The 57,671-nt window shown below is 60.2% G+C and carries 48 protein-coding genes, 2 tRNA genes and 1 pseudogene (1 of these 51 running past the window's edge); 21 read left to right on the top strand and 30 right to left on the bottom strand.

The features are described 5' to 3' along the window. On the top strand, positions 1-523 hold the 3' portion of the coding sequence (gene cydB / locus M0D64_RS38045) for a cytochrome d ubiquinol oxidase subunit II (RefSeq protein WP_266261453.1). The gene continues 482 nt to the left of window position 1, outside the view; 523 of the gene's 1,005 nt are visible here — the last part of the coding sequence; its start codon lies beyond the left edge, outside the window; its stop codon occupies positions 521-523. An 81-nt stretch (positions 524-604) separates the two neighbouring features. Here cydB and M0D64_RS38040 read toward each other — a convergent pair. Further along, positions 605-1,941 (bottom strand): annotated as a pseudogene (locus tag M0D64_RS38040) (cbb3-type cytochrome c oxidase subunit I). Positions 1,942-2,176: 235 nt separating this feature from the next. Here M0D64_RS38040 and M0D64_RS38035 point away from each other — a divergent pair. The 3 genes from M0D64_RS38035 (at position 2,177) to M0D64_RS38025 (ending at position 6,020) form a co-directional block, all read left to right on the top strand. Next, positions 2,177-3,604, top strand: coding sequence for a PLP-dependent aminotransferase family protein (locus M0D64_RS38035; RefSeq protein ID WP_266261452.1), 1,428 nt, complete (start codon positions 2,177-2,179; stop codon positions 3,602-3,604). Positions 3,605-3,816: 212 nt separating this feature from the next. After that, positions 3,817-5,607 (top strand): nitrite/sulfite reductase, encoded by a 1,791-nt coding sequence (locus M0D64_RS38030; RefSeq protein ID WP_266261451.1) that lies wholly within the window; start codon positions 3,817-3,819, stop codon positions 5,605-5,607. Then, a complete protein-coding gene (locus M0D64_RS38025) occupies positions 5,604-6,020 on the top strand; it encodes a DUF934 domain-containing protein (protein WP_266242798.1) in 417 nt (138 codons plus the stop codon). The genes M0D64_RS38030 and M0D64_RS38025 overlap by 4 nt, the downstream gene beginning before the upstream one ends. Positions 6,021-6,436: 416 nt before the next feature. Here the strand turns inward: M0D64_RS38025 and M0D64_RS38020 are convergent, their stop codons facing one another. The 3 genes from M0D64_RS38020 to M0D64_RS38010 form a co-directional block, all read right to left on the bottom strand. Further along, on the bottom strand, positions 6,437-7,663 hold the full coding sequence (locus M0D64_RS38020) for a Xaa-Pro peptidase family protein (RefSeq protein WP_266261450.1): 1,227 nt from the start codon (positions 7,661-7,663) through the stop codon (positions 6,437-6,439). 452 nt (positions 7,664-8,115) lie between these two features. After that, on the bottom strand, positions 8,116-9,174 hold the full coding sequence (locus M0D64_RS38015; protein ID WP_266242793.1) for a 3-keto-5-aminohexanoate cleavage protein: 1,059 nt from the start codon (positions 9,172-9,174) through the stop codon (positions 8,116-8,118). Positions 9,175-9,329: 155 nt separating this feature from the next. After that, a complete protein-coding gene (locus tag M0D64_RS38010) occupies positions 9,330-10,676 on the bottom strand; it encodes an MFS transporter (RefSeq protein WP_266261449.1) in 1,347 nt (448 codons plus the stop codon). Positions 10,677-10,854: 178 nt separating this feature from the next. Here M0D64_RS38010 and M0D64_RS38005 point away from each other — a divergent pair, with 178 nt between their 5' ends. After that, entirely contained in the window at positions 10,855-11,889 is a 1,035-nt protein-coding gene (locus M0D64_RS38005) for an AraC family transcriptional regulator (RefSeq protein WP_266242839.1), read from the top strand. On the opposite strand, the gene M0D64_RS38000 is transcribed toward M0D64_RS38005, so the two are convergent. Continuing rightward, positions 11,886-12,815, bottom strand: a complete 930-nt coding sequence (locus M0D64_RS38000) for a LysR substrate-binding domain-containing protein (RefSeq protein ID WP_266261448.1) — start codon at positions 12,813-12,815, stop codon at positions 11,886-11,888. The two genes, M0D64_RS38005 and M0D64_RS38000, sit on opposite strands and share 4 nt — an antisense overlap. A gap of 99 nt (positions 12,816-12,914) precedes the next feature. Between M0D64_RS38000 and glaH the strand changes: the two genes are divergently transcribed. The 3 genes from glaH to phaC all read left to right on the top strand — a co-directional run bounded on the left by glaH (position 12,915) and on the right by phaC (position 17,092). Then, positions 12,915-13,850: a glutarate dioxygenase GlaH gene (glaH, locus tag M0D64_RS37995; RefSeq protein ID WP_266261447.1), complete on the top strand. Its 936-nt coding sequence runs from the start codon at positions 12,915-12,917 to the stop codon at positions 13,848-13,850. Next, a complete protein-coding gene (gene lhgO / locus M0D64_RS37990) occupies positions 13,847-15,127 on the top strand; it encodes an L-2-hydroxyglutarate oxidase (protein WP_266242777.1) in 1,281 nt (426 codons plus the stop codon). Before glaH ends, lhgO begins: the two co-directional genes overlap by 4 nt. Positions 15,128-15,370: 243 nt before the next feature. Beyond that, a complete protein-coding gene (phaC, locus tag M0D64_RS37985) occupies positions 15,371-17,092 on the top strand; it encodes a class I poly(R)-hydroxyalkanoic acid synthase (protein ID WP_266261446.1) in 1,722 nt (573 codons plus the stop codon). Between the two features lie 104 nt (positions 17,093-17,196). On the opposite strand, the gene M0D64_RS37980 is transcribed toward phaC, so the two are convergent. The 8 genes from M0D64_RS37980 to M0D64_RS37945 all read right to left on the bottom strand — a co-directional run bounded on the left by M0D64_RS37980 (position 17,197) and on the right by M0D64_RS37945 (position 25,272). After that, positions 17,197-18,405: a CaiB/BaiF CoA-transferase family protein gene (locus M0D64_RS37980; protein WP_266242544.1), complete on the bottom strand. Its 1,209-nt coding sequence runs from the start codon at positions 18,403-18,405 to the stop codon at positions 17,197-17,199. A 133-nt stretch (positions 18,406-18,538) separates the two neighbouring features. Continuing rightward, on the bottom strand, positions 18,539-19,909 hold the full coding sequence (locus M0D64_RS37975; RefSeq protein WP_266261445.1) for an MFS transporter: 1,371 nt from the start codon (positions 19,907-19,909) through the stop codon (positions 18,539-18,541). Between the two features lie 726 nt (positions 19,910-20,635). Then, the gene (locus M0D64_RS37970) at positions 20,636-21,496 is read right to left on the bottom strand and encodes a GntR family transcriptional regulator (RefSeq protein ID WP_266242541.1); all 861 of its coding nucleotides are present in this window, start codon (positions 21,494-21,496) and stop codon (positions 20,636-20,638) included. A 136-nt stretch (positions 21,497-21,632) separates the two neighbouring features. Next, a complete protein-coding gene (locus M0D64_RS37965; protein ID WP_266242546.1) occupies positions 21,633-22,475 on the bottom strand; it encodes a TauD/TfdA family dioxygenase in 843 nt (280 codons plus the stop codon). 352 nt (positions 22,476-22,827) lie between these two features. Beyond that, positions 22,828-23,115, bottom strand: coding sequence for a hypothetical protein (locus M0D64_RS37960; protein ID WP_266261444.1), 288 nt, complete (start codon positions 23,113-23,115; stop codon positions 22,828-22,830). 7 nt (positions 23,116-23,122) lie between these two features. Then, the gene (locus M0D64_RS37955) at positions 23,123-23,644 is read right to left on the bottom strand and encodes a hypothetical protein (RefSeq protein ID WP_266261443.1); all 522 of its coding nucleotides are present in this window, start codon (positions 23,642-23,644) and stop codon (positions 23,123-23,125) included. 94 nt (positions 23,645-23,738) lie between these two features. Next, positions 23,739-24,122 (bottom strand): BON domain-containing protein, encoded by a 384-nt coding sequence (locus tag M0D64_RS37950; protein WP_266261442.1) that lies wholly within the window; start codon positions 24,120-24,122, stop codon positions 23,739-23,741. Between the two features lie 28 nt (positions 24,123-24,150). Further along, positions 24,151-25,272, bottom strand: coding sequence for a porin (locus M0D64_RS37945; RefSeq protein ID WP_266242532.1), 1,122 nt, complete (start codon positions 25,270-25,272; stop codon positions 24,151-24,153). Positions 25,273-25,769: 497 nt separating this feature from the next. Between M0D64_RS37945 and M0D64_RS37940 the strand changes: the two genes are divergently transcribed. The 5 genes from M0D64_RS37940 to M0D64_RS37920 all read left to right on the top strand — a co-directional run bounded on the left by M0D64_RS37940 (position 25,770) and on the right by M0D64_RS37920 (position 30,030). Beyond that, the gene (locus tag M0D64_RS37940; protein WP_266242530.1) at positions 25,770-26,042 is read left to right on the top strand and encodes a hypothetical protein; all 273 of its coding nucleotides are present in this window, start codon (positions 25,770-25,772) and stop codon (positions 26,040-26,042) included. 358 nt (positions 26,043-26,400) lie between these two features. Beyond that, complete coding sequence (locus M0D64_RS37935; RefSeq protein ID WP_266242528.1) at positions 26,401-27,459, top strand: 3-keto-5-aminohexanoate cleavage protein; 1,059 nt, start codon at positions 26,401-26,403, stop codon at positions 27,457-27,459. A gap of 286 nt (positions 27,460-27,745) precedes the next feature. After that, the gene (locus tag M0D64_RS37930; RefSeq protein ID WP_266261441.1) at positions 27,746-28,726 is read left to right on the top strand and encodes a quinone oxidoreductase; all 981 of its coding nucleotides are present in this window, start codon (positions 27,746-27,748) and stop codon (positions 28,724-28,726) included. Between the two features lie 287 nt (positions 28,727-29,013). Beyond that, the gene (locus M0D64_RS37925; protein WP_266242524.1) at positions 29,014-29,574 is read left to right on the top strand and encodes an alpha/beta hydrolase; all 561 of its coding nucleotides are present in this window, start codon (positions 29,014-29,016) and stop codon (positions 29,572-29,574) included. Between the two features lie 66 nt (positions 29,575-29,640). Continuing rightward, positions 29,641-30,030 carry a DsbA family protein gene (locus tag M0D64_RS37920; RefSeq protein ID WP_266261440.1) on the top strand — a complete coding sequence of 130 codons (390 nt, stop codon included), beginning with the start codon at positions 29,641-29,643 and terminating at the stop codon, positions 30,028-30,030. 35 nt (positions 30,031-30,065) lie between these two features. On the opposite strand, the gene M0D64_RS37915 is transcribed toward M0D64_RS37920, so the two are convergent. The 7 genes from M0D64_RS37915 to fdnG all read right to left on the bottom strand — a co-directional run bounded on the left by M0D64_RS37915 (position 30,066) and on the right by fdnG (position 39,346). Then, positions 30,066-30,158: transfer RNA gene (locus tag M0D64_RS37915), tRNA-Sec, on the bottom strand. A gap of 57 nt (positions 30,159-30,215) precedes the next feature. Continuing rightward, a complete protein-coding gene (gene selB, locus M0D64_RS37910) occupies positions 30,216-32,132 on the bottom strand; it encodes a selenocysteine-specific translation elongation factor (RefSeq protein ID WP_266261439.1) in 1,917 nt (638 codons plus the stop codon). Next, positions 32,129-33,559 (bottom strand): L-seryl-tRNA(Sec) selenium transferase, encoded by a 1,431-nt coding sequence (selA, locus tag M0D64_RS37905; protein ID WP_266242517.1) that lies wholly within the window; start codon positions 33,557-33,559, stop codon positions 32,129-32,131. Before selA ends, selB begins: the two co-directional genes overlap by 4 nt. A 16-nt stretch (positions 33,560-33,575) precedes the next feature. Further along, positions 33,576-34,574 carry a formate dehydrogenase accessory protein FdhE gene (gene fdhE, locus M0D64_RS37900; RefSeq protein ID WP_266242515.1) on the bottom strand — a complete coding sequence of 333 codons (999 nt, stop codon included), beginning with the start codon at positions 34,572-34,574 and terminating at the stop codon, positions 33,576-33,578. A 109-nt stretch (positions 34,575-34,683) separates the two neighbouring features. Next, a complete protein-coding gene (locus tag M0D64_RS37895; RefSeq protein ID WP_266242513.1) occupies positions 34,684-35,349 on the bottom strand; it encodes a formate dehydrogenase subunit gamma in 666 nt (221 codons plus the stop codon). Next, entirely contained in the window at positions 35,336-36,268 is a 933-nt protein-coding gene (gene fdxH / locus M0D64_RS37890; RefSeq protein ID WP_097394619.1) for a formate dehydrogenase subunit beta, read from the bottom strand. The genes M0D64_RS37895 and fdxH overlap by 14 nt, the downstream gene beginning before the upstream one ends. A gap of 9 nt (positions 36,269-36,277) precedes the next feature. After that, positions 36,278-39,346 (bottom strand): formate dehydrogenase-N subunit alpha, encoded by a 3,069-nt coding sequence (gene fdnG / locus M0D64_RS37885; protein ID WP_266261438.1) that lies wholly within the window; start codon positions 39,344-39,346, stop codon positions 36,278-36,280. Between the two features lie 255 nt (positions 39,347-39,601). On the opposite strand from fdnG, the gene selD reads away from it, so the two are divergent. The 4 genes from selD (at position 39,602) to M0D64_RS37865 (ending at position 43,133) form a co-directional block, all read left to right on the top strand. Next, complete coding sequence (selD, locus tag M0D64_RS37880) at positions 39,602-40,666, top strand: selenide, water dikinase SelD (RefSeq protein ID WP_266242509.1); 1,065 nt, start codon at positions 39,602-39,604, stop codon at positions 40,664-40,666. 176 nt (positions 40,667-40,842) lie between these two features. Beyond that, positions 40,843-41,910: a tRNA 2-selenouridine(34) synthase MnmH gene (mnmH, locus tag M0D64_RS37875; RefSeq protein ID WP_266261437.1), complete on the top strand. Its 1,068-nt coding sequence runs from the start codon at positions 40,843-40,845 to the stop codon at positions 41,908-41,910. A 29-nt stretch (positions 41,911-41,939) separates the two neighbouring features. After that, a complete protein-coding gene (locus tag M0D64_RS37870) occupies positions 41,940-42,995 on the top strand; it encodes a permease (protein WP_266261436.1) in 1,056 nt (351 codons plus the stop codon). Between the two features lie 3 nt (positions 42,996-42,998). Then, the gene (locus M0D64_RS37865) at positions 42,999-43,133 is read left to right on the top strand and encodes a hypothetical protein (protein ID WP_266261435.1); all 135 of its coding nucleotides are present in this window, start codon (positions 42,999-43,001) and stop codon (positions 43,131-43,133) included. Between the two features lie 6 nt (positions 43,134-43,139). Here the strand turns inward: M0D64_RS37865 and M0D64_RS37860 are convergent, their stop codons facing one another. Together M0D64_RS37860 and M0D64_RS37855 are read right to left on the bottom strand one after the other, a co-directional pair. Beyond that, complete coding sequence (locus M0D64_RS37860; RefSeq protein WP_266261434.1) at positions 43,140-44,450, bottom strand: MFS transporter; 1,311 nt, start codon at positions 44,448-44,450, stop codon at positions 43,140-43,142. Between the two features lie 242 nt (positions 44,451-44,692). Next, positions 44,693-45,436 carry a GntR family transcriptional regulator gene (locus tag M0D64_RS37855; RefSeq protein WP_266242500.1) on the bottom strand — a complete coding sequence of 248 codons (744 nt, stop codon included), beginning with the start codon at positions 45,434-45,436 and terminating at the stop codon, positions 44,693-44,695. Positions 45,437-45,591: 155 nt separating this feature from the next. On the opposite strand from M0D64_RS37855, the gene M0D64_RS37850 reads away from it, so the two are divergent. Continuing rightward, on the top strand, positions 45,592-46,890 hold the full coding sequence (locus M0D64_RS37850; RefSeq protein WP_211702429.1) for an MFS transporter: 1,299 nt from the start codon (positions 45,592-45,594) through the stop codon (positions 46,888-46,890). Between the two features lie 2 nt (positions 46,891-46,892). Then, complete coding sequence (locus M0D64_RS37845) at positions 46,893-47,828, top strand: amidohydrolase (RefSeq protein ID WP_266261433.1); 936 nt, start codon at positions 46,893-46,895, stop codon at positions 47,826-47,828. A gap of 45 nt (positions 47,829-47,873) precedes the next feature. Here M0D64_RS37845 and M0D64_RS37840 read toward each other — a convergent pair. From M0D64_RS37840 to M0D64_RS37805, 8 genes are all read right to left on the bottom strand, one after another. Then, a tRNA-Val gene (locus M0D64_RS37840) sits at positions 47,874-47,950 on the bottom strand. Between the two features lie 123 nt (positions 47,951-48,073). Then, positions 48,074-49,564 (bottom strand): M81 family metallopeptidase, encoded by a 1,491-nt coding sequence (locus M0D64_RS37835; RefSeq protein WP_266261432.1) that lies wholly within the window; start codon positions 49,562-49,564, stop codon positions 48,074-48,076. Then, positions 49,561-50,841 carry a Zn-dependent hydrolase gene (locus M0D64_RS37830; RefSeq protein ID WP_266242494.1) on the bottom strand — a complete coding sequence of 427 codons (1,281 nt, stop codon included), beginning with the start codon at positions 50,839-50,841 and terminating at the stop codon, positions 49,561-49,563. Before M0D64_RS37830 ends, M0D64_RS37835 begins: the two co-directional genes overlap by 4 nt. 33 nt (positions 50,842-50,874) lie before the next feature. Beyond that, positions 50,875-51,576: an ABC transporter ATP-binding protein gene (locus M0D64_RS37825; protein ID WP_171925523.1), complete on the bottom strand. Its 702-nt coding sequence runs from the start codon at positions 51,574-51,576 to the stop codon at positions 50,875-50,877. Next, entirely contained in the window at positions 51,573-52,340 is a 768-nt protein-coding gene (locus M0D64_RS37820) for an ABC transporter ATP-binding protein (protein ID WP_266261431.1), read from the bottom strand. The genes M0D64_RS37825 and M0D64_RS37820 overlap by 4 nt, the downstream gene beginning before the upstream one ends. Next, complete coding sequence (locus tag M0D64_RS37815) at positions 52,337-53,416, bottom strand: branched-chain amino acid ABC transporter permease (protein ID WP_266261430.1); 1,080 nt, start codon at positions 53,414-53,416, stop codon at positions 52,337-52,339. The genes M0D64_RS37820 and M0D64_RS37815 overlap by 4 nt, the downstream gene beginning before the upstream one ends. Further along, positions 53,413-54,273, bottom strand: coding sequence for a branched-chain amino acid ABC transporter permease (locus M0D64_RS37810; protein WP_054036982.1), 861 nt, complete (start codon positions 54,271-54,273; stop codon positions 53,413-53,415). The genes M0D64_RS37815 and M0D64_RS37810 overlap by 4 nt, the downstream gene beginning before the upstream one ends. A gap of 72 nt (positions 54,274-54,345) precedes the next feature. Continuing rightward, positions 54,346-55,554 (bottom strand): ABC transporter substrate-binding protein, encoded by a 1,209-nt coding sequence (locus tag M0D64_RS37805; RefSeq protein ID WP_266261429.1) that lies wholly within the window; start codon positions 55,552-55,554, stop codon positions 54,346-54,348. A 273-nt stretch (positions 55,555-55,827) separates the two neighbouring features. Between M0D64_RS37805 and M0D64_RS37800 the strand changes: the two genes are divergently transcribed. Both M0D64_RS37800 and M0D64_RS37795 read left to right on the top strand, forming a co-directional pair. Beyond that, positions 55,828-56,673 carry a FadR/GntR family transcriptional regulator gene (locus M0D64_RS37800; RefSeq protein WP_093646658.1) on the top strand — a complete coding sequence of 282 codons (846 nt, stop codon included), beginning with the start codon at positions 55,828-55,830 and terminating at the stop codon, positions 56,671-56,673. Positions 56,674-57,071: 398 nt separating this feature from the next. After that, entirely contained in the window at positions 57,072-57,536 is a 465-nt protein-coding gene (locus tag M0D64_RS37795) for a hypothetical protein (RefSeq protein WP_266261428.1), read from the top strand. Positions 57,537-57,671: the final 135 nt, after the last annotated feature.

Here is a 57,671-nt window from a genome sequence, read left to right as displayed (position 1 = left end):
CCTCGCGTTGCTCGTTACCTACGCGTTGCTTGGTTGCTGCTGGCTCATCGCGAAAACCGATGGAGACCTTCAGCGCAAGTTGTACCGCGTTGTACTCCCCCTAACCGCCCTCCAGGTGCTCACGATTATCGTGGTCACGCTGTGGACACCGCTTCTCGCGCCGATGTTCGCGACCCGCTGGTTCGATTCGTCCGTTCTGCGTTGGCTGATCCCTGTCCCGGTTCTGGTCGCTGTTTGCACTTGGGGAATGCACAAGGCTGTCCACGCGCGCCACGGCATCACACCGTTTCTGCTTGCGCTTGGATTCGTCCTGCTGGGCTATATCGGGCTGCTTGCCACCATCTGGCCGTACGCGATCCTTCCTGGCATCACGATCTGGCAAGCAGCAGCACCTCATTCGAGCCAGGCCTTCACGCTGGTCGGTGCGGTAATCATCGTGCCAATCATCCTTGCCTATACAACGCTTGGGTATCGCGTCGTCTTCCGCGGCAAGACGGATCATGCGGAACTTCACTACCACTGACACCGATATCTCCCGTCGCTCGACCGCACGTGGATTCCCCGTGTGCCCAGACATCGGACTTGCCGAATCGACACAGGCTGTTCATTCGACCGTCGGGGGCGTTTCGAACGAATGGAACGGTGCCGGGCTGGGAATCGTCCACTCCAGTCCCTCAGCACCATCCCATGGCTTCGCCGACGCCTTCGCCAGACCCGTTCCGCGATAGGTAGGCAACGCAACCCAGAACAGAAAGTAAACCTGCATCAATCCAAAGCCAAACGCGCCAATTGTCGCTATCTGGTTGAAGTCGGTAAATTGAGCCGGGTAGTCCGCATACCGCCGGGGCATCCCGGCAAGTCCGAGAAAATGCATGGGGAAAAAGCAATGTTGAAGAAGATCATCGAACCCCGCCACATTGTCGCGGTCCAGTTGAAGACCTTCACGCCGGTCGGCACCGCGATCGTCATCGTCGCGTACATGAAGAAGAGCTGTCCGGTCACAGGCATTCCGGTCACGAACATGTGGTGCGCCCACACCATAAAGGAAAGGATCGCGATTGACGAGGTTGCATACACCATTGAAGAGTAGCCAAACAATGGTTTGCGCGAGAAGGCAGGTATAACCTGAGAAATCATGCCGAAACCCGGCAGGATCATGATGTAAACCTCGGGGTGACCAAAGAACCAGAAAATGTGCTGATACAGCACCGGGTCACCACCGCCAGCCGCGTTGAAGAAAGACGTACCGAAGTGGCGGTCGAACAGCAGCATCGTCACCGCACCTGCCAACACCGGCATGACGGCAATCAGCAGGAACGCCGTAATGAGCCAGGTCCACACGAACATCGGCGTCTTCATGAGCGTCATGCCAGGCGCACGCATGTTCAGCACCGTCACAATGATGTTGATCGCGCCCATGATCGAAGATGCACCCGCAATGTGAATCGCGAAGATTGACAGATCCATTCCCGGACCCATCTGCGTCGACAACGGCGCATACATCGTCCATCCCGCCGCAGCCGCGCCGCCCGGCGCCCAGAACGAACCGAGCAGCAGCACGCTGGACACCGGCAACAACCAGAAACTCAGGTTGTTCATGCGTGCAAACGCCATATCGGAAGCCCCGATCTGCAGCGGAATCATCCAGTTTCCGAAGCCCACGAACGCAGGCATGATCGCTCCGAAGATCATGATGAGGCCGTGTTCCGTGACGAGCTGGTTAAAGAACTCCGGCCGCATGATCTGCAGGCCAGGCTCAAACAACTCAGCCCGGATCATCAGGGCCATCACACCACCGATCATCAGGTTAGTCATCGCGAACAGCAAATAGAGCGTCCCGATATCCTTGTGATTCGTCGCAAATATCCATCGGCGCCACCCGATTGGAACAGCATGCGCGCCGTGGTGATCGACGACAGTATCGGCAGAGACTTCACTCATTTTTCTTATCCAGATCAGGAGAATGTTGGATGACAGCCGAAGGCGCTCTACCTACTTACTCAGGAGCAGATGGCGGGGACGGTTGTCGGTGCGGATGGACAATAAGTCGCGGAATCTGGAGGGGAATGGCCCTTTTCATCTTCTACGAAGCATAAGAAAATGACGTCGGTTGCCAAAGCAGCAGATCGGAATTCTTTTATCGCAGCAGTTCTCACGAACGGAGACGATAAAGCCAATGACACGGTACGAAACACTTGCAAGCGCAATGGCTACCGAAATCCGCTCGGGCAGCATTGCCGTCGGCTCGCGTATGCCCTCCTTACGTCAGGTGATCGCACAACACGGCGTCAGCCAATCAACGGCATCACGGGCGTACTACCTCCTGGAAGAATGGGGGCTCGTACGGGCTCAGGAACGTTCAGGCTATTACGTCGCACCCGGCGCGGGTATCAACAGCGGGTCACGGCATCGCGCCCCCTCGCCAGTTGAAACCAGCAAGGTGGACATCAGCGACCTGGTCTTCTCGGTACTTGATGCCGCAAAGCAGCCTGGAATCGTGCCACTTGGGTCTGCCTTCCCCTCACCGTACCTCTTCCCTTTGCCAAGACTTGCGAAGTCGCTCGCCCATGCCGCGCGCCTCATCAGCCCATGGAGTACGGTCGTCGATTTGCCGCCAGGCAACGAGCACCTGCGACGGCAGATTGCACTTCGCTACATGGGTATGGGCATCTCGCAGCCTATGGAGGAGATCGTCGTCACCAACGGGGCTCTTGAAGCGCTGAATCTTTGTCTCATGGCCGTGACGCGTCCAGGTGACGTCGTTGCCGTGGAGTCGCCCGGCTTTTACGCAGCCCTTCAGGCGATCGAGCGCCTCGATCTGCGCGCTGTCGAGATTCCGGTTGATCCGGTTACTGGCCTCGACCTCGATGCGCTTTCCGACGCGTTGGACAAACATCCAATCCGGGCCTGCTGGTTCATGACGAACTTCCAGAATCCCACAGGCGTCACACTTTCACTCGAGAAGAAGAAAACGCTGGTCGAATTGCTCGCGAAACACGAAGTCCCGCTGATCGAGGACGATGTCTACGGAGAGTTGCATTTCCAGGCAGAATATCCCCTACCCGCGTTGGCTTTTGACCACAAAGGCCTTGTCATGCATTGCGGATCGTTTTCCAAGACCCTTGCTCCCGGCTACCGGATCGGTTGGGCCTCTGCTGGCCGGTTTACCGACCGGGTACAAAAACTAAAACTGATGACCACGTTGTCGGCCAGCATTCCCGTTCAAGCCGGCATTGCTGATTACCTTCAACACGGTGGTTATGATCGACACCTGAGGAAAGTTCGCAGCGCGTTGCGTACCCAGTTGCAAGAACTCGACACCTCGATTCGTCGATGGTTGCCTCAAGGCGTGCGCAGGGCGCATCCTACCGGGGGATATTTCATCTGGCTTGAGTTCCCGGAACCCATCGATGCGATGGAGCTTCACCGCCTTGCGATTGAGCGCGGAATCAGCCTTGCTCCCGGGCCGATTTTCTCAGCCACCCATGCGTTCGAGAATTGCATCCGCCTGAACTACGGACATCCTTGGACCCCTCATATTGACGACGCGATACGTTCCTTGGGGAAGTTGCTTGTGCACCCGTCAGTGCGCCGCGCACCCTGAAACCTGGCGGGGCGACTCACAAATATCGCGATGCAAATTAGCAGACTGGCAAAACACACCTTCAGACGACAGTAGTTCGGCGGTCTTGAACTTTCTTAACTGCTACGCCGTTACAGACGGCAACTGCTTCTTGTAGCGAAGGCCGTCTCACATTATTGTCGTTAGCGCATTGAAGTGCTTTGTACTCGGGTAGTCTGCTTTCCATATCGACCATGTACGAATACAACGAATTTGATAAGGCGTTCCTGCTGAGCCGCGCCGCGCAGTTTCGCGACCAGATCGAACGCTGGCAAGACGGCAAGCTGAGCGAAGACGAGTTCCGCCCACTGCGCCTGCAAAACGGCTGGTATGTGCAGCGGCATGCCCCCATGCTGCGCGTCGCTGTTCCGTACGGAGAATTATCGAGCGCACAGCTTCGCGTGCTGGCGCGCGTAGCGCGAGACTACGACGAGCCTGCGGCAGACGTCTACCGCGCGGCGCTGGAAGCGCAGAGCAAACTGGGCACTGCGCACCTGCCAACACATCACGCCCATTTCACAACACGCACCAATGTCCAGTTCAACTGGATTCCACTGTCGAAAGCGGCCGATGTTATGGACCTGCTCGCTACAGTCAACATGCATGGCATCCAGACAAGCGGAAACTGTATCCGCAACATCTCCTGCGATGAACGCGCTGGTGTCGCACCAGACGAAATTGAGGATCCGCGCCCATTCGCCGAAATCATGCGCCAGTGGACTACCTTGCACCCTGAATTTGCGTTCCTGCCTCGCAAGTTCAAGATCGCGATTTCCGGCGCCAGTGAAGACCGTGCCGCCACAGAATGGCATGACGTAGGGCTTTGCCTACGGTACGGAGACAACGGCGAAATGGGTTTTCGCGTCACCGTCGGCGGTGGTATGGGTCGCACGCCTGTGATCGGTACGGTACTGCGGGAATTTCTGCCCTGGCGGCACATCATGAATTACATAGAGGCCGTGGTACGCGTATATAACCAATACGGTCGTCGAGACAACAAGTACAAAGCGCGGATCAAGATTCTCGTAAAGTCTGAGGGTCAACGCTACATCGACGAGGTCGAAGCAGAGTTTCGCCAGATTGTCGAACACGACGGTGGCCCCCACACCATTCCGCAGGCGGAACTCGATCGTGTCAGCGCGTATTTCATTCCGCCACCGCGGACCGCTTCCGGTCGTCCGGTGGATCCGCAGGTGGCGGCGACGCTGCGCACGACCGCCGCTCAGACACCCCAGCTCCAGCGCTGGCTGGAACGCAACGTCGCGCCTCACAAGGATCCGTCGATGCGGATCGTGACGCTGTCGTTCAAGCGCCTGCTTCAGGCACCTGGCGACGCGTCGGCCGATCAGCTCGACCTCGTGGCCGATCTGGTCGACCGCTTCTCCGCCGGAGAAGCGCGCGTCACGCATACACAGAACATCGTGCTGCCGTGGGTTCACGCGAACGATCTCCTGCCATTATGGGAAGCGGCGCGCGGCGCGGGACTTGCCAGCGCCAACGTGCACCTGCTCACAGACATGATCTCGTGCCCCGGAGGAGATTTTTGCGCGCTCGCCAATGCCCGGTCGCTTCCGATCGCGCAGGCTATCACCGAGCGTTACCAGGACCTGGATGAACTCAATGACATCGGGGAAATCGACCTGCACATCAGCGGCTGCATCAATTCGTGTGGTCATCACCACAGCGGCCACATTGGGATTCTCGGCGTCGACAAGGACGGCCAGGAATGGTACCAGGTGACGCTCGGCGGTTCCGATGGCTCCTTGGCAAGTGGTGCTACTCAGCCGGGAAAAGTAATCGGACCATCGTTCTCGGCGCACGAGGTCCCTGACGTAATCGAGGCGCTACTTTCGACCTATCTGGATATCCGGGCGGATTCGAGCTCACGGCGCGAGTCCTTCATTCAAACGGTTCGGCGCGTTGGGCTGGATCCATTCAAGGCCGCGGCGAACAGCGCTCGCTCGATAACAGAGAAAACAGCATGACTAGCCCGACACGCATCAGACTTTTAACATCCTTCGACCATGCGCTGGATTCCGGCGAACTCGTGGTTGTAATCGCAAATGACATTGATCCTGTCTCACGCAAGGATGAGATCGAGAACGCAGAGCGTGTCGAACTGCACTTTCCACAATTCACGGACGGTCGAGCGTACAGTCAGGCATACCTGATACGCCGGCGACTACTTTTCAAAGGCGACTTGCGAGCGACTGGCGATGTGCTGGCCGATCAGCTCATCCAGATGGAGCGAACAGGTTTTTCCAGTGCAGTTTTGAAAGACGGTATCGACCCCGTTGATGCGCAGCGGCAACTGGACCGTTTTCCGGCGTTCTACCAAGGTGACATTGTTCACGAGGCGCCGTTCCTGCGAGCCGACTCATCGAAAAGCGAGGTGTGACAACAAGCAGGCTTGGAGTCAGGGCCGACGCTCTGGCAAGCCGTTAAACCTACGCTCGCGCCAGCCACCGAGTCCACCATCTGCGGCGCCATCTGCAACCGGTCTCGGACGCCATCCTTCCGTTCCTGGGAGCCGTTTTTGCGGCGGTAATGACATAAGGGAGAGTTTTAGCTTTTGCGTCTCGATACACCGCCAGCATGCAATTTGGCATTCGTCGCGCAGCAGAACAGCAACACCACTGCTTACGGCGCCGATACCAGCAGCACGTCGCAATCAGGCAAGTAAGAATTCAGCCGGCCCGCCCGGCGTCCTGAAACAGGCCCGTATCTTGTATGAGAGCGGGCCTTTGCTATTGCAGTTGATATCTCCGTCTCCGGGTTCCGGTGACAACGCCCGGAAGTGTTCGTCCGTCGAACCTACGCGACGCGAAAAGGATCGTCGATGGAATATGCGGGTCGGGTAAACCACCTCGGTCCCTCCTCGGTCATGTAGAAGTGATCTTCGTGCCTCACTCCAAATTCGCCGGGAATGCAGATCATGGGTTCATTGCTAAAACACATCCCAACTTCCAGCAGCGTTTCGTCGTTCCCCACCAGATACGGCGCCTCATGCAAGTCGAGGCCAATGCCGTGGCCAGTCCGATGCGGCAAACCCGGTAGCTGATAGCCAGGACCGAATCCATAGGTTTCCAGGCAACGTCTCGCCGCGCGATCGACCTCTGCACATGAAACACCCAACTGTGCAGCATCAAAAGCAGCGGCTTGTGCTGCCTTTTCTGCGTTCCATACAAATCGCTGCCGATCGTTTGCATCACCGAAAACGTAGGTGCGCGTGATATCGGAAACATAGTTCTTGTACTTGCAGCCGGTGTCGATCAGGACCACGTCATTGCGTTTGAGAACTTGCGGCTCTTTGACCCCATGTGGATAGGATGTTGCCTCCCCAAACAGAACGATGCAGAAATGCGACCCTGCCGCGCCCACTTTCCGATGCGCCCGGTCTATGAAGTCACAAACATCCACCGTGCTAATTCCCTCGCGCAAGATGCTTGCCGCCGCCCGCTGAACCTGCAAAGTCATGTCTTTAGCGGCCTGCATGATTGCAATCTCCGTGCGCGATTTGTTCTTTCTCAAAGACCCAATCAAAGCGTCGGCGCAGACTAATTCATAATTCTCCGATAATTCCTTCAATCCAAAATAAACCGATGCCGAGGCGGTTCCGCAGATAGCAATTTTCGCGCGACTTCCGTGAACTGGCGCTATGCCGATTGCAAGCAAGGCTTTATAAAATGCCGCATACGCGCTTTCGTCTTCGTGCCAGCACATGACGTCGCTTTCAACCTTCACGCGATCGCGCAACGTCCTTTCCTCGAACCACGGTGCGATGTAGATCAAACTCCCCTTCGCAGGGATGATGGCACCAAGAAGCCTTTCACTGGGGTGCCATTCTATTCCAGTGAAATAAAGCAGATTAGTCCCCGCATTGACGTAGACCGCATCGACGCCAGCATCCGTCATATTTCTCTGCAATTTACTTATCCGCGTCAGATGTTCAACTGCACTGATTTCCTCAATCTCACTCGCACACGGCAAGAGTCGCGCCAATGCCGTTTGCTGATCACTACCACCTACGCCGTTTGTCATCTTCACTCTCGTTAATGAAACGGAACACGTTTCGTTGTTCTGGGCGACCGCCCCACTGGCGAAGATTCGATGCCCTCACAGGCGATTCTCTGCGCCATGCCGGGTGCATGTTGTCCCAATTGACCTGTTTCTATACTCGCGCATCCGCAACCGATACTGCGCATGGTCAAACTAGCACGATAGAGGTTCTATTTGCTTGTGAGATCGGATCGAAATGGATGCAGATTCCTGCATAGTCTCGCGCCCATGCAATCAACCCCCGGCAGCATGTCTCAAGGCGACCTGGCCTCAGTGCTTGCGGCGCGCGCCAGACCGTGAATAAGGCACCGCGCCTGCTCACGCAGCAGGGGTTGCTTTCGGCCGACTCGGTACTTGACGATTCTCGACGTGCCGTCACTCCGGCACATAGCCGAGGGCGCGCGCTAGCCTCACACCAAGGTGCATTCAAAAATTCAGATGGCCTTGCGCAGGAAGCCCTGGTTACCACCGTTGCGGTTGGGCGCGAAGCCGTTGGCCAGCAAGGTCTCTTCCGCCGTGTCGTAGAACACACCGATCTTGCTGATTTCGCGCGCCTGCTGGGCGGTCGCCACCTCGCGGCCGAACTCGCGCGAGATGCGTACCAGTTGCTCGATCTGCTCGACCGTGCTGATCTTCTTCGTGCGCGCCTGGTTCCAGAGACAGTCCTCGGTGCCGCAGCGCACGTGCAGGCCCAGCGCAATCCCCATCATGTTGACCGGCAGCACGTTGCGCACTGAGCTCTCGACTGTCAGCACCGCGCCGTCCGGCGTGGCGCGCACAAAGTTGGCCAGGTTGTAGATATTCGGTGCGTCCATACCGCCGCTGATCGCCACCCAGTTCATGACCAGCGGGCCCTTATAGATGCCACGCCGAATTAGCCGCTCCACCGACTCGAAGCTGTTGATGTTGTAGCACTGGAAGGCGCTCTGAATGCCGGCTTCGCTCAGACGGCGAATGTGCTCCTCGGCCCAGCCGGGCTGAGCCGGCACCGTCATCTCCTTGTAGGCGTTGTAGATCGCGGGATTTTCTCTCGACGTGCCCTTGAAATCCGCCAGCTCCGCATGTTCGGTGACGTTCATCTGCGAGGTGTTGACCGTCACCGTGACCTGGTCGGGCTTGGGATCGAGTTCGGCCAGCATGTGGCGCGTGTCGTCGCTCAGCCATTTGGCTGCAGCACCTTCGGTCTCAGGCGCGAAGCTGATCGAGCCGCCCACCTGGATGATCATCTCGGGTACTCGGGCGCGCACGCCGGCGATCAGCTCGTTGAACTTCGACAGGCGCTTGCTGCCCTTGCCGTCGAGTTCGCGCACGTGCAGGTGGAGCACAGTGGCGCCGGCGTTATAGCAATCCACGGCCTTCTGGATCTGCTGCTCCATCGTGACCGGGATGTCTTCGGGAAAATCGGAGGGCAGCCATCCTGGAGCATAAGGCGCGGCCGTGATGATCAGAGGTTGCTGGTTTTCAGGGTAAAGAGAACCGTCGAGAAAGTTCATGTCACGTCTCCAATGGCAGGTTTGGTGTAAGGAAAGAAATTGGGGGATGGGGTTGGCGATCCAAACACTCAGTAATGCTTGTCGTTGACAATTCTCTTTCGGAAAGCCAATGACTCCGTTTGTTCAAAGCGTCTCCTTGCCCCAATGCCCCCAAATCAGGTTGCAGTGCCGGTGTTCAGGGTGCCGGCGAGGGATGGCGCCACATCCAGCTTCACATCGGAGATCCGGGCCGAATCCGCGTCGTAACTGCGCATTGCGATGACAAAAAACACCGCGGCCAGTACGCTGCACAGAGGAATGAATGTCAGTGCGTTCTGCAAACCCCATTGGTCGGACAGGACACCCGCCAGGAACGGACCCACGGCCAGGCCAAACACGTTTTGAAACAGGGAAAGGACGGCCGCGCCGGTAGAGCGCACACCTGGGTGAATGACGTCCATCGCAACGCCGGCGACCACACCGACGGTGCAGTTCATGAAAAAAGCGCCAAGAAGGATCAGCTTGAACTGTGCATCGCCCGTGTATGTGCCGCCAAACGCCACCATGAAGATCACCGATGTGACCAGGCACAGCACGGACAGCGCGGGCAGCTTGTTGCGCGGTGTGCGAACTGCCAGGCGTCCCACCACAATGCCCCAGAACGTGCAGCTAAAGGCGCCGACCAATACCACCGCCGCTGCGGCCTTGCCCGCAGCCTCCGGGGCCATGCCGTGGAAACGATTCAGGTAGCTGGGCAGCCACGACCAGATGGCCGACACCGTAATCAGTTCTGCCGCCGCTCCGGCACAAAGCCACAGCAGCGTGCGCGTGCGCGCCAGCGTGCCAAAGATGTGCTTGAGCGTCCCACCCAGCGACTGGGTCACCTGGTTCGAGGTTGGCGTCAGTGCCACCGTCTTGTAGTCGCGCACGAGCAGATAAAGCAATGCCAGCACGAGCCCTGGTACACCGACCACACCAAAGGCGGCCTTCCAGCCCCACCTGGCCGCGATCATGCCCCCCAACACCACGCCCAGCACTGAACCCAGCGATGGAGCAGCGAAGAAGGCGCCGAGCACGGCGCTGCGCAAGCGCTTGGGAAACAGTGTCGAGATAAGGGCCGCTCCTACTGAGCCATAGCCGGTTTCACCCACCCCCACCATCGCGCGCGCCACAAATAATTGACTGTAATTGGCCGTGAACATGCACGAGATAGTGGCCAGGCTCCATGCAATAGCCATCACCACGATGCTTTTCACACGGCCCATGCGGTCGGCCACCAGCGCTACCGGCAATCCCCCCGCACCCACCACGATGGAAATGATGGAAACCAGTGAACCCAGCTGTTTGTCACTCAGATGCCATTCGCTCTTGATGTGAGGAAATAGCGAGACGATGACCTGTCGATCGATAAAATCGAACATCATGAGCGCGAAGGTCAGCGCAAATGCAAACCAGGCTTGCCGCCTGCTCGTCAGGTAGTCGTCGTTGTTGCGAGCCTCCGGGCCATCGGGTATCACGTTCATGCTTGTCTCCTGATATTTTTTGAATACCGGCCACGGTCCTGATGCCTCGCGTGTTCAGACGGTCCGGTTGTCGATCGGACCAATCAAGCTTGGTAGTGTGGGTGTGATGGGTTTCCCCCGCTTGACATTACATGACACGGACTTATCATTTTGTGCCAGTCTTCCATTCAGTTTTCCGATGTCGACACTTGTCCGCGCTGCGAGCTTAACCAACTACAGCGAGGTCGCTCGTGCAGCCGGACTGGACCCGGTGCGGATGCTTCTTGACGCGGGGTTAAGTCCGGGCGTACTGCGCGAGCCGGACCTCATGATTCCGGTCGAGCGCGTCGGACAACTGCTCCAGGCGTCCGCAACCCTGTCAGGCAACGAGAGTTTCGGACTGTGCATGGCCGAGTCGCGCCTCTTGTCGAACCTTGGGGCTGTAGGATTGCTGATCCGCGACCAGGCAACGCTGCGCGACTCGCTCAACATGCTGATGCGCTACCAGGCCTTGCTCAACGGTGCGCTGTCGCTGGCGGTCGAGGAATGCGGCGAACTGGTCATCATTCGCGAGGTGGTCATTGCTGGCAGTGCGCATCAGCCCACGCGCCAAAGGGTTGAACTGGCACTAGGTGTCATGGTGCAGTTGATACGCCAGCTCCTCAAGACCGACTGGCAACCGCGGCGCGTATGCTTCGAACATCCGGCGCCGCGCGACGCTAGTACACACCAACGGTTTTTTGGCAGTTGCGTCGAGTTCGACTATGACTTCAACTGCATCATCTGCGCGAAGGACGATCTCGACGCACGCAACCCGTCAGCCGATCCGGCGATGGCGCGCTATGCGCAGCAGTTGCTAGACGCGTCTGTCATGTCGCAGCAGCCAACCATGCTTGAGGACGTGCGGCGCACGATCCTGCTGCTGTTACCCAGTGGACGCTGCGGCATCGAACAGGTGGCCGAGCACCTCGGCGTGGTGTGCCGCACGGTCCAGCGCCGGCTCGCGGAACAGGGGCAGAGCTTCTCGTCGATCGTCAACGACATCCGCAAGGAACTGAGCACGCGTCATGTCATCGAGAGCGATCGTCCGTTGACCGAGGTAGCGACCCTGCTCGGTTTTTCCGCACCGAGCGCATTTTCCCGCTGGTATCACACGCAATTCGGTTGCAGCGCCAAGGAGAGCCGGGCGACGCGCGGCGCAGTGCACGGACAGACGACAGACGAGGCTCTCTAACGCGTCGTGCGGCGCGTCCCCGGGCGCTTCGTGAGGCCGCCGTATGACAGCGCAGTATCGATGAATCCCCGCACGCAAGGCGAATGCTCGCGAACGCGATACGCCACCGCGATTTCGACCTGATCTTCGAAGTCGCTTAAAGGTTTGAACACCACGCCGGGTTGAGCGAATCCCTGGATGGATTGAGGCACGAGCGCTACGCCGTAGCCCGCCGACGCCATGCTGACCGCAGTAATGAAATCGTTGACCCGATACTCCGGTTGCGCATCGAACCCGCCGACGCGGCCGAGTCTGGCGAGATCTTCCGCGAAGCCGGCCACCTCATTGAACTGCGGCGCAATGAATGACACCCCCCGCAACTGGGAAGCCTTCACGGCTTTCACGCGCACGAGTGGGCTGTCCGCCGGCAGCGCAATCAGCAGGCGTTCGCTCTGAACGACTCTGGCTGTGACCCCATCGGGATAGTGCGCGCGGGGCCGAATGAAACCGACATCGATGGTCCCGTCCGACAAACGTTCCAGTTGCGTCGGTGTTTCCATCGCCACGACGTGCATGCGGACGTCCGGGCTCGCCATCCTGAATGCCCTGAGCGTATCGGGCAGCAGCCCAGTTGTTACGGCCGAGCCGATATAGCCGAGCGCAACGTGACCTGCTTCTCCTCTTGCTGCCAGACGCCCGACGCGGTCGGCGCGCTCCAGTTGTCGCAGTGCGGCCTTGGCTTCGACCAGAAAAACGTCCCCCGCATCGGTCAGCGTGATCGCCGCGCGTTTGTTGCGGTTGAGCAGCCGTACGCCGAGATCGGTTTCAAGCCTCTTGATCTGCTGGCTGAGCACCGATTGTGCGATATCGAGCCGGTCGGCTGTGCGAGCGAAGTGCAAATCTTCGGCCAACGCAACGAATAGTTTGAGTTGCCGGCTATCGATCATCTTTAATCTCATTCTACGAATAAAAATGCAGTTTATACGTGTTTAACCAATCACAGATAAGGAGTCAAATAGACATACTTTCTTCCCAAGGACACCTTCATGAGCGCCGTCACAGCATTGCCGATGACCGCAGCGGTCGATTCGCAACTGAAGTTTTCGATCGAGCGTCATCCTCATCACGAACGTCTGCGTCATATCACGGTGCAACCTGACGCGCTGCAGAAATTCTTTTCTTCAGTCAAAGACATCGACCTTCAGAACCTCGAATACGTGCCGTTCATGCGCTTTATGGTTGCGGACGCGCTCGCGCGCGCAGTCGGCGACGGTTTCGTCTCAGCACTTCGGCAACTCGTGCGGGACCGATCCACCGGCGGATTCACGCTGGGCGTCCAGGACGTGAGCGCCGACCCTCGCGACTTCGTCCGTTTCGGAACGGCAGTCGGGTACCTGCTTGGACCGGCGAATCACGACGCAATGTCCGGCACGTATTACGCTCGCTTCCTCGTGAAGGACACGGACAACAGCGACTCCTACCTTCGTCAGGCGTACCGTTTGTTCACGCTGCATACAGACGGAACTTTTGTCGACGAGCCGACCGAATGGCTGCTCATGATGAAGTTCGCGGAGGAGAACGCGGTCGGCGGCGAGTCGCGCTTCATGCATATCGACGACTGGAGCGAGCGGGACACGTTCCTCGACGATCCACTCGGCACCCGGCCGTTTCTCTACAAGGCGCCCGGTTCGAAGAACGTCGACGCGCAGATCGAACGCCCCGTGTTTTTCCAGAGTGAGTATGGCCTGGCGATGTCGTTCATCGATCAATTCGTGCAGCCCCGTTCATCCGCCGAAGCGGTGTATCTGCACGACTTGTCGGCGTCGATGGAAGCGTCGTCCGCGACGCGCGAAGTACCGCTTCCCGTGGGCGACCTCGTGGTCCTCAACAACTATTTCTGGCTGCACGGCCGGGCGCCGTTCCAGAAGCATCCGGCGCTTCATCGTGAACTGATGCGCCAACGCGGAGTGTTCGCACAATGACGACCGTCCAGCATCACCGCGGCTATGACGCGGACGTCCTGATCGTGGGCGGTGGCATCGTCGGCGTTTCGACGGCCATGCAACTGATCGAACGTCATCCGGGCCTGAGCGTGCTGCTGCTCGAGAAGGAGGCCTCACTCGCAGCTCACCAGTCCAGTCACAACAGCGGCGTGATCCACGCCGGCGTGTACTACGCGCCGGGAAGCCTCAAGGCCGAGTTCTGCAGGCGAGGCGCTGACGCGACCTATGAGTTTGCCCGCCGCCATGACGTGCGGGTCGATCAATGCGGCAAGCTGATCGTCGCGACCGAAGACGTCGAAATCGAAAGGCTGAATGCGCTCTACGCACGTTGCGAGCAAAATCGGCTCGAACCGCATATGCTCGATGAGGCGGCGTTGAGAGAACTCGAACCGCGCATCGCGGGGCGCGCGGCGATCCGCGTGGCGGCGAGCGGCATCGCCGACTATCCGGGCATGACCACGACGATGGCCCGACTCGCGCAGGAGCAAGGCGCGCAGATTCTGCTGAACCAGCGTGTCGACGCGCTCCACGAGGACGAAAACGGCATTACCGCGGAAACGTCCGGCGGGCGCTTCCGGGCAAAGCACGCCATCGTCTGCGCAGGGCTGATGGCGGATCGCCTCGCGAAGATGTGCAATGTCGATCTCGATTTTCGGATCGTGCCGTTTCGCGGTGAATACTATCGGTTGCCAGCGGCGAAGAACGACATCGTGAAGCACCTGATCTATCCGGTGCCAGATCCCGCGCTGCCTTTTCTCGGCGTGCACCTGACGCGAATGATCGGAGGATATATCACGGTGGGTCCAAACGCCGTGCTGGCGCTCGCGCGCGAGGGCTACCGCTGGCGCGACGCAAATCTGAAGGATCTCGCCGGCATGGCAGCGTTCCCGGGCTTCTGGAAGATGCTTGGAACACATGGAGCATCGGGGCTCATCGAGATGCGCAACTCGCTGTGGAAAAGGGGTTACCTCGAACTGTGCCGCCGATACTGCCCGGAACTCGAGCTGTCCGACCTCGAGCCTTACCCGTCCGGCGTACGTGCGCAGGCCGTGATGGCGGACGGCAGCATGGTGCATGACTTCCTGATCCGTTCGTCGCAGCGCAGTCTGCACGTATGCAACGCACCGTCTCCGGCGGCGACCTCCGCGCTGCCGATCGGCGCCTATCTCGTCGACGAGTTCGACGCGCGTTTCGATCTTGCTCCACTTACCCGGTCGTACTCGTCAGGCCAGGTACAGGGTCTGGCGATCGGGTAAGCACACGGCCCGGCGACCTTCTGCATTGGAGATCGAAGGGGCGAGCCTGTGCATGCCGTGCGCCATGCGTATGACTTTGGGTCGCGGCCAGTGCGCACAGTGCATACTGCAACTCAAGCGGCGGTATATTGAGCCGGGATAGGAATCTGAGGCTTGACCCATTCAATTCAGAAGCTCGTCAGTCGGGACTCTCGCCACCAGGAGGGAGTTAAAAGATGCTGACGACGGAACTCAGGAGATAGCATGGCTGCCCCGTTCAATATGCCGGACGAGTTCGTCCAGGGTTTCTTCAAATCCGGGCAGAGCCTGCTGCACGCCTTCACCGGCATGAGCGGTGATGCGCCCGCCAGCGCAGGAAGCACGCCGGTGTTGGCATTGGCCCAGGCGCAAGCCCATTATTGGCAGCAGCAGATGGCCTTGTACATGGGCATGGTCGCGAGCGCTACCGGAAAAACCCCGGAGCCGACCGTCCGGCCAGAGCGCGGCGACCGGCGGTTCAGCGCCGACGCCTGGAACGACAATGCCTGGTACAGCCTTCTGAAACAGACATACCTGCTCAACTCGCGCCTGCTCAACGACATGGTCGAAGCGGCGGGCCTCGGTGAGAAGGAAAAGCACAAGCTGCGTTTCTACGCGCGCCAGTTCATCGACTCGATGAGCCCAGCCAACTTCGCCGCCACCAACCCCGATGCGATGAAAACCGCGCTAGAGACGCAGGGCGAGAGCGTGCGTGCCGGTTTCGCCAATCTGCTCGAAGACCTGAAGCGCGGCCGGATCTCGATCACCGATGAAACTGCCTTCGAGGTAGGCCGCAATGTGGCCGTGTCAAAAGGCTCGGTGGTGTTTGAGAACGAACTGTTCCAGCTGATCCAGTACGCACCGCTCACCGACGAGGTCGCCGAGCGGCCGGTCGTGATCGTGCCGCCCTGCATCAACAAGTTCTACATCCTCGACCTCCAGCCGGAGAACTCGTTCGTGCGTTTCGCGTGCGAACAGGGGCAGACGGTGTTCCTCGTGTCGTGGCGCAACCCTGACGCGGACCTGGGCCACATCACCTGGGACGACTACATCGAAAAGGGCGCGATCAAGGCGATCGAGACCGGGCGCGCGATCAGCGGCGCTGACAAGGTCAACGCGGTCGGCTGGTGCGTGGGCGGCACGATCCTGTCGTCGGCGCTCGCGGTGCTGCGCGCGCGGGGCGACGATCCGGTGGAAAGCCTCACGCTGCTCACGACCATGCTCGATTTCAGCGACCCGGGCGATCTCGGTGTGTTCATCGACGAACAGGGTGTGTCGCAGCGCGAGCAGACCATCGGACGCGGCGGCATTTATTCAGGTGGCGAGCTCGGCTTTGTCTTTCAGACCCTGCGCGCCAACGATCTCATCTGGCCGTATGTAGTCAACAACTACCTGAAGGGCGGTGCGCCACAGGCGTTCGACCTGCTGTACTGGAACGCCGATGGCACCAACCTCCCCGGGCCGATGTACGCCTGGTATCTCCGCAACATGTACCTGGAAAACAACCTGTGCAAGGCAGGGCAGCTCTCGATGTGCGGTACGCCGGTGGACCTCGGACGGATCGACATGCCGAGCTATATCTTCGGCACGCAGGAAGATCACATCGTGCCGTGGCGGGGCGCGTATCGCTCGACGCAACTGGTGGGCGGCGAGACGCAATTCGTGCTTGGCGCGAGCGGACATATCGCGGGTGTCATCAATCCGGCATCGAAGAACAAGCGCAGCTTCTGGGCCGACGGCACGCTCGGCGATGACCCCGAGGCATGGCTTGCGACGGCGAAGTCGCAGCCAGGAAGCTGGTGGACGCACTGGATGAACTGGCTGAAACCGCATGCGGGCAAACAGATCAAAGCGCCTAGGCGGGCGGGCAATGCGAAATACAAGCCGATCGAGCCCGCGCCGGGGCGCTACGTCGCGAGGCACCCGCCGGAAGTGATGGGCGCGTGACCGGCAAAGACCTTTAGGCCGGGCGCTCCTGCGCCTGCGCGTTTTCGATGGCGATTGACAGCGCCTCCAGAGTCAGAGGCGTAATGCTGCGTCCACGCACGACGTCAAATGACGCCGTCAGCCTTTAACCGGGAAAGTTGCTCAGCGGACAGCCCGAGCAAGGTCTGGAGCACGTCGTTCGTGCCTTCCCCCAGTCGCGGCGGCGCGCTTCGTACCGGCAAGCGCGCGCCGTCGAAGCGCCAGGGCGGAGCGAGGACCTGTGTGCTGCCAACCTCCGAGTGCGGATGCGTCGTCACGAGTCCGGCATCCGTCGCGCGCTTCGAGGTCAGCGCTGCGTGGAGCCCGAGGACTTCACCGCATGGAATGCCGGCCTGCGTCAGACGATCGAGCAGACTACGGCGCCCTCTTCGTCCGATCTCGCGATCGATTTCGGGCACCAGCACCGCCCGATTCGCGGCGCGGCCGATATTGGTCTGGAAGCGATCGTCCTCGGCAAGATCGGGCCGTTCGATCACCTCGCGGCAAAAGCGCGCAAACTGGTTGTTGTTGCCGACCGTGATGACGAGCGGCCCGTCCGCGGCATCGAATACACCGTACGGTACGATTGAAGGATGCGCGTTTCCGTAACGCGGCGTGTCCTCGCCCGAGATCAGCGCTTCCATCCCGCAATACGAGGTGATCATCAGTCCGCAATCGAACAGCGCCATTTCGATGTGGTGTCCCGTGCCAGTTCGTTGACGCTCGAAGAGCGCCGCCAGAATGGCTTGGGCCGAGTACATCCCGGTGAACATGTCGACTGCGGCGATCCCGAACTTTAGCGGGGGCTGGCTGGCCTCGCCGTTGAGCGCCATCAGCCCAGCCTCGCCCTGAACCACCAGATCGTAGCCGGGGCGTGCGGCTTCCGGTCCCGTGCGGTCGTAGCCGGAAATTGAGCAATAGATCAGGCCCTCGTGGTTCTGCTTCAGTTGCTCGTATCCGAGACCTAGCTTCTCCATGCCGCCGAACTTGAAGTTCTGGATCACGACGTCGCTCTTCTGAGCCAGATCGCGTGCGATCTGCTGGCCCTCGGCGGTTTGCAGGTCGAGGCTCACGGAGCGCTTGTTGCGGTTGACACTATTGAAATAGGCCGTCTCGGTCGATCCGATGCGCAAGCCCCAATCGCGCGTGTCGTCGCCGCGTTTCGGGTGCTCGACCTTGATAACTTCGGCGCCTAGGTCGCCCAGCACCATGCCGCACCACGGGCCCGCCAGTACGCGGGAAAGATCGAGCACGCGCACGCCCGCGAGCGGCAGTGAGGGATTCAGATTTGACATGGCAAGTCCGTATTTGCGGGAGTTTCTGGCTCTCCCGGCGTAAGCGGTGCAGCTGGCCCATTAAGGTGGACCACCTGGAGCATGGACATCAGAAAACGTTCAGTCGATTAGGTGCGCCACGCCAGCAGCTCGCTCAGCCGCGTCGCGCCTCCGCTATGTAACACCACCGGCCAATGAGGTACACCGCGAGTGGCAGAACTGCCGCGAGCGGAAGCAAGCGCAACGCGCCTTGAAGACCAACCGCGTCCGCTACCACACCGGTGAAAAAGGGACCAGCCGCGAGGCCTAATATATTGTTGAACAGCGTCAGCGTGGCAAATGCCGAGCCATGGATAGCTGGCGGTGTGGCCCCCGCAATAATCGCGCTACATGTGCCGAACGAACTGGCAAGGAAAAACACCGCGGGCGCAAGGAGCGCAAGTTGCAGATTGCCCGGTGGCAAGCGGAACGCGACCGCCAGCAGGATGCCTAGCACGAGGCAATAACCAATGGCCATGTTCCACCGCTTAAGCGACGAGTCCCTGCTGATCCGGTCTGTGATCACACCGCACAAGAGTTGGCCCATACCGCTGACAAGGACAAGGCCGGCCGCCACTACGGCAGCCTTGCTGACAGGCATGCCCCAGTAGCGATTCAGGTAGCTGGGCAGCCACACGAAAAGCGTGCCCTGAATGAAGATCTGCAGGGCGCTGCCGAGGTACGCACAAAAGACGGAACGGGACGGAAACAGGCCAGAGAAAAGCGCTCGGGGCGTCAGTTTCATACGCCCGCACATCGGAGTTCCGCTCGCATTGTCCGGCTGCGAACGCGCGAGCCTTTTTTCCGTGACTACGAAGAAGTAAATGATCACCAGCACAAAACCAAAGATCGCCATCAGACCCATCGACCAGCGCCAACCAAAGTGGGTCGCAACGATGCCGGAAAGCGAAACACCGAGCACGGACCCAAAGGCAGCGGCAGACGTAAAGCCGCCCGCAATGGTAGACCGCAGACGCTTCGGAAAGATGCTCATGAGCATCGCAAGTCCGACACTTCCGTAGGCAGCCTCGCCGACACCAACGAAGATGCGCGCGACGAACATCTCATGGTAGCTGCTGGCAATCGCGCACCCGAGCGTGGCAACACTCCATAGCACAGCCATCAGTGCAATGCTTTTGACCCGTCCCCAACGGTCCGCGATTATGGAAAATGGGAGGGTCAGCACGCCAACCGCCAACGGCACCACGCCGCTAATCGAACCGAGCTTTGTATCGGTCAGCTGCCACTGCACTTTCAAGATCGGAAACAAGGCATTGAGCGCCTGCCGCGACATGTAGTCGGACAGCAAGAGGCAAAACATCAATGCAAATACCACCCAGGCGTAGGCTCGGGCGCCATTGGCAACCGCCGCCGACTCGGCCGGCACTACGTTACTTGTATAAAGATTCAATTCTGTCTCCTCCGATGATTCACTAAATTCATACTGAATCGTGCCGCTTGATATCGTCTGGCCCGTGTGAAGCAAGATCTCTACGCCAAGACCGGCAGTGGTTTCTGCTGACCATCAGCATCGCCGGACGCTTTCTTTGTGTAGCTGTGCGCACTTTGGATTTCGACGCTTATTTCAATCGTCTTGATGACTTGCGTGATGACGTTGAAGTTCGCTCGTTTTGCTCCTCGATCAGAATCGGGTGTTCACGGGAAAGCAAATGCTTGCCTGCGGCCGCAAAGCTCCTGACGACGGACACGGATTTCAGGATAGCACCGAGGATTATTTTTGGCGACATTAATTATTAACCGCCCACGAAACACCACGCCTGAGCGCAGGGACGAATTGCTACGAAGTGGCGCAAGCCGGAAGCGAAGCTAAGGTTCGCAATATTGAGGGCACGGCGAAACGGGATCACGTGCGAGCGGAAGCGCTTGGTGGATTCGCTGAAGAAGAACGACTAGTGCCCGTTACGCGCCAACCAGTTGGTGGAAGACTCGGACGCAAGATCCCCGCACCGGTGCGTAGCAAACAACCGGAGGTGCTGGCATGCGGTGTCTGCTCCTGGGTGAGCGTCCCCAGCGTCGAGGAGAGGATGGATGAGCGGGAGGCGAAGTCGATTCCGACGACATGACATCCCAACTCGTTCCAACTATCCAGGGAACGTCCCAATCAATTCGTGCGACATCGCGGCCACGATAGACGTGGCCGCCGCCAGTGGAAAACCCGACGCGGCGTTCCAAAAGATGGAACGCCGAGCCATCAGGATTCAACCGTCCTAAGTACGCGGCGAGCGACTCGCTTTGTAGAGGCGGCCGCTACTTCGGGCTGCGCCGCCTTTGGGGCACGCGCACGCCGACTGTCTGCAGGTTTTTCAGCGATTGCACGAATGGCAGCGTCCCTGGCGTCGTCCAGGCGCGAGGCTGCAAGGGAAAGCAGTAGTTCGTTGTCCCGCTTGATCGCGGCCTTCTGCAGCGCGTGCCAGACTTTTAAAGATGCGCGAACCGATTGAGGCTTAGCCACAAATCCTAGCCGGACATACCGCAGGGTTCGCAATGAGATGGAGTGCAGGACATCGACCAGAAGTCGGTTGCGGCACAGATCGACCGTGTTGAAATTCAGGAGGAAGCTTTCCACGGCATACGCGTCTACCGACTCCTCGGCCGCCTTGGTCAGCTTGGGCATATGCGCGGTCAGTAACGCCTCGAACTCGGCCGGGCTTTCGCGCGCCACCTGCTCCAACATCGTGACGTAAAGCACGCTCCGCACGCGGAAAATGTCCCGAAGCTCATTCTCGTCGGGCGCCGTAACGATCGCCCCGCGCCTGGCCTGAAACTCAACCAGACGGTCCCGCTCCAGTATACGCATCGCTTCGCGCACCGGAGCGCGGCTGACGTGCAGCACCTCGCTGATATCTTTCTCCAGCAAGCGTTGCCCTGACTTCACCAGGTCAAGCGTAATGACCCCGGCCAGCCGGGCGGCGATCTGCTCGGCAATCGGCACCGAGGCATACGCCCAGTCCTGCCCGCGCAGCACCGCCCGCTCGACTGCCAGCATCAGTGAATTCTTGGGCGTAAGAAGCGCGGAAAGATCGGGAAGGTTTTGCGTTTTATTTCGGGCCATGGCGTATCGCGGAATCAATTTTCGTCGAATTCAATCCTTTGATCATTATAGTCTCCGGCATTGTAATGTCGACAAAAACTCCCTGACCGCCGGCTGGAGCCCGAACACCTCGAACCTCGCGAGGACAGGCAAACTGTCAGTATGGCTTATCGCCTTCGATTCCTGCTCGCTCCATCTTACGCGGGGCAGGCCAATAATCCATTACCGCATAGTGCTGCGTTGGCCGGTTGTCCCAGACGGCAATACTGTTCGGTTTCCACCGGAAACGAACCTGATACTCAGGGATCGACGCCTGGCTCTGCAGATAACTCAGCAGAAGGCTTGCACCCGGCGTCTTGTCCAATCCGTAACGCACATTTTCAACCGTATGGTAGTTGACGAAATGCGTCGTAAAGCTGCTGACGTATAGAATCTTTTCGCCAGTCTCTGGGTGCGTCCGCACAACAGGGTGCTCCACCTCCGGATTCTGCGTCGCCAGTTTTCTACGCTCCTCCGGATCCATTGCCGCACCGAACGAGTGCTCAATGCTGCTTTTTGCTCTCAATCCATCGATGCGCTTCTTGATGTCTTCTGGTAGTTGTTTATAGGCCTCTACCATGTTGACCCAGATGGTGTCACCCCCGACCTCTGGACACTCGACACAGCGAAGCACGGCGCCCATAGATGGGTTCGGCCGCCAAAGCCCATCACTATGGTAGTTGTTCTCGTAAGGGTTTTTTGCTTCCGATCGATAGATTTGCACGAGGCCCGGGTGCTCCGGATCGCTTCCCGCAACGGGATGATCTTCCAATTTCCCGAAACGACGCGCAAAGGAAACATGCTCTTCCCGAGAGATGTCTTGATCTCGAAAAAAGAGGACCCGGTGCTTAAGCAACAGAGCCTTGATCTCCGCGAACAGCGATGCATCTCGAGACGCATCCCCCAAGCTCACACCGGACACCTCGGCACCAATGCAAGTGGTCAGTCTCTCTACTTTAATCATGAGCGATATCTCCTTGTATCTGGCAGGCATTTCACCAACTCACCCACCGTCGCCGCGTGGCGCCCCAGCTTTACGAAACCGTGAAATGTTGTTGCCCTGCATCTGTACAAACAAGATAGCAGATCATTTTATTTGTGTCGACATTAATTTTATGCCATCCAATCCTTGCTGGTCGCGAAGAACGATGGCAGGAATGCCTGGCCGTGGGCCATGCCCGCCGCAGGCCGGGTTGATCGCCGGTTATTGATGCAGCCGCTCGGGCTTTCGGTAGTGCGTGAGCACTAATTTGATCGCACAACTGGAGCTTGAATAGTCGGATGAATCATCGCGACGCTTTCCGCTGAAGCAGTCATGGCGCACGCCTCGCGAGCGCGCTGATCAACCCAAGCAGTTCCAGCGCACGCGCTGCGGCGCGAGAGCCGTCTGGCAAGTCTCCACGAACATAAAGAGGGCGAAGCTCCTCGATTTCGGTTAGCGCACCAAGCAGTTCGCCTTCCGCAAGGGAATACTTGCGCAGCATGCTAACGGCCAGCATCGAGTTGTGGACGATGTCCTCACTGTCTGAAGTGACGCCGCGGCGATGCAGCGCGTAGTTCGCCCAGTGTGTGCCGGCCAACATCGCTGCCTCAATTTTCATTTCCCAGTCATCTTCGCCGAGGAACCTCAGCGACGTCTCGATGTTCTCGGCTTTGCGTCGATGATTCTCGGTTTTCATACTCGGTACCCTTCAATGCCTGTTCGAATACGTACATGACTTGTGCAAACGCTTGCTCACATTCATCGACGATGGTCTGGTTTGGAACGCAATCTCCGCGAATGCATGGATCCCGATGATGCTCGATGGTATGCAACGCGTGTTCGAACTGCCGAATGGCCTGAGGTACTTCGCCCTCGATTTCCGGCCAACCGACGTGGCTCACATCGCCGAGCCCACTCAACTCGCGCGCGTAGCTGCCATCGGGTTGCTTCACAACGTGTACGCCGGGAATGGTCGAGAACACGGGATCGTCACGCGTCAGACCTGTGAGATGAAGCGCCGCGTTGAACACGTTGATACTCGCGGTCAGCGTGGTCCAGAACCACAATTCGAAGTCGGCTAACGGGTCGAGGTGCTCTCGAAGCACCACTAGCCGTCGCACCTTGTCGAGGTGAGAAATGACCTTCATGACAGGATCCTCTCTACGTGAACGGCTGGCCAGCCTGAGTATCAGTAAAGGGCGACGGACTCCATCACATGCCGGGATCGGCCGTCGCACCGCACTACTGGCCGAACGGCCGCTGCACCGTGAGCTTGCTGGTCACCGACGTCACACCCGCGACCCCCTTCGCGACCTCGGCTACGGTATTGATCTGCGATGCGTCCGGAACCGTGCCAGTAATCAGCACCGCGCCGCCTTTCGCCGTGATGCTGATGTCGCCCGCGTCGATCTCCTTGTGCTTCGCGAGCGCCGCGTACACCTTGCGCCGCAGCGCGCGATTCGCCTGCCGCGCGGCTTTGGCCGTCATGCCGTCGGACGCGGTGACCGCGGCGCTAGCCGTGCCAGCCGATGCCCCCGCCGACGCGCCGTCCTGCGCCCACGCACTGATCGACACCGCCGCAATCGCAACGCCGAGCGCCACCCTGAGTCCATTCATCGTTTTCATCGTTGTTCTCCGTTTCGATTTCAATTCATCAGAAGCTGTGGCGCAGGCCGATCATCGCAGCTGTGGTCGACACGCCCGGCGCGACGATCTGGCCGTACATGATCGTCTGGTTCATCGTCCCGCGGTTCGCGACGTACCCGACCTGCGCAGAGACGATTGTGCGCTTCGACAGGCTGTATTCCGCGCCCACCGCGTATTCACTCGAATGGTTCGCCGAGTTGTTGCGGTCCTTCAGGTAGTAGAAGCCGGACGTGATTTTGAAGAACGGGGTGAACTGATAGCCGAGGCCGCCCGAAATCATTTCGTAGTCCGCGAGGCTCGTCTTCGACGGATTCTTGCCGATCCCGTACGACGCCGACACCGATGCGCCGCGGAACGTGTACTTCGCGCCGAAATAGTAGAAGCGGTTGTTGTCGAGCCCGGTCGGCGCGGCCGCCGAGAGGTTCGTGTCGTGTGCGTTGTAGTAGACGGCGGACAGATTGAGGCCGTAGTTAGAATACCTGAGCACCGCCGATTCGCGCGTGCCGCCCTGAATCTGGCCCGGCACGCCGCCCGGCGCGTACTCGAGCGCGACCGATGCGCCGTAGAACTTCGGCGTCTGGTAGACGAGCGCGTTGCTGTCGTACAGCGCGCCGATCGGCACGTTCGTGTTCGTCCCGGGCCAGCCGGCGGCCTGGTTCAGCCCGAGCCATGCGCCCAGGATGCTGCCGAAGTACTGCGCCGCGCGGACGTCGGTATCGGCCATCGCGTAGATCATCGGCGTGTACTGCCGCCCGGCGTCGAACGTGCCGAACGGTCCGGAGAGGCCGACCGTCGACTGCTGGTTGAATATCGCGGTACCGCCCGTCGTATCGGCCAACCCGAGCTTGCCGTTGCTGCTGTTGAACACGCCCTGCAGCCTGAAGTTGACCTTGTAGCCACCGCCGATGTCCTCGGCCCCCTTGATTCCCCAGAAACTCCCATAGAGGCTGCCGTCCTTGATGCCGTACACGTGCCCGTTGTTGCGGGCGGTCGGCGCGAACGACGACGCCGCCGTGCTCTGATAGAAAACGCCCGAATCGATTGCGCCGTACAACGTGACCGACGATTGCGCATGCGACGCGCTAGCGAACACCGCCAGTACCGCTACTCCGCTCCACTTCAGTTTCATTGACGTTTCCTCTGCTTTTTATGATGACCGAGCGAGCCCGGCCGGATATCTGACTGTTCCCGAATGGCGCGGCGGCGTCGCCCCCACTTCCGTCGCAATTGGCGCATGCGCAGTTCCTTGTAGCGAAAGATCCTCCCGCTATTTTGGACGGGGTGCGTGACTTGACGATCACCCGACGATTCCGGGGCCTTCCTGCAACGGCCCTGTTTGCCGACGGAACACTGACAATACCGATCATCCTCTAAAATTTTTGATGTCGACATTAATACTTATACTGAGTCGACCTAGCAGGCAGAACGGTATATGGCTTCGCGACAAGCGACCGCGCTCGGAACCCCAGATTCGCGCCGCCGGAGTCAACAGGCGTCTGCCACACCCAGCGACAAATTCCGCCTCCTTATTTTTGTCGACATTATTTGTTTTAGGAGATACACTGCGGATCACAGTGGCCTAGCACTGCTGCGGCCGATGTGAAGTCAAAGAACGGAGAGATTCCAATGCTGTCGACGCTGCCGATTGCGAAGATATTGGTGAACAAAACTCATGCCGCTCGACGGATTGCGGCGCGGATTGCGTCGGAGTTTGTCCCGAGGGGGAATCTCACTCCAATGACTCATGAAGCGCTTTGCTATGTGTGCATGACCGGCATTGTGATGCCGCCCCACCATGACATCACGCCTCGGGATCGTGGTCATGACAACCGGAGCCTCGAACTGAACGACGACTCCATCGCTATGCCTGAACTACACAATTCCGGTGGAAAGCGATGAACAGCAGTCACGATCGCGCGGCATGCCGAGGGTTCATCAGGACATCGATGAAAGACAGGCGCTGACAATGAACCCAATCGGCCTGCATGTTGTGCACTTGATCCCGTTTTGTCCTGCCGTCTCCGTCGGTGATCGTGGATGCGGTAGTCGATGATCCGGCGCGCCTGCGTCAGCGGATTACTGTCATGAAAAGTCAAGTGCAAGGCATGCAATGTAAAGCAGGAAGTGGCGCCAGGCCAGATGATTCACCGGTCGCCTCAGACACTCAGACAACAACCGCTTAAAGAAGATGGGGATCTAAAGCTTTCTCATCCAGTTCGACATTCTCAATATTCACATTTCAACTTGGAGATCCATCATGAACTTCCTTGACGGCCACCTGTATCCTGAGAACCAGCAGCCCCTGATCATCACAGCCGCTCCCTATGCGCCGGGCTGGATTCCCTCAGACTTCCCCGAAGATATCCCCGTCACAATGGAGGAGCAGATCCAGAAGGCGGTGGATTGCTACGAAGCCGGCGCCACCGTGCTGCATCTGCATGTGCGTGAACCCGATGGCAAGGGCAGCAAGCGCCTGTCCATGTTCAATGAACTGATCGCCGGGGTGCGCGCCCGCGTGCCGGAAATGGTCATCCAGGTGGGCGGCTCCATCAGCTTCGCGCCTGAATCCGAGGGCCAAGCCGCCCAATGGCTAAGCGATGACACACGGCATATGCTAGCCGAACTCGATCCGAAGCCAGACCAGGTGACTGTCACCGTCAACACTACGCAGATGAATGTGACAGAGCATGCCGGTATAGACGACTTCAAGGGGGTTTCACGGGGATTCCCGCACCTCTATGCGACCTACAAGGACATGATCGTGCCCTCGAATCCCAGTTGGGCCGAAGAGCACATCCGACGCCTGACAGCCGCCGGAATTCAAAGTGAGTTTCAGTGCTACAACATCAACAGCTTTGAAACGATTGAGCGGATGATTCGCCGCGGCATCTACAAGGGACCACTCGTGATGAACTGGGTGGCTATCAGCGGCGGCATGGATCAAGCGAACATCTACAACCTGGCCAACTTCCTGCGTGCTGCGCCCGACGGCGCGGTGGTCACGGTGGAGAGTTCGGTGCTAAATGTGCTGCCCGTGAATATGATAGGCATTGCCTTGGGCCTGCATGTGCGGTGCGGCATCGAGGACGTGCTATGGAATCAGACCCGCACGGGCAAGATGAGCTCCGTCGAGCAGATTAAGCAATTGGTGCGTATCTCCGGCGAATTTGGTCGCCCCATAGCGACGGCGAAACAGGCACGGGAGATCATGAAGATTGGGGTCTTCTATGACACGGCGGAAGAGACGCTTCAGGCAAATGGCTTCGCGCCCAATCGTAACGGTGGCAACCAGGGATTCCTGCGCAAGCCGACCTGAAGCCTCTGCGGGAAATTGACATCATGTGGTGTATGAGTCGCCCAGCATTTTCTAGAGGCGGACTCAAACTGAAGTTGAAGTTCACCCACATCGACCGAAGTTTTTTGGCGAGATCGGGGTTGAAGTAAGGGCTAGCGAGCCGCAGGCGAACTGCGGAAGTCGATACATAACAGCAACCAGCTTGCATGGGACCAGAGTAAGTGCTTTGCATAGGACCGGAGTAACACGCTAAAGCGTGAACTCCGGTCGACAGCTAATGCGCCAACCCTGGTCGACAGGAGACAACATGGCGAAAGTCGTTAAATTCTACGAAACCGGCGGTCCCGAGGTCCTTCGTTTTGAGGACTTTGACGTTGGAGAGCCCGGACCGGGAGAGGTGCGCGTCCGTCACGTGGCAGTGGGTCTTAACTTTGCCGACACCTACTTCCGCGGAGGTACCTACGCAGTTCCGCTCCCCAGCGGACTCGGCAACGAGGCAGCCGGCGTGGTCGAGGCCATTGGTGCCGGCGTGACCCATCTGGCGGTCGGCGACCGTGTGACCTACACGGGCTTCATCAACACGCTGGGCGCCTACAGCACTGAGCGGCTGATTTCTGCCGCGCTGCTGATCAAGCTGCCGGAGCCCATCAGTTGCGAAGCTGCGGCGGCCATGACCATGCGGGGCTTGTCCGCCGCCTACCTGGTGCGCCGAATCTACCCTTTCAAGGCGGGCGACGCCGTGCTGCTGCATGCCGCAGCAGGCGGTGTTGGCCTGATCGTTTCGCAGTGGGCCAAATTGCTCGGTCTGACGGTGATCGGCACGGTTTCTACTGACGCCAAGGCCGAGGTGGCGCGCGCCCATGGCTGTGATCACACGATCAACTACAGTCATGAGGATGTGGCCAAGCGCGTGCGGGAACTCACCAACGGAGTGGGCGTGTCCGTGGTCTTCGACAGTGTGGGCAAGGACACCTTCATGTCCTCGCTAGACTCCCTCAAGCGCCGCGGCCTGATGGTCTGCGTCGGCACCGCTTCCGGCAAAATCCCGCCGTTCGATCCGCAAATTCTGGCCCGCAAGGGCTCGCTGTACCTGACCCGCTCGGGTCTCGCCGACTACATCGCCGATCCGGCCGAAAAGGCAGAACTGGTCGATGAGTTATTCAGCCATGTGGCTGCAGGCCGCATCCGCATCGAGATCAATCAGCGGTATGCCTTGGAGGACGCGGTGCGGGCACATCAGGATCTGGAGGCTCGAAAAACCACGGGCTCGTCCATCTTCGTGATTTGAGTGTGAGTGTGTCAGGCTGTTTGGCCTGCAAAACGTAGCGCAGTGATTCGGCACATCGGGTCAGGTTGTTCAAGACCCGCTGCCGGTAGCACTCTTCGTAGTACGCGGTGCCGCAATCCACATATTCCATGCTGTAGCGCAACGTGATGCAGAAGAGCGCCGCGATCTTGCGAGCGGTGGGAGTGACGGCCCTGGCGTTGCCGATCCGCGCTGTGAAAAACCTGCGCCGCACCGGTGGAGTGCGCGACCAGCCCATATCCCATTGATATTTTTCACGAACCCCAGCAATGACACCTTATTCGCCACCAACCATATTGATCGTTCCCGGCCTACGGGACCACGTCGAGGATCACTGGCAAACGATTCTTGCACGCAAACTGCCCAATGCGCGCGTGGTACCGCCGCTGGAACACGACAAGCTGAGCTGCGCGGCAAGGATCGAGGCGCTCGATCAGGCTCTCGCCAGCATCACCGGTCCCGTGGTGCTCGTGTCGCACAGTGCCGGGGTGATGACCACTGTGCACTGGGCGCAACATCATCAGCGCGAAATCAAGGGCGCGCTGCTCGCGGCGCCGCCGGATTTCGAAACGTCGCTGCCGGACGGCTATCCGACGCTGGAGGTGTTGCGTCAGAACGGCTGGCTGCCCACGCCACGAACCCGGCTACCGTTTCCGAGCATCGTGGCGGCCAGCACGAACGATCCCCTCGCGCGGATCGAAGCGGTCACACGACTGGCGAGCGCGTGGGGCAGCCGTTTGGTTGACGTCGGCGCTGTCGGCCATCTCAATTCCGCCTCGGGGTACGGTGAGTGGCCACGCGCTGTGGAATTCATCGGAGAACTGAGTTGAGGAGCGGACGTGACCAGTCAAAACATTCACGTCATGGCGTGTGAGTAAGAGAGAATGGCGTGCACTGTGAATGTCGCTGAACCTCGGCAAACAACGAGGGGGCACGTAGCCGATCGCAACAGACCTTTTCTGGAGATCGAGGCTTTCCTCGATTTCATCTGCCCGTGTTGCCTGATTGGCACGCGGCATTTGCGTGCCGCCATGAAACGTTTGACCGAATTGAGGCCGGAGATCGAGCTAAGGGTGGTATGGCGCTCGGCTCAGCTATTGCCCAACACGCCTCCCGCAGGCGAACCCTATCGGGTTTTCTACCTTGCCCGTCTTGGCGGTTCCAAGGCGGTCGCGGCGCGACGGGCGCAGTTGCAGCAGGCGGGGCGCCCAGCCGGCATTACGTTCTCCTTCGATCAAAATCCGTTGCTTCCGAACACGGCGGCAGCCCATCGACTGTTGGCATAGACGCAGCCTGTCAGAACGCTTGGGAGCCATTCGGGCGGAAGGCAGCCGGAGTCGAACCGACCTGAGAGCGTCTGACGCCCTCAACTGGATTTGAAGTCCAGCCGCACCACCGGATGCGAATGCCTTCCTACGGTGATTGAACTACTTGAACTACCTGAACCACGCCCTGCAACTCAAACACTGAATCAAATCAGATCGAGCCAACGACTATCCGTGCGCATCAGATGCACGCCACGGTGGAAGCGAGTATATCCAACCCGGTCGAAGAATTCCAAAAGCTGGATCGCACGCTTTCGGCCAAGACCAGTGACATCGCGAAACGGCGCGGCCGCTACAGTACCCGCATTTTTTTGCGCTTCGGAACCCGCAATCAAAGCCAGTTCACGAATCACCTCATGGTGATAAAAGAGGTCGCGCACAACCTGAAAAAGCTCACCCTGTCGCGCGAGCTTGCGCAGTAACTGCCGCACGCGGTCTTCGGATACCCCATGCGCGTTAGCCAGATCACGCACCCAGGGCGGATCGAAACGCCCGTCTTTCAGCGCCGGCAGCAGTGCTGCAGCGAGCGCGCGATCGGCGTCGTCGAGTGTCACCGCGTGGTCAGGCAGATGCAACCACGGCCCGCGTCTGACGATCTCGCCGCGCGCCGCCGCATCGTCGACTAGCGCGCGCCACAATGCATCTTCGACGAGCGGCGCTGCGATCCGCCGTAAGCGCGATACATCCGGGCCGAGTTCATCCGGCGAGCGTTCGTGGTACTGCTTTAGTGCCGCAATCAGCCGCGCATACAAGGCACGCCACGAAGCATAGGCGATCAACAACGCGTCATTACCGCCGGGGAGTTCCACAACGCGCGTGTCAGATGGCAACGCGAGCACGGCCGCCTGCATACCCGTCAGTCGTTCCAGCAACGAACGAGACAATCCATGCGGCGCCCTTGTCAGAAGCGAATCCAGCGCGCCGGTGTCGAGCATGACCTGAATCGCATCGAGCCACGCCAGCCGCTCTGCCGAGCGACGCTTACGCGAAGGCGCAAACGGATCGAGCACATGACCGCCCCCAACCGTGCGATTAGCCTGGGCATTGCGCACGACAAAGCGGTCGCCGGGAAGCGCACACACCGGCCGTTCGAACACAAGCTGCACACGCGCCCGCTGACCTGCGCCGAGCGTCTCCCCATCGAGCAACGCGACATGCGCCACCTGATGCTGCGTGCCCAGATGCACATGCAGCGGCGCCCAGTGCTCCAGCGTCAACGGTGCATCAGCGAGTAGCGTGAGCATGACGTCGATGCGTTCAGACGCCTGCCACAGCCGCGGATCGACGATCCAGTCGCCGCGATCGATTGCGCTCTTCTCGATGCCCGCCAGATTCAACGCACAGCGCTCACCTGCCCTTCCAGTCTCGGCCGGACGATTCTGCGCATGAATGCTACGTACGCGCACCGGTTGATTTTTCGGCGCGAGCAGCATCGTGTCACCGACCGCTACGCGTCCCGACACAACGGTCCCGGTCACGATCGTGCCCTGGCCCGCGAGCGTGAAGACCCGGTCGACCGCGAGACGGAACAGACCGTCGTCGCGCCTCATGCGCCACGCTACTGCCGCCGCGTGCAAATGTGCTTTCAACGCGGCCACGCCAAGGTCATCTTCACGCGTCGCGCAGGTATCGAACACGGGAGCGTCCTGCAGCACGCTGCCGCTCAGAAACGCTGTCACCTCGTCACGCACTGCCTGCAGCCGCTCAGCATCAACGCGATCTATCTTGGTCAGCGCTATCGCGCCGCGCTTGATGCCGAGCAGTTCCACAATCGCCAGATGTTCGCGCGTTTGCGGCATGACGCCATCATCGGCGGCGATCACGAGCAACGCGAAATCAATCCCGCTTGCTCCCGCGGTCATCGTATGGACGAGCTTTTCGTGGCCCGGCACATCGATCAGACCGAGCACGTCGCCGTTGTCGAGCGGCACGTACGCATAGCCCAGTTCGATCGAAATGCCGCGCGCCTTTTCTTCCTTGAGTCGATCCGTGTCGACGCCCGACAGCGCTCTCACCAGACTCGTCTTGCCGTGATCGATATGCCCGGCCGTACCTACGATCATGCCTGCATGTCCTTCAGTTGCTCGATCAACTGCGCTTCATCGGCGGCTTCGAGACAGCGCAGATCGAGACGCAATGCATCGTCCGCGATCCGGCCGATGACCGGCCGCGCCATCTCGCGCAAGCGCTTCTCGAGCGCGAGCAATTGACGGCCGCCGCGCTTGCCGTCGGCGGTCCTGATCACGAGGCCGTAGCTCGGCAGCACATCGACAGGCAATGCACCGCTGCCGATCTGACTGAACATGGGCTCGGTCTCCACGACATAGCGCTCTCCGGCCACACGCTGCAACACAGGCTGCACCCGCTGCGCGGTAAGCTGGATGTCGTCGCTCGGTCGCGTGAGCAAACGCAGCGTAGTCAGCCGCTCAGCGAGTTTTTCCGGCGCACGATACATCTGCAGCACAGGCTCCAATGCCGCGAGCGTCAGTTTGCCGACCCGCAGCGCGCGTTTGAGGGGATGCTTCTTGATCTTTGCGATCAGATCACGCCGGCCGACGATCAACCCCGCCTGCGGGCCGCCAAGCAGTTTGTCGCCGCTGAACGTGACAAGATCGGCGCCGGCTTCGATGGTTTCGCGCACGGTCGTCTCACGCGGCAAACCCCATTGAGCCAGATCGACCAGCGTGCCGCTGCCGAGGTCCACCGCAACGGCAAGACCGCGTGCGTGGGCGAGCGGCGCGATGGCGTCGACCCCGACCTCTTTGGTGAATCCGCTGATCGCGTAATTGCTCGTGTGGACTTTCATCAGCAGCGCGGTTTGCGGACCGATGGCTTCGTCGTAGTCCTTCAGATGCGTGCGGTTGGTGGTACCGACTTCGCGCAGCCTGGCGCCCGCGCGGCTCATGATGTCGGGAATGCGAAACGCGCCGCCGATTTCAACCAGCTCGCCACGCGACACGATCACTTCTTTCTTCGACGCCAGCGCGGACAACGTGAGCAACACAGCCGCGGCATTGTTGTTGACCACGGTCGCCGCTTCGGCTCCTGTCAGTTCGCAGATGAGTTCGTCGATCAGATCGTCGCGATCACCGCGCTTGCCGGTGCCGAGATCGAACTCGAGGTTGGCCGGTTGCGTGAGCGCTTTCATGACGGCTTGCACCGCTTCGTCAGGCAGCAATGCGCGGCCGAGATTGGTATGCAGCACGGTGCCAGTCAGATTGAAGACGCTGCGCAAGCGGGCCGCGTTGCGCCGGCGCAGCGTGGCTTCGACGGAGGCCCGCAGTTGCGCGATATCGAGCGCGCTCACCGACGCATCGCCGGACTGCGCGCTGGCGCGCCAGGTGTCGAGTGCGTGACGCAGGGCGCCCAACACCTGCGTACGGCCGAACTCCGTCAGCAACGCCGCAAACTCGGCAGACGCCATCACCTTTTCCACCGACGGCACGCGCGCCATCAGCGCCCGCAATTCAGAGCCGGTTACATCGCTCACGAAGCAATCCTCTTTCTCAGTCGGATTCGCCGGAAGAATCATCAGCCGCAGGATCGGCCTGTTCCGGCCAGAGCCACGGATGCGGCGACGCGCGCCGATAACCTTCCGCTCCCATCAGCAGGTCCAGCGTGAGACTGGCGAGATCATCCGCGAACGGTTCGAAATCGTAGTCCTTCGACTGAATGCCGATCTTCCGGTAAGTATGGCATTCGTCGCACGACTCCGCCTTCAAGGATGCATTCTTCGAATCGGCTTCTCGCGTGGCCTCATCGGCGTCCTGCGAGCCGACTGCGTGATAGGCAATGCCTTTGGTCGAATCGCAGTTAGAGCATTTCGCGCGGACCATGTGCCACTCCGTCGCACACAGGCCGCATTGCAGGTAACGGTAATTGTCATACGCACCGCCCACGCGCACCATGCTAGCCACCGGATGCGATCCGCACACCGGACACAGGCCTAACGTCTCGATGTACGGCACCTCGCGCTTGTCGATGTCGGCAGCGAGGTCGGTCCATACGACTTGCAGCGCGGCCATGATGAACGGCGCGCTCGCCGGATCGACTTCCTCGAAGCGCTGCGCGAAAATCGCGTCGGCCTGGGCTTCGAGAGTGACTTTATCGAGTATTCGCAGTCTGGCGAGGAGCGCTTCGAGCGGCGGTGTGAGTGAACCGGCAGCTTGCACCTTGTCGAGCAATTGAAGCAAAACCCCGTGCCACGCGGGATCGCGCACGCCGGAGAGCGCCGGAATCAGCGGCATGGAATGCTGCTGCGCACTCGCGATCAACTCGGCGCTGGGCGGTTTCGCCTTGAAGCCGGTAATCACGGCTTGCTGCGCGTCCGCCAGCACGGCCATCAGACGCAAATAGCCGGCGATCGGATTGCTGAGCGCCGCCAATTGACGCAGCCGCGCGGCGCGCGCCGAAAACACCGCCAGCCGTTCCGGCGTACGGATGCGGGGAATCGCCGTGTGATCGAGCGATTCGATATCGCCGGCCTCAAGAATGCGTTGAACCAAAGTATCGACCTCTGAAAACTGCGCTGAAAACTGAAGAGCCGCCGCAGTTTGTCGAACAGGGGCGGCGGCTCGGGGTGCGTGGCAAATTGCGCCACGCGTATTTCCGATCCTACTTGCCGATGATTTCCTTGAACCAGTTCGGATGATGCTTTCTCGCCCAGCCGTAGGTCACAGTCCCGCGCGTCATCGCGCCGATCGAGCCCTTGATCCACAACGCCGCATAAATATGCACGACGATGCCGACGATCAACACGAACGCAGCCGCAGCATGAACCAGCGCCGCGAGGCGGATGATCTCGATCGGGAAATAGAACGAGAAATAGCGCCGCCAGATCACAATGCCGCTCGCCAGCAACAGCAGCAGGCAAATCACCATAGTGAAAAATAGCAGCTTTTGACCGGCGTTGTACTTTCCGATCGCAGGGAGCTTTTCCTCACGATTGTTGAGCACGTCGTCGATCTGCCTCATCCACTGGATGTCGGCTTTGTCCAGATAATTGTGATGCCAGAAGCGCAACGCAAGAATCAGGAACGACAGGAACATCACGCAACCGACAAACGGATGCAAAATCCGCGTCCATTGGCCGCCGCCGAAGATCGCGTACAGCCACGACATCGCCGGATGGAACATGGCGAGGCCGGACAGCGCCAGCAGAACGAACGTGATGGCGGTGATCCAGTGATTCGTCCGTTCATTCGGCGTGTAGCGCTGGATCAGGCTGTTGCCCTTCACGTCTTTCAGCACAACGTGCTCGTGATTGTCAGCGTGCTTCATCGGATGCCTCCCGCGAACGGCGTGCTTCATCAGCTTCGTGCTGTGCTTCGGCTTCTTCCGCCTCCGTCACCTCGTTCGGACCGACACGGGTGTAGTGGAAGAACCCTGCCACTGCAGCAAACGCGATCCCTGCCAGCGCCAGCGGTTTCGCCAGACCTTTCCATAGGTAAACCATCGCGCTGATCTTCGGATTCTGCGGCAAACCGTGATACAGGTTGGCTTTGTCGGCGTGGTGCAGCACATACATCACATGCGTGCCGCCCACGCCGGCAGGATCGTACAAACCGGCGTTCTGGAAACCGCGCTCCTTCAGATCGACAATCCGATCCGCCGCCTGCTGCTTCATGTCCTCCTTGGTGCCGAACATGATCGCGCCGGTCGGGCAGGTCTTCACGCACGCCGGCTCCTGACCGACAGCCACGCGATCCGAACACAGCGTGCACTTGTACGCACGGTTGTCCTTCTTCGAAATGCGCGGCACGTTGAACGGGCAACCGGTGATGCAATAGCCGCAGCCGATGCAGTTTTCCTCGTGAAAATCCACGATACCGTTCGTGTACTGCACGATCGCGCCCGGCGAAGGGCAGGCCTTCAGACAGCCAGGATCTTCGCAGTGCATGCAGCCGTCCTTGCGGATCAGCCACTCGAGATCGCCTTCGGTGTTCTCGTACTCCGAGAACCGCATGACGGTCCACGAATGCTCAGACAGATCGCGCGGGTTGTCATAGATGCCGGTTGTCGTGCCGATCTCGTCGCGCAGATCGTTCCACTCCATGCAGGCCGTCTGACACGCCTTGCAGCCAATGCACTTCGATACGTCGATGAGCTTGGCGACCGTGCCCGTCACCGGCTCACGCACTTGCGGTTCAGGCAAGGTCGTGGCCGAGAGGCGTTTGATATCCAGTGATTGCAGTGCCATCTCTTTTCCTTATGCCTTTTCGACCTTGACGAGGAACGACTTGAATTCCGGTGTTTGCGAATTCCCGTCGCCCACGGAAGGCGTCAGCGTATTGACGAGATAGCCCGGCTTCGCGAGCCCCTTGAAGCCCCAATGCAAGGGCAAGCCGACTGTCTGGACCTTTTTCCCTTCGATCATCAGCGGCTTGATCCGCTTGGTGACGAGCGCCACGGCGATGATGTGCCCGCGATTGGACGACACCTTCACGCGATCCCCCGCGACCACGCCCACCTCCTTCGCCAGATCCTCGCCGATCTCCACAAACTGTTGCGGCTGCACAATCGCGTTCAAACGCGCGTGCTTGGTCCAGTAGTGGAAATGCTCGGTCAGACGATACGTGGTGGCCGTATGCGGGAAGTTCTCATGCGTGCCGAAAGCGGCCCGATCGTCCGGGAACACGCGCGCCGCCGGACTGCTGACGACCGCCTTGTTATCCGGATGCAGCGGGTTGTAGCCGAGCGGCGTTTCGAATGGTTCGTAGTGCTCGGGGAATGGACCTTCCACCAGACCGTCGCGCGAAAAGAAGCGCGCCACGCCCTCCGCATTCATGATGAACGGATTCATGCCGTTTTCAGGCGGCTCGTCCACCTTGAAGTCGGGAATGTCCGCACCGCTCCACGTCTTGCCGTTCCACGCAATCAGCTTGCGCTTCGGGTCGAACGGTTTGCCGCTGACGTCGCACGAAGCACGGTTGTACAGAATCCGCCGGTTCGCAGGCCACGCCCATGCCCAGTTCAACGTATTGCCGATGCCGGTCGGGTCCGAATTGTCGCGGCGGCCCATCTGGTTGCCCGCCTGAGTCCACGAACCGCAGAAGATCCAGCAACCGCTCGCGGTGCTGCCGTCGTCGCGCAATTGCGCGAAGCCCGCCAACTGCTCGCCCTTCTTCGCGAGCACCTTGGTTTTGTCGGTGGCGTCGGTCACGTCGGCGAGCGCCTTGCCGTTGAACTCCATGGCGATTTCTTCAGGCGTCGGACTTTCCGGATCGGAGTAAGGCCAACTCATGTTGAGAATCGGATCGGGATACTTGCCGCCGTTCTCCTTATAAGCCTTACGAATGCGCAGCCACAGCCCCGACATGATCTCGAGGTCGCTCTTCGCTTCGCCCGGGCCGTCGGCGCCCTGCCAGTGCCACTGCAGCACGCGGCTGGAACTGACCAGCGAGCCGCGTTCTTCGGCGAAACAGGTGGTAGGCAGACGGAAAACTTCGGTTTGAATCGTCGACGGATCGACGTCGTTGAACACGCCGAAGTTCTTCCAGAACTCCGACGTTTCTGTAGCGAGCGGATCCATGATGACGAGCCACTTCAGCCTGGCCAGACTCGCGCCGATCTTCGCCTTGTTCGGCGCCGCGGCGAGCGGGTTGAAGCCCTGCGCGATGTAGCCGGTCATCTTGCCTTGATTCATCAGCTCGAAGACCTGCAGCATGTCGTATGACTTATCGAGCTTCGGCAGATAGTCGTAGCCGAAGTTGTTCTCGGCGGTCGCGTTATCGCCCCACCACGACTTCATGAAGCTGACATGAAACGCGCGGTAGTTGCGCCAGTAGCTCAACTGGTTCGGCCGCAACGGCTGGCTCGCGCGCTTCGTGATGAAGGCGTCGAAGTCCTGCTCGGCTTCCATCGGCAGCGTCATGTAGCCCGGCAACAGGTTCGACATCAAACCCAGGTCGGTTAAACCCTGAATGTTCGAGTGACCGCGCAGTGCGTTCATGCCGCCGCCCGCAATGCCGATGTTGCCCAGCAGCAATTGCACCATCGCGCCGGTGCGGATGATCTGCGCGCCGATCGAATGATGCGTCCAGCCGAGCGCGTACAGGATCGTGCCGGCGCGCCCGGGGACGGCCGTCGATGCCAGCATCTCGCAGACCTTGAGGAATTTGTCCTTCGGCGTGCCGCAGGTCCGCTCGACCTGCTCGGGCGTATAGCGCGAGTAGTGCTGCTTCATCAACTGATAGACGCAGCGCGGGTGCTGCAGCGTCGGATCGATTTTGGCGTAACCATCGTCGCCGCGCTCGTAGTCCCACGTGCTCTTGTCGTAGCTGCGTTTATCCGCGTCGTAGCCGGAATACAGGCCGTCCGTGAACGAGAAATCCTCGCGCACGATGAACGGCATATCCGTGTAATTCTTGACGTACTCGTGCTGAATCTTGTCGTTGGTGAGCAAATAGTTGATCACCCCGCCCAGGAACACAATGTCCGAGCCGGTCCGAATCTGCGCGTAGTAGTCCGCGACCGAGGCCGTACGCGTAAAGCGCGGATCGACCACGATCAACCTTGCCTTGCGATGCGCCTTCGCTTCCGTGACCCACTTGAAACCGCACGGGTGCGCCTCGGCTGCATTGCCGCCCATCACGAGAATCACATCCGCGTTCTTGATGTCGACCCAATGGTTCGTCATCGCTCCACGGCCAAACGTCGGGGCAAGACCTGCCACCGTCGGGCCGTGTCAAACACGTGCCTGATTATCGAACGCGAGCATGCCAAGACTGCGGACAGTCTTGTGCGTCAAATATCCCACTTCATTGCTACCGGCCGATGCCGCGAGCATGCCGGTGGTCAGCCAGCGGTTGACCTTCTTGCCGTCTTCCGTCGTCTCGACGAAGTTGGCATCGCGGTCCTCCTTCATCAGTTTGGCGATACGATCGAGCGCGTCTTCCCAGGAAATCCGCTTCCATTCATTCGATCCAGCCGCGCGGTACTCCGGATACTTCAGACGGCTCGGACTGTGAATGAAGTCGATCAGGCTCGCGCCCTTCGGGCACAACGTGCCGCGGTTCACCGGATGATCGGGATCGCCTTCAATGTGGATGATGCTGGACTTTGCATTCTTGGCGTTGTCGCCAAGTCCATACATCAGGATGCCGCAGCCCACCGAACAGTACGGGCAGGTATTGCGGGTTTCAGTTGTGCGCGACAGTTTGTACTGACGAACCTCGGCTAGCGCAAGTGCCGGAGAGAAGCCCATGAGGGCCAAACTTGATCCGGCGAGCGTGGTGGCGGAGACCTTCAGAAACTGTCGCCGGGACATGTGGGTCATGTAATGGCCTCGGCTCTTTTCGGGATACTAATAACGATTATAGAGGCCGATATGAAGTCTTGCAGCCAGACGGGCACGTCATCAACGTCGTTAAATATGAAGCGCCGCAGCCGGTTTCAATGAATCTGGGCACTATTCCTCTTGCATCAGTTGATTGCGTCCGCAACGACCAAGGCCGTGGACGTCCGCTGTCCTGCGCCGCGCGCGAACAACCGCCATAATGTGGTCATTCGAAGCCTGAAATCCGCGCCACACGTGACCGACACCCTCCCCACCGCAAACCCTTCGCCCCGCCTGACCAGCCTGTCGCATGGCGGAGGCTGCGGCTGCAAGATCGCCCCCGGCCTGCTTGCCGATCTGCTCAAGCGCAGCGCGCCGCTGCCGTTCTTTCCCGACCTGCTGGTCGGCAACGATACCGCCGACGATGCCGCCGTCTACCGGCTCAACGACGAGCAGGCGATCGTCGCCACCACCGATTTCTTCATGCCGATCGTCGACGACCCGTTCGACTTCGGCCGCATCGCCGCAACCAATGCGCTGTCCGACGTCTACGCCATGGGCGGCAAGCCGATCATGGCGCTGGCGATCGTCGGCATGCCGATCAATGTGCTGCCGCACGACGTGATCGCGGCGGTGCTGAAGGGTGGCGAGTCCGTCTGCGCCGAAGCCGGCATTCCCCTCGCCGGCGGTCACTCGATCGATTCGGTGGAACCTATTTACGGCCTGGTAGCGATCGGTGTGGTCGATCCGCGGCGTGTCAAACGCAACGCCGGTGCGCGGGCAGGCGACGTGCTGATCCTCGGCAAGCCGCTGGGCGTGGGCGTGCTGTCGGCGGCGTTGAAAAAGGACCGGCTCGATTCAAACGGCTATGCCGCGATGATCGCGGCCACGACCAAGCTCAACCGGCCGGGCGCGGCGCTGTCCACGCTCGACGGCGTGCATGCCCTCACCGACATCACCGGTTTCGGCTTGCTGGGCCATACGCTGGAATTAGCCCGCGGGTCGAATCTGACCGCCCGCGTGCGCTATGCGGATCTGCCGTGGCTACCGGACGTGGTCAGCTTCGCCCAGGCCGGCATTTTTACCGGCGCTTCGGGGCGCAACTGGGACGCTTACGGTCAGGACATTGTTTTGCCTTCCTCATTGCCGTCGACGGCTCGCACCCTGCTCACCGATCCGCAAACCTCGGGCGGCCTGCTGGTGTCGTGCGCGCCAGAAGCCGTCGACGAAGTGCTCGCCCTGTTCCGCGCCGACGGTTTCGACGAGGCGTGCGTAATCGGGGAAATGGTCAGCGGAGAACGGCGAGTCGAGGTGATCTGAGGCGCGGACGGACCGACAGACAAAGCGAGGCACGGGCCTGGCAGATGGCTTCGTATTTCGCCTGATGCATGGCCTGGCATATGGCTTGAAGGCGAAACGGAACGGCTCGCCAGCCGGCATTGACGGCGCATGCGATAATTTCGCTTCTCCCGCCGGTCCGTTTCGTCCGTAACCCCTTGAAAAACCTACTTGTCAGCCTAGATCAAGCCGGTGATTTCGATGAAATCATCGACGTGCGCACGCCTTTAGAATTCGCCGAAGACCACATTCCCGGCGCGCTCAACGCGCCTGTGCTGAGCAACGAAGAGCGTGTTCTGGTCGGCACGACTTACAAGCAGGTCTCGCCATTCGAAGGCACCCGGATCGGCGCGGCGCTGGTTGCGCGCAACATCGCGCACCACCTGGAAACGACTTTCGCCGACCGGCCGCGCAACTGGCGGCCGCTGATCTATTGCTGGCGCGGCGGGAAACGTTCGGGTTCGGTCACGACGTTGTTCAATATGATCGGCTGGCAGGCACGTCAGCTGGACGGCGGCTATAAAAGCTATCGGCGCGCGACGCTGGACACCCTCGAGACGTTGCCGAAGAAGTTCAACTACATCGCGTTAGTGGGCCCGACCGGCAGCGGCAAGACACGCCTGCTCGAGGCGCTGCGCCTGGCGGGCGCGCAGACGCTGGATCTCGAAGCGCTGGCTGCCCATCGCGGCTCGCTGCTGGGCGCGTGGGCAGGCATTGAGCAGCCGTCGCAAAAGCGCTTCGACACGCTGCTGGTGAGCGCCCTGCGCACGTTCGATCCCAAACGGCCGGTGTTCGTCGAAGCGGAGAGCCGGCGGATCGGTTCGATTGCGCTGCCGCTCGCGCTCCTCGACACGTTTCATCAGGGCGCCTGCGTCGAAGTGTTATCGAGCCACGAAGACCGCGCGGCGTTCCTGCTGCATGACTATGCGCATCTGTTCGACGATCCTGAATCGTTGAAAGCGCAGTTGCAGAAGATGATCGGTTTGCATAGCCGCGAACGTGTCACGGGCTGGCAACACCTCGTCGATGAAAATAGCCGGGCCGAGCTCGCTCGCGAGCTGATCGAGCAGCACTATGATCCAGCGTATGCGCGTAGCAGCCATCAGCATTTCGTGCAGTTGCCGCAGGCGTTGCAAATGAATTTTCGGCCCAACGACGCCGATGTCGTTGAACAGGCAAAAGCCCTGCTTGCCCAACTCGATAACAGCGCGCTCGCTGTCATCTGACTAAAAACTAACGTTTAAGACCATCCAATATGCAATCAACCCTTCGGCAGCCCCGCGTCGCCCTTGGCTGGATCGTGTTCCTGCTGATCGCCGTCGTCGGCCTCTTCTATGTGAAGTGGTTTCCGTACTACAACCGCGCGTTCGTCGCCGCGAGTCAGCATTCCATCGGCAAGTCGATCCTGATGGGCACGGCGTCGAGCGCACCGGCGGCCTCGTGGCAGGCGGCCATCGATTACGCGCTGGCCTACGGCAAGGCGATCTGGCAAGCCATGGTGCTCGGCCTTCTGCTGGGCTCGGCGGTACAGGCGCTGATTCCGCCGCAGTGGGTCGCACGCGCGCTCGGCCGGACCGATTTCAGCAGCGTGGTGAAGGGCGGCCTGATGTCGTTGCCGGGCATGATGTGCACGTGCTGCGCGGCGCCGGTCGTGGCCGGCTTGCGCGCCCGTCAGGCCGCACCGGGCGCGGCGATCGCGTTCTGGCTGGGCAATACCGCTTTGAACCCGGCCACGCTGATCTTCATGGGCTTCGTGCTCGGCTGGCAATGGATGGGTTTGCGGCTCGCCCTCGGCCTCGTGATGGTGTTCGGCCTCGGCTATCTGGTGAACCGCATGGTCACGCCGAAGGAAGCCGAAGCGTCGCGCGAAGCCATGGCGCAACTCGTCACCACCGACGATCCGGGCACCGCGTTCACACGCTGGGTGAAAATCCTCGGAACAATGACGCTGCGGCTGATTCCTGAGTACATCGTCCTGGTGCTGATTCTCGGCGCGGCGCGAGCATGGCTGTTCCCGCACATCGGACCCAGCATCGATAACAGCCTGCTGTGGATCGTCGCTTTGGCGATCGCCGGAACCTTGTTCGTGATTCCGACCGCGGGCGAAGTACCGATCATTCAGGCCATGCTCTCCTTCGGCATAGCCGCAGGCCCGGCCGGCGCGTTGCTGATGACGCTGCCGCTGATCAGTGTGCCGTCGATGGCCATGCTTGGGCGCTCGTTCCCCAGGCGCGTGCTGACGGTGGTGGCGCTGGCCGTGGTGGTTTGCGGGGTGGTCAGCGGGTTATTGGCTATTGCATTGGGGTTTTAAAGCATGAAACGTATTGCAGCATTCGCAGTGACGAGCTGGTCGGCCGCAGCCCTTCTTTACTTCGGACAGCATTCGGTAGCGCTGATCGTGGTAAGCGGGGTTGTCGTGCTGGCCGGCTTCGACCTGCTCCGTCCTTGACGGGATCTACGTCGGACGAATCGTCGCCGACTCGAGCGCCATCCTGCGACGCGCGCCGATCAGCGCGGCCAAAGCCGTGCCAATCCCTAACGCGAACAGGCACGCTGTCGGCACCAGCATCGGCGCGACATGGCTGTGTGCCACCTTGCCGACATAAGGCATCAGGTTCTGCCCGGCAAAGCCGCCGAGATTGCCGATCGCGTTGATCGCCGCCACGCTCGCTGCGGCCCTTGCGCCGGAGAAGAACCGCGGGGGCAGCGACCAGAAGCAGGGATAGAGCAACGGGATACACGCCCCGCCCAGACATAGCGCGGCGAAACGCAACGACGGGGTCGGCAGGACGAGGCTCGACGCAAAGCAAACGACGCCGATGCCGGCCACCACGCTCATTGCCTTCAACACGACGCGCTCACGCTTGAGCTTGCCGGGCAGCCACAGCAGAAGCAGTGTCGCGAGCGCCCACGGAATCATGTTCAGCAGACCGTTCAGCGACGACGACACGCCATCGCTTTTCAGCAGCGTCGGCATCCAGTAGGTCACCCCGTACAACGACGTCGACATCAGCATGTACGTCAATGCGAACATGAGAACCTTCGGATCGAGCAAGGCGGCCCAGGGCCGCGTCGCCTTGGCGTCATCCGACGCTTCCCGCTTGAGCGCGGCAATGACGACGTCCTTCTCCTGCTGCGAAAGGAACGGCGCGTCCTTCACCGAATTCGGCAAGAATTTGAGCGCGACGAACGCAATCAGAATGGCGGGAATGCCAGTGGCGATAAAGACCCACTGCCAACCCGCGATGCCCCATGTGCCGCCCAACGTCAGCAGAAGGCCACCGACCAGCGAGCCCAGCATGTTGGCGAGCGAACTGCCCAGCGTGAAGAACCCCAGCACCTTGGTGCGATAGCTTTGTGGGAACCACTGCGTGAGGTAGTAGATGACGCCGGGATAAAAACCGGCTTCGGCAACGCCCAGTGCGAAGCGAAAGGAATAGAAGACGGGCAGCGAACGCGCGAACGCCATCAGCACCGTGACCACGCCCCAGGTCATCATGATGCGGGCGAGCCAGGTCCGCGCGCCGAAGCGATGCAACGCTAGTGTGCTGGGCACCTCGAAGATGAGATAGCCGATGAAGAACAGCGAGGCGCCCAGCCCGTATGACGCTTCCGTCATGCCGAGAGCATGCACCATCTCCAGCTTGGCGAAACCGACGTTCTGGCGGTCGATAAACGAAATCAGAAACATGACGATCAGAAGCGGCATCAGCCGCCACGCCATCTTCTTCATTACCTGCTGCTCAAATCCTGCCTGCGTAGACATGTCCGCTCCGGTTTTCTCGCCGGCCGCCATCGACACTCGCCTCGCGGCATGGCAGCCGCTACGTCGAGGGAAACGGCCAGATTGATGTAGTCATATATATGTTTATATGAACTGGCATCGGACACCATGAGGTGATACCCGAATAGGCGCATGCGGCCCCAGCGGTCCTGGCGGCGCTGCGTTCAAAAAGCGGGGTGAGGTTGAGGCGGATCAGCTCCGCTGTATTCCAGCGGGCCGCCGACTCAGCGGATTTCCACCTGGTACTGAAACGTCGTGGCGGCGCCGCGCGTGCTGCGCCATTCGAACGGCGTGCCCGCGAAGTCCGACGCGACACGCTGGACCTGAATGACAGGGCTGCCGACCGCTACATCGAGAAGCGAGGCATCGTCGGATGTAGCTTGTTCTACTCTTAAGATTTCCGTAGCGGACGCCACGATCTGCCGGCAAAGACGCTCATACAACGGATACAGCAAGTCCTCGAAATCGCCGAGCGGCAACGTGGCCAAGGGTTCGAAACGCGCACGCGGCAACCAGATTTCTTCAGACAGAACCGCTTGGCCTTCGATCAGCCGCACACGCGAAAGGTGGATCGCTTTCTCGGAGGCTTTCATCCGCAACGTAGAGCGAATTTCTTCGCCAGGTTTCACGATCTCGCGCTTGAGCACGCGCGCGGTCGGCCGCACCGGCTCGCCGTCGCGCGACTTGAAACGGAAGAAGCGAAACAGCGACGAATCGAAACGGGGCCGGCGAATAAATGTGCCCTTGCCCTGGCTGCGCGTGAGCACGCCGTCGACAACGAGCAGATCAATCGCTTTACGAACCGTGCCAGTGGAGACGTTATAAAACTGCCCCAACTCAGCCTCGGTGGCGATGGGTTCCTCCAGGGCCCACTCACCTGCAGCAATCCGGCCAACCAGGTCGTCACGCAATTGCTGATAACGGGGCAACCGACCATCCGGCTTGGTCACGAAAGAGGTTGCGTCCATAGCATTCATATAGTTGTTCAGAGGAGTAACTACTGTACAACATCCCACAACAGCAACGGGAGCAAGGGTTAATACTCAATGACTTTTGGCGGCTTTGCGACCACCATTCATGTAGTCATATATATGACTACATGATAAGCACGACGGAGACGGCTATGTTCACGTGGTACAAACAAGGCACGCCCCTTGAACGCAACACCTTCTGGGGGTGCTTTGCGGGTTGGGGGCTCGACGCGCTCGATGTGCAGATGTTCACCCTGGCCATCCCCGCGATCATTGCCGCGTACGGCATCGACCACACGCAGGCCGGCGCGATCAGCAGCGTGACGTTGATATCTTCGGCGCTCGGCGGCTGGATCGCAGGCGCGTTGTCGGACCGCATCGGACGCGTTCGGACGTTGCAAATAACGATCCTCTGGTTCGCCGGCTTCACCTTTCTCTGCGCGTTCGCCCAGAACTTCCCGCAACTCCTGGTTCTCAAGGCGCTTCAAGGATTTGGATTCGGCGGCGAGTGGGCGGCAGGTGCGGTACTGATGGCGGAAACCATTCGCACCGAACACCGCGGCAAGGCGATGGGTGCCGTGCAAAGCGCCTGGGCGGTCGGTTGGGGCGCGGCCGTGCTCGTGTATGCCGCGGCGTTCTCCTGGTTACCCTCGGACACCGCATGGCGCGTGATGTTCGCCGTCGGCCTCGTGCCGGCCGGCCTGGTTCTATTCGTGCGGCGCAATCTGAAGGAACCGGCACGCGTCGCGCCGGCAAGCGCTGCTCCCAAGGTCTCGGTGCTCGGGCAGATAACCCAGGTCTTCCAGCCGCGCGTGCTCCGGACCACCGTGATCGGCGCGGTGCTGGGCACCGGCGCTCACGGTGGGTACTACGCGATCATGACATGGCTGCCCACCTTCCTCGCCAAAGAACGGCACCTGTCGGTTCTGAACACCGGTGGCTATCTGGCGGTCGTCATCGTGGCCTTCTGGTGCGGCTGCATGGCGAGTGCTTATCTGCTCGACCGCATTGGCCGCCGGCGCAACGTCGCCCTCTTCGCGTTCTGCTGCATCGTGACGGTTCTCGCTTACGTGATGCTGCCGCTGACCAACACGCAAATGCTCGTGCTGGGCTTCCCACTCGGCTTGTTCGCCGCGGGCATCCCAGCGAGCCTCGGCCCGCTTTTCAACGAACTGTATCCGGCTGACATGCGCGGCACAGGCGTCGGATTCTGCTACAACTTCGGACGGATCGCCTCGGCGGGTTTCCCTGTGCTCGTCGGCTACATGAGTCATTCGATGTCGCTCGGTATGGCAATCGGAATCGACGCGGCCATTGCTTACGGCCTCGCGATGATCGCTGTGTTGCTGCTTCCCGAGACGCGCGGCAAACGTCTGCGTGGCGTGGTGCCCGAATCGGCGCCCGATGCCGTCGACAACGCGCGATTGACCCTGGACCCGCCGCGGGGCTGATCATGAGTGCTCCCGTATCCCTCGCTCAGTCCCACTCCTGCCGCGTGGACACTCACGCGCACGTCTTCGAGAGAGGCTTGCCGCTCACGGATAGCCGGCGCTACGCGCCTGGCTACGACGCAACGCTCGACACGTATTTGCAATTGCTGAACGCGCACGACATCGGGCGCGCGGTTCTCGTGCAACCGAGCTTTCTCGGGACGGACAATCGCTACCTGCTGCAAGCACTGTCGCGAGACACGCATCGCTTAAGGGGCGTAGCGGTGGTTGCGCCCGATGCTTCAGAGGAAGCGCTAGCCGAGCTGCATGGTCGAGGCATAACCGGCATACGGCTCAATCTGATCGAGCAGGCATTGCCGGATCTGGGAGAGAAATCATGGACGCCGTTGTTCGAACGATTGTCAAGACTGGGTTGGCACATCGAACTACACCGGAATGCGCAGGACCTGGCACCGATGCTCGACCGGTTGCTGGAAGCCGGCGTACCCGTGGTCGTCGATCATTTCGGACGCCCCGACCCTGAGAAAGGAATTCACGATCCCGGCTTCAAGACCTTGCTCGGTTATGGCGGAACCGGCCGCGTGTGGGTCAAGGTCTCGGGCGCCTACCGATGTGCGGTTCCCGGTTCTGCCTTTGTGCATGAGGCGACGAGCCAGCTTGTCGAACACTTCGGTGCTGAGCGGCTGATGTGGGGAAGCGACTGGCCCCATACGCAGTACGAACAGGTGATGAACTACGGCCAGTCGTTATCGACGCTATTGGAACTCGGCCTGGACGCAGCGATGGTCGACACGATTCTATGCACGACCCCTGCGTTGTTCTACGGATTCGAACAGCGAACGAATCAGGCTGTGGCGAAATACAGGCAATACGAAGGGGAGAAACTGACAGGACAGCCGCACGATGACGACGTGCGCCGATGCGATGCGAGAACATGACAGTAGACGAAAGCGGAACCGCTTTCGTCTACGTCACATATGCGTTGGTAGGCTCGATTGGATTCGAACCAACGACCCCCACCATGTCAAGGTGGTGCTCTAACCAACTGAGCTACGAGCCTTTAGAGGCGCGAATTATAGAGACTCCGGGCGCGTCGCACAAGCCCTGCGCGGCAAGTATGTTCGCGGACGAGCGTCCGCCGGTTCGTTCGGTAATTCGTACGCGGTTCGTTGTTCAACCCGCTTCAGTTCGTCGACATCCACTCGGTCTGCACGTCCAGCGGAAAAACTGGCCGCTTCACGTGCTCGAACTTGAACAGCCCGTAATCCGAACTCGTCACACCGCGGCTATCGCACTCCACCAGGCCGGCGGCGATCGGCACAAAAACCGGCCGGCAGTACATGCGTGATTTGAGCAACAGGAAACGCGCGCGGCGCGGATCGATGCCGACGCTCTCGAATACGCCGAGGTCCCAGGGTTCATGCGTGCGCTCGGTCATCACGAGCTTGACCGTGCCGGTGTCGAGCACCGCCGCGCGCCCCATGAACGCGCGCTGACCTGTGTAGGTCGGGCCGCTGATCACGTATTCGCCATCGGTCAGCGCACGCACTACACCGGTCACAGCGACCGGCGGCTGCGGCGTCACCGCGCTGCTTGCGACCTTGTTGCCGATCGTCACCGTCACCGTGCTGCCGACGCCCGCCGCCATCAGCGCCGCGACGGCCTGCGGATCGCATAACGGACCGCTTACGACCCCTTCGAGCTTCTGCTTAAGCGCCTCCTCCAGCAGGTCCATCGTGTCGCACGTGCCGCCCGACATGCAGTTGTCGCCGTGATCGAGCAATAGCACGGGTTTGTCCGCGCCCTGCGCGAGCGCTGTGGCCTGTGCGACCGATTCGGCCAGCGGCGCGCTGCGATAAACGAAATCCTCGCGCTCGTTCCAGATCTGTCGCGCGATGCGCTCCGCCACGGCTTCCGCCTGCGCACGCTCGCCGTTCGCCACCACCACGACGCTGATACACGGCGCCTCGATATCAGCGAGCGAGAAGCCGGACAGCACCGACACAGCAAGCATGCCATCGGCCTCTGCCGCGCGCGCGGCGGCTACCGCGCGCTTCATCGCGCCTTCGGCCGTCGCGCTGCGCAGCGTATGCGTGAGCAGCGGCGGCTGGCGCCATGCGATCACTGGCTTCGCCCTGCCGTGGACCAGGTCGAACAGCAAACGCGCCGCATGCGCGCCGGTCTCGTACATATCGACGTGCGGATAGGTTTTGAAACTGACGATCACGTCGGCGTTGTCGATCATCTTCTGCGTGACGTTGCCATGCAGATCGAGTGCGACAGCAATCGGCGCATCGGGCAGCGCGGCGCGCACGCGTTCGAGCAGATCGCCTTCGCCGTCGTTCGTATTCTCGGCGACCATCGCACCGTGCAGGTCGAGCATCACGGCATCGCAGCCCGTTGTGGCCGCAACGATTGCATCGCAGATCGCGTCGTACGCGGCGGCTTCGACGGGTCCGCTCGGATTCGCCGATGCGGAAATGGGCGTCACGATTCCAGCATGCTCGCGCTCGGCTGCATCGATGAACGCGGCCATTGCCGTCTGCATGCCCTTGTTGTCGTTGAGCGCGTCTTCGCCGTAGCTCGGGCCATTGCGGCCGAACGCTGCAAGTGGCGTGGCCACTGGCGAGAACGTGTTGGTCTCGTGGTTCATCCTTGCAATCAGGACTTTCATGCTTCCGTGCCCCCCGCCACTTGCGCGGCGTTCAGCATCGCCTGCAACAGCACGTTGCAGCCGGCTTCCAGATGGTCCGCGCGTGCGTCTTCGATTTCGTTGTGGCTGATGCCGTCCTTGCACGGTACGAAAATCATCGCTGCGGGTGCGACACGTGCGAGATAGACGGCGTCGTGACCAGCGCCGCTGATGACGTCCATCGACGAAAAACCGAGCGTGTCCGCACCTTGCTGAACCGCGGCGACCAGGTCCGCCGCGAACGGTTGGGGCGGAAAATACACCACTTGTTCGACGTCGACCGTGATGCCGGCCCTCTCACCCGCAGTCGAGCAAGCAGCGCGTAGTGCGGCATCCATCTCAGTGAGCGAGGCATCGTCAGCGGCACGCAGATCGACCGTTAAGGTCACGCGGCCTGGGATCACGTTGCGCGAATTCGGATGCACGTCGAGCCAGCCGACCGTGCCGCGTCCGTGCGGCGCGTGATCGAGAGCAATGCGATTCACCGCGTGAATCAGATCCGCTGCGACGAGCAATGCGTCGCGACGCAGTTCCATCGGTGTAGGCCCGGCGTGCGCTTCCATGCCGTGCACTGTTACGTCGTACCAGCGCTGACCTAGCGCACCCTGTACGACGCCGATCGTCGTGTCATGCGCCTCCAGCACCGGCCCTTGTTCGATATGCGCTTCGAAATACGCGCCGACCGCATGAGGCTTCCCGCTTTCGCCTGCGTAACCGATTGATGTAAGTGCGTCGCGCACCGAGATGCCCTCGCGATCGCGTTGTTCGAGTGCATGCTCCAACGTGAACGCACCGGCGAACACGCCTGAACCCATCATCACCGGCACGAAACGCGAACCCTCTTCATTGGTCCACACCGCGACTTCCAGCGGCGCGAGCGTCCGCACGTTGGAGTCGGCCAACGTGCGCAACACTTCAAGACCAGCCAGCACACCGTAATTGCCGTCGAACTTGCCGCCCGTGGGCTGTGTATCGATGTGGCTGCCGGTCATCACCGGTGGCAGGTCGTCACGCAAACCCGCGCGACGCGCGAAGATATTACCGATAGCATCGATCCGCACGCTGCACCCAATCTCTTTTGCCCACGCGATAAAGAGGTCGCGCGCCTTGCGGTCCAGGTCAGTCAACGCGAGCCGGCACACACCGCCCTTATTCGTCGCGCCGATTTGCGCGAGTTGCATGAGACTGTCCCAGAGCCGTGCGCCGTCGACACGCAGATCAGCGAGTGTCGCGACGGTTTTTGATTCATGAACTTGCATCGATGCTTCCTCGTAATGAAGACAGCGTCGGCGTCAGACGACGCCCACGCCCAGATAACGGTCCTTGATCGAATCGTCGGCGGCGAAGGAAGCGTTGTCGCCTTCGTAGACGATCACGCCTTGTTCGATGATGTAATGGCGATCCGCGAGTTGTGTGCAGACTTCCAGATTCTGCTCAACCAGCAGAATCGCCACGCCCGCTTCACGGATCAACTTGAGTTGCGCGACGATCTCTTCGACGATCACCGGCGCGAGACCTTCAACCGGTTCGTCGAGCATTAACAATCGCGGATGATTCATCAACGCACGACCGATTGCGAGCATCTGCTGTTCGCCGCCGGAGAGTTGCGCACCACCGTTCGTGCGCCGCTCTTTCAGGCGCGGAAAAATGCGGTAGATGTCGTCGAGTTGCCACGGCGAATCCTTGCGCGCGCCGAGCCGCAGGTTTTCTTCGACGGTCAGCAGACGAAAGACGCCGCGATGTTCGGGCACGAAGCACACGCCGCGCGAAGCGATCTTGTGCGGCGGCATGCCGTTGATTCTCATGCCATTGAATGTCACCGTCCCGCGCTGTGGTGCGACGACGCCGGCAATGGCCTTGAGCGTGGTCGACTTACCTGCGCCGTTACGGCCTAACAGCGTGACCGTCTCACCATCATTGATTTGCAGGGACACGCCTTGCAGGATGTGACTCTTGCCGTAGAAGCCGTGAATCTGTTGCACGTCGAGAATCATGCGCGGCCTCCGGTGATCATGTTGCCGAGATAGGCGCTGCGCACGCGCTCGTCGCCGCGAATGTCGTCCGGGCGCCCTTCCACCAGCACGCGCCCTTGCTGCATGACGGTGATCGTGTCGGAGATGTCCATCACGATGCCCATGTTGTGTTCGATCAGCACGACGGTGTAATCGTCGCGCAGGCCGCGAATCAACTGCTTCATGTCGTCGAGGTCGTCGATGCCCATGCCGGAAGTCGGCTCATCCAGAAAGATCACCTTGGGCCGCGCTGCGAGCGCCATGCCGACTTCAAGCCGTCGCTGCTGACCATGCGATAGCGCGCCCGCAGGCACCTCGCTAAAGCGCTGCAACGCGAGGCGTTCAAGCACACTGTCGACGGTGTCCGCGTGGGTGAGTGCACCGTGCGGCGGCGTCCATGCGTTCAACGCACGCACCGCGTCGACACCTTGCGCGGCGAGCCGCAGATTTTCGCGCACGCTCAGATTGGCGAACAGGCTCGTCACCTGAAACGAACGCGCGACGCCGCGACGCACGCGTTTATGGTCGGGTTCATGCGTCACGTCATGACCGTCGAAGATGATCTTCCCGTCGGTGATAGGCAACGTGCCCGTCAACACGTGAAACAGCGTCGTCTTGCCCGCGCCGTTTGGACCGATCACCGAGTGCACGGTACGTGGCAAGACGCGCAGATTGACTTCGGAGAGCGCCGTGAATTTGCCATACCGCTTCACCACGCCGCTCGCTTGCAGAATCGCTTCGCTCATACGCGCTCCCTGGTTGCGTGGCTGTCTGCGCTGTTGCCTATATCGTTGTCAGCGTCTGTGGATGAGTTACGCCGCAGTGCCTGCCAGATTCGTTCGCCCAAACCCCATAGCCCACGCTGCATGAAAAGGCTAACGGCGATCAGCACGATACCGAGCAGCAACAGCCAGCGCGGCCATAGCGTGGACAACCAGTCGGCGAACAGCACATAGAACGCAGCGCCCAGGACCGATGCGAACAGATTGCCTGTGCCACCGATCACTGTCATCACGAGAATCATCTCGCTCGTGTGGTAATCGATGTTGGACAGCGGCGCGATGCCGGTCATCAACGCGTGCAACGCTCCAGCGAGGCCCGTCACCGCGCCGGAGATCACGAACGCCATGAGCTTGAAGCGCTTGACGTCATAGCCAACCGCGGCTGCGCGTGCCTCGTTGTCGCGAATCGCCAGCAACGTGCGGCCGAATACCGAGTGCGAGACACGCATCAGCAACCAGAACACCACGAGGAACAGCACGGCGACGAAAGCGTAGTACTGCCACGGCGAAGTCAACGGCACGAGTGCCTTGCCGAATAACCCCAGCGCCGGGCGTGGGATGTCGAGCAAACCGTTGTCGCCGCCGGTCAGATCGGGCGTGGTGTAGGCAAGGAAGTAGAACAGTTGCCCGAATGCGAGCGTCAACATCACGAAGTACGTACCGCGTTGACGAATCGAAAACCAGCCGACCAGCGCTGCGGCAGCCGCACCGATCGCGATCGCGGCAAGCAGCGCCACGGGTATCGGCATGCCCGTTTTGGTAAGGACGAGGCCTGCGCAATAGCTGCCGAGTCCAAAGAAGATGCCCTGTCCGAAGGAAAGCAAACCCGTATGGCCGAGCAGCAGATTGCAACCGAGTGCGGCCAGCGCGAACACCAGTACTTCCGTGGCTAACGATCCGGAACGCAGCGTCAGCGGCAATACGCACACGACCAGCAACGCCAGCAACAGAAAGCGATAGCGATGCAACGCGTGCTTCAGGCTGTGTTGAGCAGGCCGGGAAGAAGTGTCATGAACACCAGGTTTCGAGGTATCGATCATGCCGCTCTCCCGAGCAGGCCGTTCGGCCGTAGCAGCAGCACGGCGGCCATCGCGACATAAATCATCAGCCGTGCGCCTTCCGGCCACAGCGTACTCATCACGCTCTGCACGATGCCGACCAGCAACCCGCCAACCAGCGCGCCCAGAAAGTTGCCCATTCCACCGACTACCACCACCACGAACGCGACGCTGAGCGCCTCGATGCCCATGAACGGATCGACACCGCGAATCGGCGCGGCAAGCACACCGGCCAAAGCGGCAGTGGCGGCGCCCAGCGCGAACACCAGGCTGAAAACGCGCATCACGTTGATGCCAAGCAGCGACACCATCTCCGTCGATTCACTGCCGGCGCGCACCGCGCTACCGAGCCGTGTACCCTCCAGCACCCACCACAACAGCGCAGCCAGCACAGCCGTGAAGCCAATCACGAACAGGCGGTATTTCGGGTACACGAAACTGCCCCAGATCACGACGCCGTTCAACATGTCGGGAACCGGCACGTTGTCGCCGAGCGGCCCCCAGATCAGGATCGCGCATTCCTGCACGACGAGGGCGAGACCGACCGTCACGAGAATATGAAACTCATGCTGTTGCGCGTAGACGTGCCGCAGAATCAGCTTCTCGACGATCCACGCAAGCGCGCCGACGACGATCGGCACGACGACGAGCGCGGTCCAGAAATTCATCGACCACTGCATCGCCTGATAGCAAAAGTACGCGCCGAGCAGATAGAACGCGCCGTGCGCGAAATTCACGAAACGCAGCAGGCCGAACACGATCGACAACCCAACCGCGAGCAGGAAATACAACATTCCCACTCCGATACCGTTGACGATCTGCAGGAGATAAACGTTCATGGCGTCCGTCTAAAGGGTGTAGCGATGGAGTGCCGCTAATGAGCGTGCCGCGTTGCTTGCGGCACTGATGCATCAGGCCATCTTGCAGCCGGTCTTGTCGAGCGGGAGGAACGACTGGCCGGAGCTCACGATATCCGCGTAGTCGTCGGCGTTTTTCATCTTGTTCTTTGCCTTGCCCTTCAACAGATAGTAGTTCTTCAGTACCTGATGGTCGCCCTTGCGGACCTCCTCCGGACCGGTCAAACCGTCGTATTTCATCCCCTCGAGCGTTGCGACCACCTTCTTCGGATCGACTGTGCCCGCTTTCACGATGCCATCGAGCAAGATCTTTGTGCAGATGTAAGAACCCGCGAGGCTGTAGTTGGGATTGGCCTTGAATGCAGCATTGCTGCGCTTGACGAGATCGCGATTGAGCGGCGTGTCGATGTCGTGCCAATACTGTGCGCCGAAATAGACGCCTTCGCACAGGTCCGCACCGAGCGATTCGAACTGCTCCAGCCCGGAAGCCCACGCGAGCAGAATCGTGCAATTGTTCTTCATGCCGAAGCTCACGGCCTGGCGCAACGTGTCGGACGATTGCGAACCGAAGTTGAGAATCAGCAGGACGTCCGGCTTCGCGGCGACTGCATTCGTCAGATAGCCGCTGAATTCCTTCTCGTTGAGCGAGTGGTAGCTATTGCCCACGTGCTCAATGCCCTTCTCCTTGAAGATCGCCTTGGCTGCCGATAACAAACCGTCGCCGAATACGTATTGCGGTGTGATGGTGTACCAGCGTTTTGCTTTCGGCATCATCTGGATCAACGGGCGCACGGTCTGGTCGATCGCACCGTAGGTCGGCACGGACCAGCGGAAAGTCGCGTCATTGCAGTCTTTTCCAGTGATTTCGTCCGCGCCCGCCGTGGTGATAAAGATGCCGTCGGCCTTCTGCACTTCCTTGCCCATCGCCAAAGCTTCGGAGGACAAAATACCGCCCGCGAAGAAACGTGCATTCTTCTGCTGCGCGATTTCCTGCACGCGGCGCACTGCCGTCGCGGGCTTGCCTTCCGTATCGAGCACCGTGTACGCGAGCGGTTGACCGAGTACCTTGCCGTACTGCTCGATAGCGAGCTTCATGCCGAGGTCGGCATACTTGCCGTTCGCCGCGAACGGGCCCGACATCGGCACCGGACAGGCGAACTGCAAGGTCCCGGCCTGCGCGAACGCGCTACGCGCGACCAGCGAGCCCAACGTCCCCGGAACGGCCGACAGCGCGGCCAGCTTCAACATATTTCGGCGATTCAAAATGACGCTCCTTATGAAAGAGACACGCACTGACCGACTGCGAAACTGAAAGACTGCGCGGGCGACGACGAAAGCCTGCTGGTCGCCGAGAAGTTTTCCACCACACCGGCTTTGTTCTATTTATCATGATAAATAGGTTGGACTCGATCGTAGGTACAATAAATTCGAGTGTCAATAAGGCAAAATTCCTGGCGGCAGCGGCACGGCTTTCCGTGCCATGGCAGGCCCGGCGGCCCGTCGAAAGCATGCAGGACAAAACTGGGAGTAACGAAAATGGCCATCGACCGCGCCAAGGCTGGCGCCGCGATTGAGATCAAGCAGCAAAAGCGCGGCGATCTGGTCGCCGAGGAGATCAAGCGGCTCATCACTGAGAAAGACCTGAAACCGGGTGACCGCCTGCCGCGTGAGGTGGAATTGCAGCAGCTCTTTTCGGTGAGCAAAAGCACGATTCGCGAGGCGCTGAAGTCGCTCGAGGTGCAAGGTCTCATCAAGGTGACCACGGGCCCTAGCGGCGGCGGCATGGTGGTTGAAGTGCCGCTCGATCGCACACTACAGCTCTTGCAGAACTACCTGTTCTTCAAGGATGTATCGATCGACGACATTTACACCGTGCGTAAATTGCTGGAGCCGGAGCTGGCGGCGGGTGCGGTGCCGCATCTGACGGAGCAGGACTTCGAGGCGCTCGAAGCAAGCATTGCTTGCTGCGACCGGCCGGCTTCGTCGCATGGCGGACAGGACATCGTTCGGCAACGTCAGGAAGACGTCAATTTTCACGACATCCTCGCGGCGGCGAATCCCAATCCGTTCCTGCGGTTCAGTTGCGAGTTGATCAACGAAATGATCCGGCAATTGATCGAGTTTCGTAACGACACGCCGCAGGTCGAACATGAACGTTTCGGTCTCGCCAATGTGAAGATTCATAAAGCGATCACGAAAGCGGCGCGTGAGCGTGACGTGGAAAAGGTGCGCGAGCTGATGGTGGTCCACATGACCGAAGCACCACGTTACGTGAAACGGATGAAGGGCAAGTTGCGTGGTCGGCTGATTCTCGATTCGGAGATTCGCCGGCGCGTGAGGGCGCGTAGTGTGGCGCCGGTTGATGAGCCGGATCAGGAGTGAAGCCGATTTGACAGATGCCGCGGCTGGATGGCGCGGCGCTTGCAGCGGAATGTGGGTTGCTTGCCTAGGTCTGAAGTGTACTAACAGTGTGTCCACGGTCGACCAAACCGCCGGGCACAACGACCAGGCAGGGCCTGGTGTATCCGGTCGCCATGATGCGGGACCGGGTGTTCAAGAGACTGTTCGATTCGACACTGCGACAAAACGAGGGGAATCGAAAAACCCGTGCAATCGAGATGAAAGCTCGGGTGTACCGGTCAATCTATGCCGATTGGCTTAGGACCGCCATCCCACCGCTTTCGACGGCCAAATTGGGGCGTGGTAGCCGCGTAATAAGGGCTCAACCTTTTACCGCCCGCGCCGTTATTGCATCTGCACAGGCATAACACTGGACCGTCATGGCACAACCTATTCCGTTTTCCCGCAAAACTGGCGCTGCACGTGCTCGGCATGACAAAGCCATGCTGCTGCCAATCGCACGGCAGGTCGCCGACGACCTTGCCCTGCGCGTGCATCTGGCGCTCGACGCCTTGCGCCGGGGTGCCGGCAGCACGAGCGATGCGCAAACGCTCACCCAGGTCATGCTGTTGACGGGTTTTCTGGCTGAATCGGGTTTTGGCTCGACGACGGGCGAGCAGATCGGTGCGGCGGAGAGAGCGGTGTCGGCGGTTTTCGATGCCGGCCGTGAGACCGGCGAGTGGAGATTGGACAGCGCGGGGTTCGCGCTTTTCGCCGAAATCGCATCGAACTACGATCGGCAACTGCACAGCGCGCCCCTTTGGGCGATCACCGATGCCAGCGAACGACTTGACCGCTTCACCGCAGGTTTGTCGTATCAGACGCCGGTGCGGAAGAGGGCTTAAACGGATGGGATGACGCAGGACGGCGGGGGAACTAGCGTCGGCGATTTTGCGGCGTTACTGATAGGAGTCACGCCGGTAGAACAGGAGCCGCACCGGACAGGGTCTCACGGTGGCGATGTTTTCAGATGGCTGGTT

It is taken from the genome of Paraburkholderia sp. WS6 (assembly GCF_030464835.1).
Taxonomy (GTDB): domain Bacteria; phylum Pseudomonadota; class Gammaproteobacteria; order Burkholderiales; family Burkholderiaceae; genus Paraburkholderia; species Paraburkholderia madseniana.
Note: the sequence above shows the minus strand (reverse complement) of the source record. Positions and strands in the feature narration are given on the sequence as shown.

Bases quoted from the DNA above. Each gene is read 5' to 3' on its own strand.
- M0D64_RS37870 (WP_266261436.1), top strand. From the start codon at position 41,940: ATGCAATCAACCCTTCGGCAGCCCCGCGTCGCCCTTGGCTGGATCGTG.
- M0D64_RS38005 (WP_266242839.1), top strand. From the start codon at position 10,855: ATGTCGACACTTGTCCGCGCTGCGAGCTTAACCAACTACAGCGAGGTC.
- M0D64_RS37940 (WP_266242530.1), top strand. From the start codon at position 25,770: ATGCTGTCGACGCTGCCGATTGCGAAGATATTGGTGAACAAAACTCAT.
- M0D64_RS38025 (WP_266242798.1), top strand. From the start codon at position 5,604: ATGACTAGCCCGACACGCATCAGACTTTTAACATCCTTCGACCATGCG.
- M0D64_RS37860 (WP_266261434.1), bottom strand. From the start codon at position 44,450: ATGTCTACGCAGGCAGGATTTGAGCAGCAGGTAATGAAGAAGATGGCG.
- M0D64_RS37795 (WP_266261428.1), top strand. From the start codon at position 57,072: ATGGCACAACCTATTCCGTTTTCCCGCAAAACTGGCGCTGCACGTGCT.
- M0D64_RS37980 (WP_266242544.1), bottom strand. From the start codon at position 18,405: ATGTCAAATCTGAATCCCTCACTGCCGCTCGCGGGCGTGCGCGTGCTC.
- M0D64_RS37855 (WP_266242500.1), bottom strand. From the start codon at position 45,436: ATGGACGCAACCTCTTTCGTGACCAAGCCGGATGGTCGGTTGCCCCGT.
- M0D64_RS38030 (WP_266261451.1), top strand. From the start codon at position 3,817: ATGTACGAATACAACGAATTTGATAAGGCGTTCCTGCTGAGCCGCGCC.
- selB (WP_266261439.1), bottom strand. From the start codon at position 32,132: ATGATCGTAGGTACGGCCGGGCATATCGATCACGGCAAGACGAGTCTG.
- M0D64_RS37960 (WP_266261444.1), bottom strand. From the start codon at position 23,115: ATGAAAATTGAGGCAGCGATGTTGGCCGGCACACACTGGGCGAACTAC.
- M0D64_RS37800 (WP_093646658.1), top strand. From the start codon at position 55,828: ATGGCCATCGACCGCGCCAAGGCTGGCGCCGCGATTGAGATCAAGCAG.
- M0D64_RS37820 (WP_266261431.1), bottom strand. From the start codon at position 52,340: ATGAGCGAAGCGATTCTGCAAGCGAGCGGCGTGGTGAAGCGGTATGGC.
- glaH (WP_266261447.1), top strand. From the start codon at position 12,915: ATGAGCGCCGTCACAGCATTGCCGATGACCGCAGCGGTCGATTCGCAA.
- M0D64_RS37810 (WP_054036982.1), bottom strand. From the start codon at position 54,273: ATGAACGTTTATCTCCTGCAGATCGTCAACGGTATCGGAGTGGGAATG.
- lhgO (WP_266242777.1), top strand. From the start codon at position 13,847: ATGACGACCGTCCAGCATCACCGCGGCTATGACGCGGACGTCCTGATC.
- M0D64_RS37895 (WP_266242513.1), bottom strand. From the start codon at position 35,349: ATGAAGCACGCTGACAATCACGAGCACGTTGTGCTGAAAGACGTGAAG.
- M0D64_RS37835 (WP_266261432.1), bottom strand. From the start codon at position 49,564: ATGAAAGTCCTGATTGCAAGGATGAACCACGAGACCAACACGTTCTCG.
- M0D64_RS38020 (WP_266261450.1), bottom strand. From the start codon at position 7,663: ATGACAAACGGCGTAGGTGGTAGTGATCAGCAAACGGCATTGGCGCGA.
- phaC (WP_266261446.1), top strand. From the start codon at position 15,371: ATGGCTGCCCCGTTCAATATGCCGGACGAGTTCGTCCAGGGTTTCTTC.
- M0D64_RS37850 (WP_211702429.1), top strand. From the start codon at position 45,592: ATGTTCACGTGGTACAAACAAGGCACGCCCCTTGAACGCAACACCTTC.
- M0D64_RS37950 (WP_266261442.1), bottom strand. From the start codon at position 24,122: ATGAAAACGATGAATGGACTCAGGGTGGCGCTCGGCGTTGCGATTGCG.
- M0D64_RS38010 (WP_266261449.1), bottom strand. From the start codon at position 10,676: ATGAACGTGATACCCGATGGCCCGGAGGCTCGCAACAACGACGACTAC.
- M0D64_RS37945 (WP_266242532.1), bottom strand. From the start codon at position 25,272: ATGAAACTGAAGTGGAGCGGAGTAGCGGTACTGGCGGTGTTCGCTAGC.
- M0D64_RS37845 (WP_266261433.1), top strand. From the start codon at position 46,893: ATGAGTGCTCCCGTATCCCTCGCTCAGTCCCACTCCTGCCGCGTGGAC.
- M0D64_RS37830 (WP_266242494.1), bottom strand. From the start codon at position 50,841: ATGCAAGTTCATGAATCAAAAACCGTCGCGACACTCGCTGATCTGCGT.
- M0D64_RS37935 (WP_266242528.1), top strand. From the start codon at position 26,401: ATGAACTTCCTTGACGGCCACCTGTATCCTGAGAACCAGCAGCCCCTG.
- M0D64_RS37930 (WP_266261441.1), top strand. From the start codon at position 27,746: ATGGCGAAAGTCGTTAAATTCTACGAAACCGGCGGTCCCGAGGTCCTT.
- M0D64_RS37955 (WP_266261443.1), bottom strand. From the start codon at position 23,644: ATGAAGGTCATTTCTCACCTCGACAAGGTGCGACGGCTAGTGGTGCTT.
- M0D64_RS38015 (WP_266242793.1), bottom strand. From the start codon at position 9,174: ATGAACTTTCTCGACGGTTCTCTTTACCCTGAAAACCAGCAACCTCTG.
- M0D64_RS37865 (WP_266261435.1), top strand. From the start codon at position 42,999: ATGAAACGTATTGCAGCATTCGCAGTGACGAGCTGGTCGGCCGCAGCC.
- M0D64_RS37970 (WP_266242541.1), bottom strand. From the start codon at position 21,496: ATGGCCCGAAATAAAACGCAAAACCTTCCCGATCTTTCCGCGCTTCTT.
- M0D64_RS38000 (WP_266261448.1), bottom strand. From the start codon at position 12,815: ATGATCGATAGCCGGCAACTCAAACTATTCGTTGCGTTGGCCGAAGAT.
- M0D64_RS37825 (WP_171925523.1), bottom strand. From the start codon at position 51,576: ATGATTCTCGACGTGCAACAGATTCACGGCTTCTACGGCAAGAGTCAC.
- fdxH (WP_097394619.1), bottom strand. From the start codon at position 36,268: ATGGCACTGCAATCACTGGATATCAAACGCCTCTCGGCCACGACCTTG.
- M0D64_RS38035 (WP_266261452.1), top strand. From the start codon at position 2,177: ATGACACGGTACGAAACACTTGCAAGCGCAATGGCTACCGAAATCCGC.
- M0D64_RS37925 (WP_266242524.1), top strand. From the start codon at position 29,014: ATGACACCTTATTCGCCACCAACCATATTGATCGTTCCCGGCCTACGG.
- M0D64_RS37815 (WP_266261430.1), bottom strand. From the start codon at position 53,416: ATGATCGATACCTCGAAACCTGGTGTTCATGACACTTCTTCCCGGCCT.